The 57,671-nt window shown below is 53.7% G+C and carries 42 protein-coding genes and 1 tRNA gene (2 of these 43 cut by a window edge); 34 read left to right on the top strand and 9 right to left on the bottom strand.

Annotated features, from left to right (window positions below; translation table 11 throughout):
• Positions 1 to 339: the 3' end of a S1 RNA-binding domain-containing protein gene (locus tag QY332_09435; protein WKZ38152.1), read on the top strand. 426 nt of this gene lie to the left of the window's left edge; 339 of the gene's 765 nt are visible here — the last part of the coding sequence; the start codon falls outside the window, past its left edge; its stop codon occupies positions 337 to 339.
• Between the two features lie 88 nt (positions 340 to 427).
• Here QY332_09435 and prfB read toward each other — a convergent pair.
• Together prfB and ftsY are read right to left on the bottom strand one after the other, a co-directional pair.
• Positions 428 to 1,514 (bottom strand): peptide chain release factor 2 gene (prfB, locus tag QY332_09430; GenBank protein ID WKZ38151.1). Its coding sequence is split into 2 segments (ribosomal slippage): positions 428 to 1,447 and positions 1,449 to 1,514, totalling 1,086 coding nucleotides; the frame shifts between segments, so codons are not numbered across the junction.
• Between the two features lie 8 nt (positions 1,515 to 1,522).
• A complete protein-coding gene (gene ftsY / locus QY332_09425) occupies positions 1,523 to 2,434 on the bottom strand; it encodes a signal recognition particle-docking protein FtsY (protein ID WKZ38150.1) in 912 nt (303 codons plus the stop codon).
• 82 nt (positions 2,435 to 2,516) lie between these two features.
• Here ftsY and trxA point away from each other — a divergent pair, with 82 nt between their 5' ends.
• Genes trxA through QY332_09410 form a run of 3 tightly spaced genes read left to right on the top strand, consistent with a single transcriptional unit; the run spans position 2,517 to position 4,207 of the window.
• Complete coding sequence (gene trxA, locus QY332_09420; protein ID WKZ38149.1) at positions 2,517 to 2,861, top strand: thioredoxin; 345 nt, start codon at positions 2,517 to 2,519, stop codon at positions 2,859 to 2,861.
• 24 nt (positions 2,862 to 2,885) lie between these two features.
• Complete coding sequence (locus QY332_09415) at positions 2,886 to 3,572, top strand: hypothetical protein (GenBank protein WKZ38148.1); 687 nt, start codon at positions 2,886 to 2,888, stop codon at positions 3,570 to 3,572.
• Between the two features lie 32 nt (positions 3,573 to 3,604).
• Positions 3,605 to 4,207 (top strand): hypothetical protein, encoded by a 603-nt coding sequence (locus QY332_09410; GenBank protein ID WKZ38147.1) that lies wholly within the window; start codon positions 3,605 to 3,607, stop codon positions 4,205 to 4,207.
• Positions 4,208 to 4,276: 69 nt separating this feature from the next.
• Here the strand turns inward: QY332_09410 and murA are convergent, their stop codons facing one another.
• Positions 4,277 to 5,557, bottom strand: coding sequence for a UDP-N-acetylglucosamine 1-carboxyvinyltransferase (murA, locus tag QY332_09405; protein WKZ38146.1), 1,281 nt, complete (start codon positions 5,555 to 5,557; stop codon positions 4,277 to 4,279).
• 124 nt (positions 5,558 to 5,681) lie between these two features.
• On the opposite strand from murA, the gene QY332_09400 reads away from it, so the two are divergent.
• From QY332_09400 to glmS, 8 genes are all read left to right on the top strand, one after another.
• The gene (locus tag QY332_09400) at positions 5,682 to 6,470 is read left to right on the top strand and encodes an A24 family peptidase (protein ID WKZ38145.1); all 789 of its coding nucleotides are present in this window, start codon (positions 5,682 to 5,684) and stop codon (positions 6,468 to 6,470) included.
• A gap of 24 nt (positions 6,471 to 6,494) precedes the next feature.
• Entirely contained in the window at positions 6,495 to 7,637 is a 1,143-nt protein-coding gene (locus QY332_09395) for a pilus assembly protein (protein ID WKZ38144.1), read from the top strand.
• 1 nt (position 7,638) lies between these two features.
• Positions 7,639 to 8,106 (top strand): pilus assembly protein, encoded by a 468-nt coding sequence (locus QY332_09390; protein WKZ38143.1) that lies wholly within the window; start codon positions 7,639 to 7,641, stop codon positions 8,104 to 8,106.
• On the top strand, positions 8,103 to 9,371 hold the full coding sequence (locus QY332_09385; GenBank protein WKZ38142.1) for a pilus assembly protein TadG-related protein: 1,269 nt from the start codon (positions 8,103 to 8,105) through the stop codon (positions 9,369 to 9,371). The genes QY332_09390 and QY332_09385 overlap by 4 nt, the downstream gene beginning before the upstream one ends.
• A 252-nt stretch (positions 9,372 to 9,623) precedes the next feature.
• Entirely contained in the window at positions 9,624 to 10,271 is a 648-nt protein-coding gene (locus QY332_09380) for a TadE/TadG family type IV pilus assembly protein (protein ID WKZ38141.1), read from the top strand.
• Positions 10,272 to 10,284: 13 nt separating this feature from the next.
• Entirely contained in the window at positions 10,285 to 11,739 is a 1,455-nt protein-coding gene (locus QY332_09375) for a hypothetical protein (protein WKZ38140.1), read from the top strand.
• A 51-nt stretch (positions 11,740 to 11,790) separates the two neighbouring features.
• Positions 11,791 to 13,272, top strand: coding sequence for a TadE/TadG family type IV pilus assembly protein (locus QY332_09370; GenBank protein WKZ38139.1), 1,482 nt, complete (start codon positions 11,791 to 11,793; stop codon positions 13,270 to 13,272).
• Positions 13,273 to 13,788: 516 nt separating this feature from the next.
• The gene (glmS, locus tag QY332_09365; GenBank protein ID WKZ38138.1) at positions 13,789 to 15,630 is read left to right on the top strand and encodes a glutamine--fructose-6-phosphate transaminase (isomerizing); all 1,842 of its coding nucleotides are present in this window, start codon (positions 13,789 to 13,791) and stop codon (positions 15,628 to 15,630) included.
• A gap of 55 nt (positions 15,631 to 15,685) precedes the next feature.
• Here glmS and QY332_09360 read toward each other — a convergent pair whose 3' ends face one another.
• Positions 15,686 to 16,933 carry a 3-oxoacyl-[acyl-carrier-protein] synthase III C-terminal domain-containing protein gene (locus QY332_09360; GenBank protein WKZ38137.1) on the bottom strand — a complete coding sequence of 416 codons (1,248 nt, stop codon included), beginning with the start codon at positions 16,931 to 16,933 and terminating at the stop codon, positions 15,686 to 15,688.
• Positions 16,934 to 17,054: 121 nt separating this feature from the next.
• On the opposite strand from QY332_09360, the gene QY332_09355 reads away from it, so the two are divergent.
• Positions 17,055 to 17,489 carry a cytidine/deoxycytidylate deaminase family protein gene (locus QY332_09355; protein ID WKZ38136.1) on the top strand — a complete coding sequence of 145 codons (435 nt, stop codon included), beginning with the start codon at positions 17,055 to 17,057 and terminating at the stop codon, positions 17,487 to 17,489.
• 35 nt (positions 17,490 to 17,524) lie between these two features.
• Here QY332_09355 and QY332_09350 read toward each other — a convergent pair whose 3' ends face one another.
• The gene (locus QY332_09350) at positions 17,525 to 17,998 is read right to left on the bottom strand and encodes a hypothetical protein (GenBank protein ID WKZ38135.1); all 474 of its coding nucleotides are present in this window, start codon (positions 17,996 to 17,998) and stop codon (positions 17,525 to 17,527) included.
• A gap of 52 nt (positions 17,999 to 18,050) precedes the next feature.
• Between QY332_09350 and QY332_09345 the strand changes: the two genes are divergently transcribed.
• From QY332_09345 to QY332_09245, 21 genes are all read left to right on the top strand, one after another.
• A complete protein-coding gene (locus tag QY332_09345; GenBank protein WKZ38134.1) occupies positions 18,051 to 18,668 on the top strand; it encodes an HAD family phosphatase in 618 nt (205 codons plus the stop codon).
• Between the two features lie 4 nt (positions 18,669 to 18,672).
• Positions 18,673 to 19,713 (top strand): polyprenyl synthetase family protein, encoded by a 1,041-nt coding sequence (locus tag QY332_09340; protein ID WKZ38133.1) that lies wholly within the window; start codon positions 18,673 to 18,675, stop codon positions 19,711 to 19,713.
• A gap of 83 nt (positions 19,714 to 19,796) precedes the next feature.
• Positions 19,797 to 19,868 (top strand) — tRNA-Gly (locus QY332_09335).
• A gap of 118 nt (positions 19,869 to 19,986) precedes the next feature.
• Positions 19,987 to 20,379, top strand: a complete 393-nt coding sequence (locus tag QY332_09330) for a response regulator (GenBank protein ID WKZ38132.1) — start codon at positions 19,987 to 19,989, stop codon at positions 20,377 to 20,379.
• Positions 20,372 to 20,830, top strand: a complete 459-nt coding sequence (locus QY332_09325; protein WKZ38131.1) for a response regulator — start codon at positions 20,372 to 20,374, stop codon at positions 20,828 to 20,830. Before QY332_09330 ends, QY332_09325 begins: the two co-directional genes overlap by 8 nt.
• A gap of 7 nt (positions 20,831 to 20,837) precedes the next feature.
• Positions 20,838 to 23,060, top strand: coding sequence for a GAF domain-containing protein (locus tag QY332_09320; GenBank protein ID WKZ38130.1), 2,223 nt, complete (start codon positions 20,838 to 20,840; stop codon positions 23,058 to 23,060).
• An 8-nt stretch (positions 23,061 to 23,068) separates the two neighbouring features.
• Complete coding sequence (locus tag QY332_09315; GenBank protein WKZ38129.1) at positions 23,069 to 24,652, top strand: GAF domain-containing protein; 1,584 nt, start codon at positions 23,069 to 23,071, stop codon at positions 24,650 to 24,652.
• Positions 24,645 to 26,321 carry a GAF domain-containing protein gene (locus QY332_09310; protein ID WKZ38128.1) on the top strand — a complete coding sequence of 559 codons (1,677 nt, stop codon included), beginning with the start codon at positions 24,645 to 24,647 and terminating at the stop codon, positions 26,319 to 26,321. The genes QY332_09315 and QY332_09310 overlap by 8 nt, the downstream gene beginning before the upstream one ends.
• 7 nt (positions 26,322 to 26,328) lie before the next feature.
• Positions 26,329 to 28,059, top strand: coding sequence for a GAF domain-containing protein (locus QY332_09305; GenBank protein WKZ38127.1), 1,731 nt, complete (start codon positions 26,329 to 26,331; stop codon positions 28,057 to 28,059).
• A 2-nt stretch (positions 28,060 to 28,061) separates the two neighbouring features.
• Positions 28,062 to 29,816 carry a GAF domain-containing protein gene (locus tag QY332_09300; GenBank protein ID WKZ38126.1) on the top strand — a complete coding sequence of 585 codons (1,755 nt, stop codon included), beginning with the start codon at positions 28,062 to 28,064 and terminating at the stop codon, positions 29,814 to 29,816.
• Between the two features lie 20 nt (positions 29,817 to 29,836).
• On the top strand, positions 29,837 to 32,155 hold the full coding sequence (locus QY332_09295; GenBank protein ID WKZ38125.1) for a GAF domain-containing protein: 2,319 nt from the start codon (positions 29,837 to 29,839) through the stop codon (positions 32,153 to 32,155).
• 31 nt (positions 32,156 to 32,186) lie between these two features.
• A complete protein-coding gene (locus tag QY332_09290) occupies positions 32,187 to 33,890 on the top strand; it encodes a GAF domain-containing protein (protein WKZ38124.1) in 1,704 nt (567 codons plus the stop codon).
• A gap of 79 nt (positions 33,891 to 33,969) precedes the next feature.
• On the top strand, positions 33,970 to 35,796 hold the full coding sequence (locus tag QY332_09285) for a GAF domain-containing protein (GenBank protein WKZ38123.1): 1,827 nt from the start codon (positions 33,970 to 33,972) through the stop codon (positions 35,794 to 35,796).
• Between the two features lie 17 nt (positions 35,797 to 35,813).
• The gene (locus tag QY332_09280; protein ID WKZ38122.1) at positions 35,814 to 37,547 is read left to right on the top strand and encodes a GAF domain-containing protein; all 1,734 of its coding nucleotides are present in this window, start codon (positions 35,814 to 35,816) and stop codon (positions 37,545 to 37,547) included.
• A 10-nt stretch (positions 37,548 to 37,557) separates the two neighbouring features.
• Positions 37,558 to 40,437: a GAF domain-containing protein gene (locus QY332_09275; protein ID WKZ38121.1), complete on the top strand. Its 2,880-nt coding sequence runs from the start codon at positions 37,558 to 37,560 to the stop codon at positions 40,435 to 40,437.
• A gap of 12 nt (positions 40,438 to 40,449) precedes the next feature.
• Positions 40,450 to 42,927: a GAF domain-containing protein gene (locus tag QY332_09270; protein WKZ38120.1), complete on the top strand. Its 2,478-nt coding sequence runs from the start codon at positions 40,450 to 40,452 to the stop codon at positions 42,925 to 42,927.
• 106 nt (positions 42,928 to 43,033) lie between these two features.
• The gene (locus QY332_09265) at positions 43,034 to 45,829 is read left to right on the top strand and encodes a GAF domain-containing protein (protein WKZ38119.1); all 2,796 of its coding nucleotides are present in this window, start codon (positions 43,034 to 43,036) and stop codon (positions 45,827 to 45,829) included.
• Positions 45,830 to 45,846: 17 nt separating this feature from the next.
• The gene (locus QY332_09260) at positions 45,847 to 46,635 is read left to right on the top strand and encodes a ParA family protein (protein ID WKZ38118.1); all 789 of its coding nucleotides are present in this window, start codon (positions 45,847 to 45,849) and stop codon (positions 46,633 to 46,635) included.
• Positions 46,601 to 49,750: an ATP-binding protein gene (locus QY332_09255; protein WKZ38117.1), complete on the top strand. Its 3,150-nt coding sequence runs from the start codon at positions 46,601 to 46,603 to the stop codon at positions 49,748 to 49,750. Before QY332_09260 ends, QY332_09255 begins: the two co-directional genes overlap by 35 nt.
• A gap of 18 nt (positions 49,751 to 49,768) precedes the next feature.
• Complete coding sequence (locus QY332_09250; GenBank protein ID WKZ38116.1) at positions 49,769 to 51,421, top strand: pyridoxal-phosphate dependent enzyme; 1,653 nt, start codon at positions 49,769 to 49,771, stop codon at positions 51,419 to 51,421.
• A 36-nt stretch (positions 51,422 to 51,457) separates the two neighbouring features.
• On the top strand, positions 51,458 to 52,405 hold the full coding sequence (locus QY332_09245; protein ID WKZ38115.1) for a DMT family transporter: 948 nt from the start codon (positions 51,458 to 51,460) through the stop codon (positions 52,403 to 52,405).
• Between the two features lie 37 nt (positions 52,406 to 52,442).
• On the opposite strand, the gene QY332_09240 is transcribed toward QY332_09245, so the two are convergent.
• The 4 genes from QY332_09240 to QY332_09225 all read right to left on the bottom strand — a co-directional run.
• Positions 52,443 to 53,174: a response regulator transcription factor gene (locus QY332_09240; protein WKZ38114.1), complete on the bottom strand. Its 732-nt coding sequence runs from the start codon at positions 53,172 to 53,174 to the stop codon at positions 52,443 to 52,445.
• Positions 53,171 to 54,751, bottom strand: a complete 1,581-nt coding sequence (locus QY332_09235) for a response regulator (GenBank protein WKZ38113.1) — start codon at positions 54,749 to 54,751, stop codon at positions 53,171 to 53,173. The genes QY332_09240 and QY332_09235 overlap by 4 nt, the downstream gene beginning before the upstream one ends.
• A gap of 7 nt (positions 54,752 to 54,758) precedes the next feature.
• Positions 54,759 to 57,356: a GAF domain-containing protein gene (locus QY332_09230; GenBank protein ID WKZ38112.1), complete on the bottom strand. Its 2,598-nt coding sequence runs from the start codon at positions 57,354 to 57,356 to the stop codon at positions 54,759 to 54,761.
• Positions 57,357 to 57,481: 125 nt separating this feature from the next.
• Positions 57,482 to 57,671, bottom strand: partial view of a choice-of-anchor Q domain-containing protein gene (locus QY332_09225; protein ID WKZ38111.1) — the end only. Its footprint extends 1,328 nt past the window's final position; only the last 190 of its 1,518 coding nucleotides appear in the window; its start codon lies off the right edge, out of view; the stop codon is at positions 57,482 to 57,484.

The following is a 57,671-nucleotide window of genomic DNA, read 5'->3' as shown; positions in this document are numbered from 1 at the left end:
GAGGAGATCGAAGCAAAAGTCCTGGATGTGGACCGCCGTAAGCGGCAGATCCGCTTGAGCATGAAAGCCCTGCAAGCCGAAGTTGTTGAAGAACCCAGACCCGAACGCGAGGACCGCAAGGGCAAGGGCAAACGCAAGGGCAAAAAAGAGGACGAGTATATTATGGAAACCGAAGTTTCCAACGAACCTCAGTTCACAGCCATGCAGATCGCCTGGCAGCAGGCTCTCGAAAAATCAAAGGGCAAAAAAGTCCGCCGCAAGTCCTATAAGTCTGCTTCAGAGGAACAGGAACAACTCCTCAACAGCACCCTGGAAAAACGTCTCCCCACTGGCGGATAAATCCTGCCAATATGGGAGAGGTACAAAAAGAGCGGGTTGAAACCCGCTCTTTTGATTCTCCGTCTCTTAAACAGCCAGAGGAATCAATCTATCTGGAGCCGCTCTTCAAGTAGGCTTCCATAAAGCCATTAAGGTCGCCGTCCAAAACAGACTGCGCATTACCGGCCTGAAAATCCGTGCGGTGGTCTTTCACCATCTGGTACGGATGCAGCACATAGGAACGGATCTGACTCCCCCACTCTGCCTTGGTGTATTCGCCGCGTAAAACTGCGCGTTCCTCCTCCCGCTCTGCCTGGCGCAGTTCCAACAACCGCGCCCGCAGAATTCGCAGCGCAAATTCGCGGTTCTGCATTTGCGAGCGCTCATTTTGACATACCACCACGATCCCGGTTGGAAGATGGGTCAGGCGCACGGCGGTTGCATTCTTTTGCACGCTCTGCCCGCCCGCGCCGGACGAACGGAAGACATCCAGTTTTATATCACCGGGATTGATCTCAATATCCACCTCATCCATCGAAACCTGCGGCAGGACTTCAACCAGCGCGAACGAAGTATGCCTGCGATGTGCCGCGTCGAACGGGGAAAGCCTCACCAGCCGATGGACACCTTTTTCCGAGCGCAGATACCCAAAGGCATGTTTCCCGCCCACTGCAATGGTCACGCTTTTTATGCCCGCTTCTTCGCCGGGAGTGGTATCCACTATGTCGGCTGTGAACCCCTGGTCTTCCATCCAGCGCAAATACATGCGCTGCAACATCTCGGCCCAATCCTGCGAATCCGTCCCGCCCGCGCCTGCATGGATCGCCAGGATGGCATCGTCATGATCATAGGGACCGGATAACATCGCTGCAAAGGAACGTTTCTCAAGATCGACTTCGAGCCTTTTGATCTCGCCTTCCAAATCTGCGCGCAGGGATTCATCGTCAAGTTTCGCAAGTTCGGTCAGATCATGAACCTGCTGTTGTAAGGAATTCCAGGATCCCACCTCCTCCCGCAAACGGGATACGGTCTTCATCACACGCTGCGCGTTCGTGGAATCGCTCCAGAACTGCAGCCCTTCTATTTCCTTTTCAAGCTGTCCCAGTTGAATTTCTTTGCCCGCCAGGTCAAAGATGCACCATTAATTGTCGAGTCAGGTCATGCGCGGCCTGCAAGCGTTGAAGTAAATCCTGCATATTATCTCCTAGTCATTCGATAGTATTCCATCTACAAAATCGTCCGGGTCAAAGGGTACCAGGTCTTCAGGCTTCTCGCCCAGGCCGGCAAACAGGATGGGCAGGTGTAGTTCCCGTTGAATGGCAAAGGCCATACCGCCGCGTGCAGATGAATCCAGTTTGGATAAAATCACGCCGGTCACATTCACTGCATCTTTAAAGGAACGCGCCTGGTGCAGGGCGTTCTGACCTGTCGTTGCATCCAGTACCAGCCATACCTCATGCGGCGCACCATCGAACGCCTTGCCGACCACACGATTGACCTTCTTCAACTCTTCCATTAAGTTAAACCGTGTGTGCAGCCGGCCGGCCGTGTCGATCATGACGATATCCACCCTGCGGGCGACGCCGGCCTGAACAGCATTGAACGCCACTGCACCGGGATCGCTCTCCGGAGCGCCAACGATCACTTCCACCCCCAGCCTGTCAGCCCAGACCTGGAGCTGATCCATCGCCGCAGCGCGGAAGGTGTCCGCCGCGCCGAGCAAAACCTGTTTCCCTTCACCATGAAATCGCGAGGCGAGTTTCGCAATGGTCGTCGTCTTGCCCGAGCCATTGACGCCCACCACCAGAATGATTGTCGGTTTTTGCGTAAGGTTCAAGTCAGGCGGCGTTTCCAGGCGGGAGCGCAGTTCCCCTTTCAGGGCAGAGGCAAGCTCGTTGGCGCGGGTCAGGCCTTCGGTCCGTGTGAGGCGCTTGAGTGCATCCAGAACGGAGGTGGTGGTCTCGATGCCCAAATCCGCCTGAACGAGCAGCGCTTCAAGATCGTCCCATGTTTCGTTTGTGATCTCGGAAGCGCCAAGGATGGATGCGATCTGCCCAAATGCAGCCTTGCTTGTGCGCGAGAGTCCCTGCTGCCAGCGTGAGAGTAGGTTCGTCATTGAGCGCCGATTATATCAGGGAATTTATGTTATACTCCATCGGCTAAACGAGTAAACTAGGATTGAAAGGAATACATATAAAATGTCAGGAGAACCCATTCATATTACGGATGAATCCTTCGAAAAAGTGGTGATGCAATCCAGCCTGCCCGTGATCGTGGATTTTTGGGCGCCGTGGTGCAACCCATGCAAAATGATCGCGCCCGTGCTGGACAAGCTTGCCAGGGAAGAGGATGGCAAATTGCTCGTGGCGAAGATCAATACGGATGACCATGCGGAATGGATGCAGAAATTCGGTGTTCAGGGAATTCCCACACTGCTGTTCGTTTCCGGCGGCAAGGTGGTGCATCGCCAGGTTGGCGCACTGCCCGAACGCATGCTGAGGGAAGTGGTGGCGCAGTTCATGGAAGTCGTCAACCAAAACTAAAACCTGATCGCAAGGGAGTTGGCTGTGAAAAAAATGCTCATCCCGGTGATTTTGTTTGTACTGGTTCTCAGTTCATGTCTGCCAGCCCCGGCGCAACCTGAGGTGGTATTCCCAACCCCGTTATCCGTGGAAGACCTGCAAGCCACTGCGGAAATAATTTCGCAGCAAACCCTGCAGGCCTTCCCATCCGAGACCCCCCTGCCAAGTGAAACACCCGTCATCGTGACGGCCACAGAAACTCCCGAACTGAACACACCCACGGAAACAGAGAATCCCATATTGCTCACTTTAACGGCAACGTTGGGGACAGGTACACCCGGGCAAACCCTGGATGGACCGGGTGTCACCGGCACATTACCGCTCACAACAACTCCAGGCGCCACATTAATTTCAGTTAATAACCTCACCCCGACGAAAACACCTCATCCATTGTTTTATGGTACACTGCCACCGAAGCTGCCCTCTGGAGCCGTTTCATTGGTCAACAAGGCGAAGGTTGATGTATACATTTCTTTGAGATGTGTAACACCGGAAGGATATGTCACAATCCTTGAATATCCTGTAAAAAAACGTGTTGATGCAAGGGCTCCTTCGGGCACGTATACGTATGTCGCCTGGGTGGGCGGCAGACAGTTCACCGGCGCGTTTTCCCTGGCCAATGATCAGGAACTGCTGATCACCATCCTTAAAGATAAAATTACAATAAAATAGAAGCCCTCGATAAGAAAAGAAATGGAGAACAAATGATAAAAAGAATATTACCTGTCCTCTTGGCTGTTACCGTGCTATTAACAGCCTGTGGACCGCAGGGGACACCCACCATGTCCGCCGCAGAGGTGGAAGGCACCGCTGTTGCCGCCGCATGGACAATGGTTGCAATGACCCAGGAAGCGATTCCTACGAACACGCCCATTCCTCCTACGGAAACACCCAGCCCGACTCCGCTGCCAACATTTACTCCCCTGGCCGAGCCGACCCTGGAACTGATCATACCCACAGCAACCACAGCCTCCAGTTCCGGCGGCAACTGCCTTGGGCCGATCAACATGAGCCAGGCCGGACCCACCTCAAGAGTGAGAATCGAAAATGAGACCGGCGGCACATTCACAATATCCTTGAATTTGGTTGAAAGCGCCTTTGGCCAATGCGGAGCAATGTCCTACAATCTTGCCAAAAACGAGAAGTTGATCGTCAACCTGCCCAGAGGCAGCTGGTTTGCGTATGCTTGGATAACCATCGGCAGCACCAACAGCACTGCGGCGTGCAGTTTTGTGCTGCGCCCCGCGGATACCGATTTGATCAGATTAAAGGTCGAAAAGGGCTCCTGCAGAGACGTTGGAGCATAAGCCGTTTTCCAATCACAATCACCCATAAAGAGAAGCCGCCCCAATTGGGGCGGCTTCTCTTTATGGGAATCACTCCGAAGCGCGGCTTATTTTTGCACCGAGCATCCGCAGCTTCTCGTCCACCCGCTCATAGCCCCTTTCGATCTGAACCACATTCCGAATCATCGACGTACCTTTCGCCGCCAGCGCCGCCAATAACAATGCCATGCCGGCACGGATGTCCGGACTTTCCAGCTTCTCTCCATATAACTGCATGGGGCCCTGAATTAAACAACGATAGGGGTCGCATAAAATAATGCGCGCGCCCATCCCCACCAGCTTGTCCGTAAAATACATTCTTCCCGAAAACATCCAGTCGTGAAAAAGCACGGAGCCCGAGGACTGCGTCGCCACCGTGATCGCAATACTCATCAGGTCGGTTGGGAAGGCCGGCCAGACGTTGGTCTTGATTTCAGGGACGGCTCCGTCAAGGTCGGATATGATCGCAAGGGACTGGTCGGAGGGAACGATCAGATCATTCCCGTCCACCTGCCAGTGGACCCCCAAACGGCGAAATACCTGTCCTATCATTTCAAGGTGCTGAACACCGGCGTTGCGAATGCGAATACTGCCATGCGTTACAACCGCCGCGCCAATATAACTAACCACCTCCAGGAGGTCGGGACCAATTGTAAATTCCCCGCCATGCAAGCCGGACACACCGGTAATATGGAGTGTATTCGAACCGATCCCTTCGATCTGCGCACCCAGCAAATTCAGGAAACGGCATAACTCCTGTACGTGCGGTTCTGACGCCGCATTTCGGATCTTCGTGACGCCCCTGGCAAGCACGGCAGCCATCACGGCATTTTCCGTTGCAGTGACACTGGCTTCATCCAAAAGGATATCTGCGCCGTGGAGTTCAGCCGCCTCAATGTCAAAGATGCGGTCATAATTTACTTTTGCGCCCAATGCATGCAGGGCCAGGATATGTGTATCCAGGCGGCGGCGGCCGATCACATCCCCGCCCGGAGGAGGCAGGCGGATTCCACCCGCTCGCGCAAGGACCGGTCCGGCGATCAGGATCGAGGCGCGGATGCGGCGGCACAGGTCCGGGTCCAGATGGGAGGCGGTCAGTTCAGGTGTGGTAATGCGCCACGCATTCTCATCCAGTTCATCCACCTGGGCGCCCAGGCTTTCGATCAATTTCCGCATGGCAAGCACATCGCGGATCTGCGGAATGTTGCGAAGCACGACCGGCTCATCTGTCAACAAACATGCCGCCAGCAGGGGTAATGCGGCATTTTTATTCCCCGAAGGGGTTATTTCGCCATGCAGGGGAACCCCGCCTTCAATAACAAATTCTTCCATTTCATCTCCTTGAAAACCATCAAGATTGTAAGGCAGTTTTCAAAATTCCGCCAAGACATTGCAGTTGACTTACATCCAATGGCAGCTTTGCGCCGCATCCTAATTGGAATTATAATAATTCCAAATGTCAATCATGCTGTTCATCCCCATTCTCGTTGGATGGCTTGGCGGGATCATCATAAATTATCTTGCCGATGTCCTTCCCGTCACGAGACGTTTAAGCCCGCCCGCCTGTTTGCAATGCAATGAGCCGTTCACATGGAGTCACTATCTTCTTTTTCGACCCTGCCGGAACGGACACGCCCGCAAGGCACGGCCCTGGGTCGTTCAACTCGTGACCCTTGCAATCAGCATCTATATATGGAATCAACCTCCAGTGAAACTGGGATACTGGCTTGGACTCGTCCTGATCCTTTACTTTGCCGTCATCTTCGTGATTGACATGGAGCACCGCCTGATCCTGCACCCGACCAGCATCTTCGGCTCCCTGCTCGGACTGACAGTTGGTCTTGTTTCCCATGGCCTGAAACCAACCCTTTGGGGCGGACTGGGCGGCCTTGTCATCATGCTGGCGTTTTACTATCTCGGCGTACTCTTCTCCCGCGTACGCGCAAAACGCATGCGCGCAATGGGACAGGAAGCGGACGATGAGGAGGCGCTTGGCGCAGGCGACGTGATCCTGGTCACAATTCTTGGCTTGATGCTGGGCTGGCCCCTGATCTGGTTCAGTCTCCTGGTCGGCATCCTGCTCGGAGGTTTTATCAGCTTGATGCTCATCGTCGGGTTGATCGTCACCCGTAAATACGAAAAGAATGCATTAATGGTTTTTATTCCATATGGTCCCTATTTGATCACCAGTGCATTTCTGGTCATTTATTTCCCGGGTTTTATCAAAATGTTTTTACCGCAATAACCCGCCTACTCAATCCCCCATGCCATGAATACTTTTTTCAGCAGACAGCAAAAAAAGACCCGCGCGCAGGCAATGATCGAATTCATGCTCACCCTGCCGGTTTTGATTGTACTCATTTATGGAACGATCGAGGTCGCGCGGCTGATCTTCATTTTCTCTTCTGTAGCCAATGCGTCACGCCAGGCAGCGCGGTACGGAGCCGCCTCCGGTGAAATTGACGACACCCATTATTACCAGGATTGCGAGGGAATTCGCGACGTCGCCAACGAGTCGGCCTTCATCATCACCTTCGATGAGATCAAGATTACATATGACCGCGGCATTGCCCCTGACGGCACCCAGATCCCGATCGGCGATATTGACCCAAGCCCGGATATGGACACATGCCCGGTTGACGAGAATATCATCCGCAACGGTGACCGCATCATTGTTCAGGTCTCCGCAACCTATGAGCCGATCATTCCAATCCTCCCAATTGAGCCGTTGAAGGTCGTATCCGCAAGCGCGCGTACATTTTTGATCTCCGTCCCGATTGTCGGGTCGGCCCTTCCCTTCAGCTTTGCCGCGGAATCTCCCACGCCGTCCAAAATCCCAACCTCATCCTCATCCATTGACACGCCAACAGTTACACCCTTTTTTACATTCACACGAGTGCCTCCTTCCGGCGGAGGTACACCTTTCGGCGGAGTCAATCCAACAAGCACGATACCGCCCACATTGACATTTACGCCATCGAGAACCCCCCCGGCCAGCGTCACCCCGTCCATTACGCCCACGCCGATCAGCTGCACGGGACTCACAGGCGTCTGGCACGGGCCTCTCTTTATTCTGGACAACGTCATGGAAATGGAAATCATCAACGAAACCGGACATGTCCTCTCCGCCGCACAGGTCTACGTGGAGTGGAATCATGATACCGGGCACCAGTCCAGCAATGACCGAACTTTGCATCTCAAACAGGTCGTCCTTGCGTCACAGACGTGGAACGGCGACATCCATTCCCCCTCCGCCTATATTCCCGCCTATTATCCGTTCATCCCGACGGGCGTATCCAAGGTCCAGTTTATTTTCCATCAAAACTATAATTTGACGGACGGAACAGAGAGAATTATCATCACCATTGGCACACCCGGATGTGTAAATTATCCTGTCGACTCAAGAAATTAATATGCCAATTTCAACAAACAGAAACGAACGCGGTCAAAGCCTTGTGGAGCTGGCGGTCAGCCTGCCCGTGATGATTTTGCTTTTGCTTGGAACGATGGAATTCGGCATGGCGATCTTCTCCTATGCAATCATCAGGGATGCCGCGCAGGAAGGGGCTTTGTATGGCTCCTTTAACCCGACCAACAGGGAAGAGATAGAAAATCGCGCCCGCAACATTTCTCCGCGCGGAGAAGATGCGGTATTTTCATCGCCGGTGGAATTAAGGAACACGGACACGGTCAGGGTAAATATAGAAGCGCTCGGCAGGGCCTGCCAGGGAATAACAGGCGGCACGGCGAACAGCCTGCGGGTCAGCGTCTCCTATCAATACCCGATCCTTATGCCGTTCGCCGGAGACATCATAGGCTCAGACACAGTTTCGTTAACCGGCAGTGCCACCAACGTCATCCTTCAACCCCCGTGCCCATGAAAACATCTCCCGTAAAATTGACCAACCGCAAAAAGAGCGAGCAGGGACAGGCGCTGATCCTGATCGTATTCGCGATCATTGGGCTGATCGGCATGTCCGCCGTGGCGATTGACGGCGGAAACGCGTATGTGGACAACCGCAGGGCGGATACCGCCGCATCCGCCGCCGCGCTGACCGCCGCCATGACCCGCATCGACGGCGGAAACTGGCGGGCTGCCGCGCTTGCCACCGCAAAGGCAAATGGATATGACAACAACGGCATAACGAACACGGTGGAATTGAACACGCCTCCGATTGGCGGACCGTTTTCCGGGAATCCTGAATACATCGAGGTGATCATCACTTCACACCTCACGACCTATTTTGGTCCCGTGATCGGGGTTCCTCAGATTACAAATGTCGTCCAGGCGATATCCCAGTCGAAGCCTGCGGTCATTGGTGAAATGTTCGACGGGTACGCACTCGTCAGCCTTGCCCCGCACAGCAGGTGCGATAAACAACTATCGTTCTGGATCCACAGCGAAGCCACGATCAACCTCGAAGGCGGCGGCCTCTTCGTAAATTCCGACAATCCGGATTGCGCCTTTATCTCCTACGGAAGCGGCAGTGTGCGCATACAGGACACAAGCCCGATCACGGTGGTGGGCGGGGCACAGATACAAAAACCAAAACTCATCACCCCCTACCCCATCCAAACCGGCGCGCCGCCCATCCCGTACCCGCCGGCCTTCCAATTACCCAAAGTCGGTTGCGGCACCAAAATGGCGGAAGTGGACGAACTTGGAAAAACCATGTCTTCAGGCAACTGGGACGAGGACATCTTCCCCCCCGAAGGTGTTGTATTTTTGGAAAGCGGGGTCTATTGTATTGGAGGAGATTTCATCCTCGACGGCGCACAGAGCCTGGAAGGCAGTAGTGTGACAATCGTAGTTGACGGGAATATAAAAATTGGCGGGCTGGTCGAAATAAATTTGAACGCCCCCACACATGGTCAGAATCAGGGGTTGTTGCTCTATATGCCGCTTGGAAACAAGGGCATCATGACCCTGAATGGGAATCTCAATTCCAGCTATAGGGGCACGATCCTGGCTCCGTCTGCAGACGTCCGTATTAATGGATTGGATTCAACCAAAGGCGCCGCCTACCACAGCCAGATCATCGGGTACTACATCGAAGTGGATGGGGTCAGCAACATTAAGATCAAGTACAAAGATGAGGAAAATTATGACGCCATCAAGATGCCGGAAGTCACCCTCGTCAAGTAGAGGCGGGCATTCTACAAATGCCTGGCACGCAAAATGCCCGCGGATTCTTACAAATCTGTAAACATTACAGGTTGCCTACACAGCTTCACTCATCCATTTGGAATGGGATATAATTATGCAGGAACCATTCCAGCCTGACGCCCCCGTCACCCGCGTGTCCCCACTCCACCACAACCCATCGATCGGGGCTCACCAAGTACCTATGGCGGATACCTGCGTTTCACGTCTTGGAATAAAAAAGAGGCAGATTGCATGAAACTACTGCAAAAAATGGCATCACTTTTTAATGGAAAAGAACCCGGCCATAATAAAAGGAGGGGGCGCAAACGCAGGGGACAGAGCCTGGTGGAGTTTGCGATCGCGTTCCCCGTCATCATCCTCCTGTTTTCCGGCGTGGTGGAATATGGCTTTATCCTGAATTATTATCTTTCCCTGTTGGATGCCACCCGCGAGTCTGCCCGCTTTTACAGCAATTTAGATCCATTTAATGAGGACGGTACGGATAATATAGATTTTTACAGCGGCGCCGCCGCCATGGTTAGAGCCAGCCTGGATCCCCAGGTCGTAAACCCCTCCTATGTGGGTCGCCGCATCATTCTCGACCCCGCCACGGACGATGTCATCATCACCGTATATGGCGCAACCGCAGGCAGTGTTGTAAACTATCCCGTTGCCGGGCCGTTTCACATGTACAACAACCGGCCCCCGATCTTTACCAACGCAGACATCGAAGGCCGTCTGGTGAGCGGCTCGCCCAATGCAGGCATCCTGCTGGTGGAGGTGCATTACTCGTATGATCAGGTCTTGAAACTCCCCTGGCTGGCTCCTTTTGTGTCAGACCCTTTGATCCTGCGGTCCTATTCCATGATGCCCCTCAGCGCGGCCGAACCTGAAGATTAGAAACGATACGACCATGATGAAAAAACCATTAAGAAAAACCGAACGCGGACAAGCCATCATCCTGATTGCATTTGCAATGATCGGCTTGATCGGCATTGTCGGATTGATGACCGACGGCGGCATCCTGCTGATCGAATATGCGCGCCTCAAACGCGGGATCGACGCCGCCGCCATCGCCTCCGCCCAGCAGTTCCGGCGGGGCTTCGACGCCGCCGACCTGTACAGTGCCGCCGAGGGATTCCTGATCCTTAACCAATCAACTGCGGACAATATCGTTGTCTGGCGATGCAAGCAAAATCCCTCCGCCGTCGACGGGACCGAGCACGATCCGGAACTTTGCACCGTGCCGCTGCGCAAACTGGTGCGCGTGGACGCCGAACGCACAGTGGACTTTGGGTTCATGCGGGTGCTCGGTTTTAACAGCACGGTCATCCACGCCTCGTCGGTCAGCGAAGCGGCCTCATTGGACCTGGTGCTGGTCTTCGATACCTCCTCCTCCATGTCATTCGAGACCAATCCGGCCGGCGATCCGAACAGAGTCGATGCGGACGATGGCACTAATCCCAGCGAAAACCCTGCGGTTTGCAATTATTCCGGCACCGACCCGTGCCAGCCGATGCACGATATCATAGACGTGGCGCTGGCGTTCATTAATGGGACCATCTTCTTCCCCTATGACCGCATCGCGGTGGTTGCCACAACCAGCCAGACGGCGGGCGGAGCGTGGAATCCAATTCCGGTAACGACCCTCCCCTTTTCCGATGATGAGGCAGACGTGGTGGCAGCCATCACCTCGCTGCGGGTGCTTGAACCGCCAGCCTGTAACACAAACCCCGCCTACGGTTCATGCATTAACTATGACGGTGGTGGAAATTTCATTGGCTTCGATGCTCCGCACTTCCGAACCACAGGCGACCCAACCACCTTTCAATCCAGCAATATCGGCGGAGCGCTTTACCAGGCCGGCGTGGAGTTTTCCACCCCGCCCATCCGCGAGGATTCGTTCTGGGTGGTCATCCTGCTGGCGGGCGGACCGGCCAACGCCACGAATCCCGTGGCGGGTTACCCGCTCGGAATTTGCCCGGATTACACATGGCCCATCAATCAGGCCAGCCCCATCACCCATCCCCCGTGCCGCGATGCACTAGCCAGCACCCGGCACACGGATACAAATGTAAATTACGATGCTGACGATTACGCACGCGATGCGGCTGATTTTCTGGCAAACCCTGTCACCGGCATGGGCGTGACGGTATTCACCATCGGTCTGGGTGACCTGGTGGTATCGGCTCCATTGGGTGATGCAGATGCCGGGGAGAAACTTTTCGAATATATAGCAGAAACCGCCGGGGATGAATCCGGCGTCACCGTCAACCACGGCGCCTATTTCTTCGCGCCGGATACAAGCGGACTGGATGAAATTTTCAGCCTGATCGCCGACAATATCTTTACCAGGCTGACCAAATAATTAGGATTGGACACCGCCATATTTACGGCTGGATTTTTAAAGGACATGCGCATGAACATTTTTCACGCCACCCCCACTGGTTCACCGGGCAGGCCAAAAGCACAAGCCATGGTGGAATTTGCGCTCATCATCCCCCTGCTGCTGATGCTGCTGGTCGGGGTGATCGAGTTCTCACGCCTGATGTTCGCCTGGATCATCATCGAAAATTCCACCCGTTTCGGCATCCGGTATGCCACGACCGGCCAGTACAATGTCGATTATTGCATGGCCACGTACGGACGCGATTGCAGCAACGACGCCGAGGTGGACACAGCGCGCATCCCATCCATCGAGGATGAGACCCGCCGCATCATCATCGGTTTCTTCCTCGATGAAAGCGTGACCACTGCGGAGGATTACTACTTCAATGTGACGGTCTGCTCGGCCGAGGACGGGCGTGTGTTCACCCCGCCTTTAATGGCCCGCCCAGTATATGCAAGCTGCGCAGACACGGAACACCCCGGCTCACCCGGCAACCGCGTGGTCGTCGCTGCGGACTACAACTTTACCTTCATGGTCCTGCCGATCTTTGGCATCGAGCCGGCCATGATCCACCTCGCCTCCTACCGCGAAGGCATCGTGGAGCAATTCCGCGCCACACGCGCCATCAATACGCCCCTGCCGCTTAACATCCCCACTGTGGCTACCAACACGCCCATCCCCACCGAAACGCCCATCCCCACCAGCACCGAAACACCGACGCTGACGCCCAGCCCCACGTTGACGCCCAGCCCCACCAATACGCCGGTGCCTTCCTGCAGCAGCATACGAATCAACCGCACCCGCTTCAACGGGTCGAATCTGGAGGCGCGCGTCATTAACAACAACTTCTCGCCGGCCTACCTGATCAGTTCCACGCTCAGCTGGACCCCGTCCCCCTTAACGCCCGCCGGTAAATGGTTCGACTACGCCCAGTTTGGCTCGATCTACTACAACCCGCCCAACACGCCCAATATCGTGGATGCGCCGATCTTGACCTCTTCCACCCCGCCGAACCTGCCGATCAACGGCAGCGGCACCCAAGTCACCTGGCTGGCACGCTTCAACAACAGCACCTGGGAAGGGCTCTTTAACCTGAGCCTGACCTTCGAGTTCCCCGGCTGGGGCACCTGTACCCTGAATACGGCCATCAATAACTACACCCCCACGCCGACCAATACCCCGACCGTGACGCGCACACCGACCATCACGCGCACACCGACCCCCTCGCGCACACCGACCATCACGCGCACCCCCTCGCGCACACCGACCATCACGCGCACCCCGACCGCCTCGCGCACACCGACCGCCTCGCTCACACCGACCATCACACTCACACCGTCACGCACGCCGACGCGCACACCTGTCACACCGACGCTTACCCCGTCCCGCACACCAACGCGCACACCTGCCCCACCGACGAATACACCGTCCCGCACGCCGACAGCGGCACCTACCACGCCGTCCCCGACAAGAACGCCTACGCCGACCCAAACATTGTGCTTCGACTGCTAAAGCGGGTATAAGAAAAAACCCACAATACCGCCAGCCGTGACACGGCTGGCGGTATTTATTTCTACGGTATAATCCCGCCTGTTCACAAGGAGGTGCAGCCAATCATCAACCGGGAAAGACAGCGCATGGACTTTGACGGCCATAGACCGCCAAAGTTGACGAGGATGAGGGTTCTCCATTGCGAAATGGAGTTAACTGCCTTCCCCTCTCCTGCCGGGATAGGGCTGGGGTGAGGCAGGAAAATCGAACGATCAGCGGAAGCCCTCCGGGTCCGCCAGGCCCGTCAATCTTTCCCTCCAAGGATAAGCCTGCCAACAACACCGCACGGGCGACTGCGCGGACAAAAGGCAGGCAATGGCAGACCATCATCATGTCACTCCCCCGCCGGGGACGACGTGCGAGGCGCCGGGTTCGACAAGCGGCGCCCCTTGAACCAGGCTCTCTGCAAAAACAGGAGCGCCTGCAAAAAACGCGCCTTGCAATGACATCAACAAAATCACTGGAGGATCCCCCATTATGTGTGGAATCGTCGGATATGTCGGCGCGCGCGATGCGACGCCGATCATACTCAACGGCTTGAAACGACTTGAATACCGCGGCTACGACTCAGCCGGGGTCGCCGTGGTTAACGGCAGCCAGATCGAGGTCCGCAGGGATGCGGGCAAGCTGTCGCAATTGATCGACCTGGTGGCAAAATCCCCTCTCAAGGGCGCACCGGGCATCGGGCATACACGCTGGGCGACCCACGGCGCACCATCCGCGCGCAATGCCCATCCGCATGTCGGCAATTCGGGAAAGGTCGTTGTGGTTCATAACGGCATCGTGGAAAACTTTCTTGAGCTGAAGGATGAACTGATCAGTGAAGGGGTCACCTTTCAATCGGAAACCGACACCGAAACCATCGTCCACATCGCGGAGCACCACCAGGCATCGGGTATCACGTTTGAAGAAGCTGCGCGGCGCACATTTCAACAGATCGAGGGGGCAAACGTCGTCCTGCTCATGTCGGTGGACGAGCCGGACAAGATCGTGACCGCGCGCATCGGCAACGCCGGCGGCGTCGTCATCGGACTGGGCGAACATGAAAACTTCATCGCCTCCGATATCCCCGCCATTTTGGAGCACACCCGGAAGGTGATCTTTCTGGAATCGCGGCAAATGGCTGTGGTCACCCGCGAGAGTGTGCGCATTGAAACGCTGGACGGGCAGGCAGTGGTCCCTGAGGTCCACACGATCGCCTGGGACGCGGTTGCCGCTGAAAAGGGCGAGTACCGCCACTTCATGCAGAAGGAAATCCACGAACAGGTGCGCGCATTAACCGATACCCTGGCGGGGCGCGTGGACTTTCAGGAGGGGCGCATCCGCCTGCCCGAACTGAACCTGACAGCGGCACTGGCAAAACGCATTCAACGAATCTACATCACTGCCTGCGGGACAGCTGCATATGCCGGCATGGTGGGCAAATATATGATCGAGAAGATCGCGCGCATCCCGGTGGAGGTTGTCATTGGTTCTGAATTCCGTTACAGCGACCCCATCGTGGACGAAAATACGGTTGTGCTTGCCATATCACAGTCCGGCGAAACAGCCGACACGCTCGCCGCAATGGAGGAGGGCCGACGCAAGGGCGGAATTATCTGGAGTATCGTCAACGCCATTGGCTCGCAAGCCATGCGCGTTTCGGACGGCTATATTGCCATGCAAACAGGACCGGAGATCGGAGTGGCATCCACCAAGGCGTTCACGGCACCTCTGGTGGACCAATACATGCTTGCCATCCTGCTGGCAGACCTGCGCGGTACGATCGATGAAAAGACCCGCAGGGAATTGGTCGCCGACCTGCGCCTCGTCCCCGACCTGGCCGGGCGCGTGCTGGATACGGAAGCAGATATAGAAAAAGTTGCCTATGCGCTCAAGGATATTCGCGGCTGTCTCTACCTCGGGCGCGGCATCAACATGCCGATCGCCTATGAAGGCGCGCTGAAACTCAAGGAAATTTCCTATATCCACGCAGAGGGCTATCCCGCCGGCGAGATGAAACATGGTCCCATTGCATTGATCGACGAGGAAATGCCGGTGCTCTGCCTCGCCCCGAAGGATCCCTGGCACGAAAAAATGATCTCGCAGATCCAGCAGGCGAAGGCCCGCGGCGGCATGGTGATTGCTGTGGCGACCGAAGGGGATGAACTGGTCGAAGGAATGGCAGACCATGTGCTTTGGGTCCCGCAGGCACCGTGGATGCTCTCCCCGGTCATTACCGTCCTGCCCCTGCAGTTGCTTGCCTATCATATTGCCGCCATCCGCGGGTTGGATGTCGACCAGCCGCGAAATCTAGCAAAATCCGTGACTGTCGAATAAACAAAAAGGCCAGTTCGAACGAACTGGCCTTTTTGTTTATGGGTGGCCGCGCCTTCTATCCCATTGAAACTGCCATGACGTCATAGTAGGTGCCCGCGCCGAAGCCATCAAAAAGGATGTGATCTCCCGCCTTGATCTCCGGCAACTGACGCAGAAAGGCGATAATATTCGAAGCCGCGCTGACATTCCCAAAATCGCTCAACAACCAGGGCATGGGAAATTCGATCCCCAGCTTCGAAAGGTGTTTTGCCTTTAACGCATTGATCTTATAGTTGGCATGGTGGACGATCCCCATGCTGATGGACCTGCCCGATTGCCCAAGTTTTTCCATGAGAACCTGGTAATCCCTGTACACATCCTCCACCACCTGCACTCCGGTCCGTACGAACAATTTGACCATGCCCATCAAGCCAGCCATTTCAATGGAAGCACCGTCCTTTGGCTCATTCATCAGTCCGGCAATACGGATGTGGGCGGCATCTTCCTGGATCACATCCACAAGCGAACCGTCTGCAACCTGTGAGCGTGAATGGGGATAATACATCCGCACGGCCAGCAAACCTTCATCATCATAATTTTCGTAACTCCTGCCGACCAGGAACTTCATGTTGCCGCCCGGCACCACCCCGATCACCCCCATGCCGTTGCCAAACAACTGCAGGGCATTCTTATCCTTCGCGCCGCAGGTAAAACGGCTCAAACCTTCAATCCCGCCGACCAGCACCTTCTTCCCGCGCAAATGTTCCGCAATATTCAAGCCCCCCGGTTTCGAAAGTTCCGGGTTGAGGGACAAATGCAGGGCGCCCATCGACCCATCGCAGGCCTTGTGCACGCTGACCTTCAGCGTTGTTTCGGGAATGCCTGCCATGCGTGAAATTTCCGCGACATAATCACCGGAAACCGGCCCGCTCATCCCGATCAACACGCCATCCACTTCCGATGCCTCCCACCCGCAAACCCGTAGAGCCTTTCGAAGCAGGTGTGAACCGACCTCCAATTCCAACTCCAGGTGCTGGGCTTCGTCCAGGTCCGGGATGTGCTGCCGGTAATCAAACCCCAACTCAGACAGATTCAAGATATCCTCATCACCCAGGGACCTGCCCAGGCGGTGTTCCACAAAGGAAGGCAATTCGGAATTGCTGAAACTAGTGCCCCAGGAACCATATGCGCCGCCAATGCCAAGTTCATTGCTGAAAACGCTCTCGACCCCAACCGGTATTCCGCCGGCAATCGGGATATTCACTTTTTCGACCCCGTCCCTTTCATAAAAGGACAAAGAAGCGGCTGCTTTCGTGTTTAACATCTTATCTCCTTGAACATTTAAAACCTCAACAACTGTTTAAGGAAGTAACCCTGAAAAGAACGTATGGATACAGGCAAATTCAAGAGTAAAATAGCCGGACATCTTCCAAAGGAGAAACCAAATGCGCCCCGATTGGGACTCGTATTTCATGAAAATCGCCTATGCCGTCTCTGAAAGAAGCACCTGTGACCGCGCTCTTGTCGGCTGTGTGCTCGTACTGGAAAAGCGCATCCTGACCACAGGCTTCAACGGCTCCCCCGCAGGGCAGGAGCATTGTGACGAGATCGGCCACCTCATGGTGGACGGTCACTGCGTGCGGACCATTCATGCCGAAACCAACGCCATCATCCAGGCCGCCTTGCACGGTGTTTCCACCAAGGGCGCAACGTGCTATGTGACGCATTTGCCTTGCATCAACTGCACAAAAGCCCTCATCAATGCGGGCATCGCCCGCATTGTTTACAGCACCGCATATCGGACTGACGAAAACGCAATGAGCTTCATCAAAGCCGCCCACATCGAAGTCATGCAGGGGAGGTTTTCACCCGCCCCGTGACGGCGCTGTAGTACCCTCTGCTCCAACACGGCGCTTTACAACGTCCGATGAAACGCCAGTAAGGTATACGCGCCCGTCCAGGGCTTCCCCAGCCTGTGGTTATCGGAAACGACAATCCTGCCAAACTTCTGTGCGATCTGCGGCATCAGCGCGGCAATGGTCGCCCAGTCGTCTGAAAGCACGGCTTCCTTCATTTTTACGGCAACCTGTCCCGCCCACATCCATTCCATGCGGAATTTATCCGCCTTAACCCAGTAATCGCGTTTTTCCCATGCCGCCACAGAGACATCAATCCCATCCGCAATGGAGTGCAGGGCCAGTGCAATAAAGGCGGCAAGGTCCTTTGCCTCCGGCGTCACGCCGGCCTGCTTCGCCAGCTCGCGGATGCATAACACAATTGATTTTGTCAAACGGGTTCGTTCTTTTCCCACCGAATCGGGGTTGATCACACGGCTCAAGGCGCCTTCTCCAAAGATGGATTGAATTACAGAAGCGCGATTATACGCCACATTGGTGTTCTTCGGAGATTCCCATCTTGGGATAAAATAGAACCACCAGCATATGACCTCCCCGATCACCGCCATCATCTTCGACTTCGGAAATGTCCTTGTCAAATGGGACGTCCACAATCTATATAAACGCTTCTTTCCTGACCTCGAGACTGTTGACTCTTTCCTCGAGGAGATACGCTTTACGGACTGGAATGCCTGCCAGGATGCAGGCCGCCCCTTCGATGAGGGGGTCGCCGAGCTCACGGGGCGATTTCCACAATATACCGAACTCATCCAGGCCTATGACACCTGCTGGGAGGAAAGCATCACCGAAGCCGTTGATGAAACGATCGGGATCGCGCAATCGCTCAAAGATGCGGGATGGAGCCTGTATTTATTAAGTAATTTTTCAGCGGAAAAATTCATCCTTATGAAAGACCGTTACAACTTCCTGGGCATCTTTGACGATTTGATCATTTCCGGTGAGCATAAACTGGTCAAACCGGACCCGGCCATTTATGAACTCACATTAAAACGAATTAACCGTAAGGCACGGGAATGTCTTTTCATTGACGACTCGCTTCCAAACATCAACACCGCACGCAGTCTGGGATTTCATGTCATTCAATACCGATTTCCCGAACAGCTGCGGGCAGACCTCGGGAAATTATCCATACACGGGAAATAGAAGTATGACCTCAACCCTACAACAATCCATGCTTGAAGCCGTTGAAGAAGAATTAAAACGCCAGATCGCAAGGCTCGACCAGCCGCGCACCCAACCCTTCCACGAAATGCTTGCCTACCACATGGGCTGGAGCGGGGACGGCGCGGGTTCGTTTGTAACCGGGAAGCGAATTCGTCCCTTGTTAACGCTGCTAGCAACTGCAGCATCGTTAAGTACACAAGATGGGAAAAAGAAGCACAGCCCAGAATGGCTACACGCAGTAACCGCAGCGGCGGCAATTGAGCTGATCCATAATTTCTCCCTTGTCCATGACGATATTCAAGATAACTCGGAGCTGCGCAGAGGTAGAAAAACGGTCTGGGTGAAATGGGGCGCGCCCATGGCGATTAACGTTGGAGATGGTTTGTTTGTCATTGCCAATCAAGCCATCCTGGATTTGAAACAAAATTATCCTGCTGAAATTGTTGTCAAAGCCGCAGGAATTTTAAATGACAACTGCCTCGAATTGACGCGCGGCCAGTATTTGGATATGTCCTACGAGGAACGCACAGACCTCAATATGGAAGATTATTGGCCCATGATCGGCGGAAAAACCTCTGCCCTGCTTTCCGCTTGCACCCATATTGGTGCCATCCTAGGCTACGCGAATGATGGCAAACAAGACGCCTATCGCCTTTTCGGATATCATCTTGGGCTTGCATTTCAGGTGCAGGATGACATCCTTGGTATTTGGGGCGACGAGGCGGTTACAGGCAAATCCGCCGCAAGCGATCTGGTGGAAGGAAAGAATTCATTGCCGGTGCTTTTCGGGCTTGAGAAAAATGGGGCGTTCGCGGAGCGCTGGAGACAGGGTCCTGTTACGGCGGATGAGGTTGGCAGGGTGTCCGCCATGCTTGAGCAGGAAGGCGGAAGGGAGTTTGCCGAGAAAATATCTGAGGCAGAGACCAAAAAGGCGTTGAGCTATTTGCATCAGGCAGATCCATGCGGCGAGGCGGGCAAGACACTGCTCGAGCTGGCGCATATGCTCCTTCGCCGCAAGCAGTGAGCGGGGCCGGGAAAGAGGCGGTTTTGTTCGCCCGGCTTGACATGCGTTTTCAGCGTAGCGTATAATCACGTCAGGGTTATCACGCGGGTGTAGTTCAGTGGTAGAACGCATGCTTCCCAAGCATGATATCGTGGGTTCGAATCCCATCACCCGCTCACATTGAAAAGTCGAGGTGTCGCCCTCGGCTTTTTGCTTTGTCCGCCATTTGTAAGGTAGCTGTCATGCATGAAAATTTGCCTTACAAGTAAAATTCAGTTCGGAGTTTCGTGCAAAATGATAGATTCTGAAAAAGGAACCGTACTGTATGTGGAGGACAACCCGGATAACAGGAGCCTGATCCGCAGGGTTTTAAATGCGGAAGGGTATTCCGTGATCGAGGCCCCCAACGCAGGACTAGCCATTGAGAGGCTCGAGGAAAGCCGGGTTGACCTGATCCTGATGGACATCAACATGCCGGATATGGACGGCTATACTTTAACCTCCAAAATTAAGGCCGTGCAAAGGTTTTCAAAAATCCCAATTATTGCGGTTACTGCAAATGTAATGCGCGGAGATCGCGAAAAATCGCTGGAAGCTGGCTGTGACGGCTATATCCAAAAGCCGATTGATATCGACACGCTTGCCCAGCAGATCGAGCGATTCATTACAAGGAGTACAGATGACTGACCAAAAGCAAACACCCGCTGTTTCTGACACACAGCCAATTCGAAAAGCGAATATTCCCAAGGATGCGGCTGTTTTGGTGGTTGAAGACAACGTGTCTAATTTTGTGTTGATTGCGCGAATGCTTGGGTATCTGGGTGTGCATTGCGAGTGGAAGACATCCGGATATGAGGTCGTGGAATATGCAGACACCCTGCCGCGCCTTGACCTGATCCTGATGGATATCCGTCTTCCCTACGAGGACGGGTATGGGGCATTAAAAAAAATCCGTGCCTCCGAGAGATTCAAATCCGTGCCGATTATTGCCGTGACTGCGGAAGCCAGCCAGGAACAAATGAAGAAAGCCCAGGAATCCGGCTTTGACGGCTTTTTGGGAAAGCCCCTTGATCCGGATCGTTTCCCGGACCAGATACGCCGCATCTTAAGCGGAGAGCCTGTTTGGGAGTTAAATTAATCCATAGATGGCAACGAATCCGACGACGCCCGTACCTGACACAAATCAAAGGAGTCAGGTTGACATCCAGGAACTTGAGCGCCTCTACCGTTCAGGCCGTCTTATCGCGGAGGCGGATGGCGAGTCTGAAATCCTGCAGGCCGGCGGGCAGATACTCAAAGGTTCGCCGCACCCCATCATCCTGTTCAAGGTCGAAAACAACCTGCTCAGCATCATCTCCCTGTCTGATTCAATGCAGGCCACAACAGTAATTGATGCGGAAAAGCACGCCCAATACAACATGGATGAGGTGGAAAAATATCTTTCATACGAACCGGTCATTGCCACATCAACCAGCAATGAAACACCGAAAGTGCTTCAAGAGATCCTGGGAAGCTGCGGACTTGCCAGCGCAGCAGTCATCCCAATAGGAAGACGAAACGCGCTGAAGGCAATCCTCATGATCGGAGCGAGGCAGAAAAACCTCTCCAGTGATTCGACCCGACTTTACACCGACTTCGCCGGCTTGATCTCAACCGCCCTTGAACGGGCAGACGCCATCCAGCAAATAAAGAACGAACTGCATGAGGCGGAGGCGCTCGTATCCATCAACGAGTTGACGGTCTCGGCAGCGGATATTCAAAGTTTCTTTCACAGCCTGCTCGCAAAGATCCAGCAAATCATCGGCGAGTACAACCTGATCGTTGCGCTGTATGACGAAAAGAGCAATTCGATCAGCGTCCCGTTCAGCTATGAAAACGGACAGATTCAATCCATTGAGTCTTTTCCCCTGGGTGAAGGGCTGACCTCCATCTTGATTCGCACGCGCAAACCATTAATGCTGGTGGAGGATACAGAACGAAGAGCTGCTGAACTCGGTGCAAAAGTGGTGGGCAAGCCCGCCAAATCATGGATGGGCGCCCCCATGCTCGTGCAAAACAACCCGATCGGCGCACTGATCATCCAAGACCTGGAAAACGAGCATACCTTTGACGAAACTGACTTGAAGTTTTTCACCACACTTGCGGGTCAGGTGGCTGGCGTGCTCCATAATGTTCACCTGCTTGACGAGAGCCAGCGCAAGGCAATCCAGCTTGAAACTGCATCAGAAATTGCCCGTGACATCAGCGGCTCCCTCAATCTAGACGAATTACTGGTCAAAGCAGTAAATTTTATCCGTGAGCGCTTCGACTTTTACCACGCTGCCGTGTTCCTGCATGATCTGCCCGGTGAATTTGCTGTAATCCGTGAGGCAACCGGTGATGCGGGCATACAAATGAAAAGGGCGGGACATAAAATCGGTGTGGGCTCAAAGTCAATTGTCGGTTTTGTGAGCGGACGCGGCGAATCGCTTGTCGTCAACGACACGACCAAGGATGCAACCTATTACGCAAATCCGCTTCTGCCAGACACACGGGCGGAGGCCGCCATCCCGTTAAAAGTCGGCGAACGCATCCTTGGGGTATTGGATGTGCAAAGCACGAAACCGTTTGCATTTTTTGAAGACAACCTGCGAAGTCTGCAAATTTTGGCGGACCAGCTGGCTGTCGCGGTTGTTAACACCGAACTGTTTGCCGAGACCCAAGAACATCTATCCCAGCACCGTCTTCTACACCATATCACCACAACCGCCGCATCCGGCTCTACGCTTGAAGAAGCATTGGAAAGCGCGGTTAATGGTTTACAGGTAACGCTCGGCGGGGACCGTGTTACGATCCTCATGGCAAACCGTGACAAAAAGGTGCTCGAGGTCAAGGCATCGATGGGGTATGCAGAAGACATTACAAAAATGCAGGTCGAATTCGGAAGCGGCATTACCGGCTGGGTCGCGGCACACAGACAACCGCTGCGGGTGAGGGACGTGAGCAAAGATTCCCGCTATATCCAGATCAGCTCAAATACGCGTTCCGAATTGGCAGTCCCGCTTGTTTTTCGCAACGAGCTGCTTGGAGTACTTAACGTCGAAAGCGAGCAGGTGGATGCGTACACAGAAAATGACGAGGAAATGCTCGGCACGCTCGGCGGAAGCCTTGCCGCCATTATTGCAAACGCGCGCCTCCTGGAGCAAATCCGTATACAGGCGGAACGGGAAAGACTGGTGTACGAAGTGACCAGCAAAATCCGCAGGTCAACCGATATACAATCCATTTTGATGACCACGGCAAGCGAGATAACCAGGCTGACCGGCGCCCGCTACACAAAGATACAGGTCAAACCTGCAAAAAACCCTGAAGAGAAAGATGCGCCCTAATGGAACGTATGTCTTCCAATAACCAGAGGATAAACCCGGAAGAGGCCACCCGCCGATTGTATAAAAACTGGCGGGAAGGGTTTGCCGTCCCGCTGCTGATCGGCGTGCTGATTTTTGGCGCCGCCGCGTTAATCCCTGCAGTCAGCGCATCCGGAAGCGCGGTGATCAACACGGTGTTCATCGCCACCTATGTGTTGACAGGGCTTGTTACCATTGTGCGCTTCGCGTACATCGTACGCATGAGCGTTTTTCTCACCAGCGTATATGTGATCGGTTTAAGCGAGTTGATCACACATGGGATCTTGGGCGACAGCCTGTTCTTCTTTTTAGCCCTGATTATATTTTCAACAATCCTGTTCTCGCCGCGCGCCGGTATCCTGATGATCGCGGCCAACATTCTCACATTTATTTTATTTGGCTGGCTGATATTGGGCGGGCAGGTCATGCCACTCAATCCAAACGCGCCGCCCGCCAGGGTCGAAGACTGGCTTAGCGCGAGCGCCGCAATCATCATGTTTGGGGCGGTGATCATCCTTGGCTTTCAACGCCTCGAAAAGGAATTCCTGGAAGCTCAAACACAAATTGATACAACTTTGAATACGCTGACGGAGGAACGCAATAACCTTGAAACCAAGGTGCTTGAACGCACGGACCAGCTTCGCAAGGTCAATGAGGTTGGGCGGGCTCTTGCCGCCATCCTCGACCCGAATGAATTGCTGCCGCGCGCCGCACGTCTGATCGAATCTGAGTTCGAGTGCTATTACACGGCATTCTTTTTTCTCGATGGTACGGGTCAATGGGCCGAACTCAAGGAAGCCAGCGGGGAAGCCGGCAAGGTATTGCGTGAAAATAAACACCACCTGGATGTAAATGGGAAAAGCATGGTTGCAAAAGCGATTCGCACAAAAAGGGGCCAGATTGCCCTCGAGAGCGACACCGAGCAGATGCGGCTCGACAACCCGCTACTGCCATATACCCGATCCCAAATTGCGCTTCCCCTGGTCCTGGGCGACAAAGTACGGGGTGTGCTGGAAATGCACTCAACGCGCGAGAACGCATTTGCGCCGCAGGATGTGGATGCATATCAAAACCTTGCAAATGAAATAGCCATTGCGCTGGAAAATTCACGTCTTTTCCAGGAAGCCCAGCAAAGCCTCCTCGAAATGCGCGCAACGCAACGACAATATCTACAAAGTGCATGGCAGTCGCTTTCATCAGAAAACCCCAATATGGAATATGCGCTCGGGGATCTGGATCCCATTAATGACCAGGAAATCGAATTTCCGCTTTCCTTGAGGGACCAGATTATTGGGCAGATCCACCTGGCGAATACGTCCGAGTGGACGGCTGAACAGAAAAACCTGATCGAAACCATTGCGACGCAAGCCACACTGGCGCTGGAAAACGCACGCCTAGTGGAGGAAAGTCAATTTGTTGCTGCGCGGGAAAGAATAGCCAACGAGATCATCGCGAAGATCTGGTCTTCCACCAGCACGGACAACATCCTCCAAACCGCAGTACGTGAACTGGGACGCACGCTCGAAGCCGCGGAAGTGGAAATTGAAGTTTCCATGGGTGATGAAAATGAATAATAACATTTCATCCGAACGATCAACTGCATCGGGCATTCCCCAGCCAACCGCCTTCAATTACACAGAGTGGCGCGAGCGATTTATCCTGACAACCCTGCGCATTGCGTGTGTGCTGGGTGTTGCTCTTATTGCAGTTTCCTTTTCCACATTGACGTTCGGGGAACTCATCCTCTTCGGCGTCTTGTATCTTGTTCTCTTGCTGGTCACGATCTTGCCGGTCCGTTATACGATTCGCGCCATTACACTTTTGTTCATAACCTTTGCAGTCGGTATTGATGGGATCCTCCTTTGGGGACCCTGGCAGGATGGGAACATCTTTCTGCTCACAGGCATCATCCTCTCCTCCCTGCTGTTTGACCGCCGCGTGGATTTCCTTGCATGGGGAACCGGTGTACTCGCCGCCACTACAATCGCAGTCCTGGAACAAACAGGTGCGTATCGACTCGCTGGCGCAAATGTACCCATCACCGCCCCCGATGATTGGACGGGCTATGTTGGTAATTTTGCCATACTAGGCGCACTTGCACTTGCCGCAATTGGACAGTTTAAGAACGTTTTAATCCAGACAACCATCCGTCTGGAAGAAACGAACAACATGCTATCGACAGAAAAGACGGACCTGCAACAAATAGTCCGCCAGCGAACAGACGAACTGGAAATGCGCACCACGCAACTCCGCACATCCAGCAATATCGCCAGAACCATTTCGGACATCCAGGCCATCACCGAATTATTGGATACCGCGACTCAACTCGTGTCAGAAAAGTTTGGGTATTATCATGTGGGGTTGTTCATCCTGGATGAGCAGGGGAAAACCGCCTTTCTCCAGGCTGCATCCTCTGGTACAGGCAAACAACTGATCCAACAGGGGTTCCGCGTGGAATCAGATAAAAAAAGCCCGCTCACGCATGTCGTCACCAATAACCAGCCAGTGATCGCATCAGACATTGATAATATGGATTTTGTTCGCGACATAAACTTTCCCATCACCCGCTCACGCATGATCCTGCCTCTCGCGGTTCGCGGCAGGGTGCTTGGGTTGCTGGATATGCACTCGGACCAAACCCGGGCATTCGATACACGGGATGCAGAAATACTGCAAACACTTGCCGACCTGGTGGCAATCTCCTTTGACAACGTCCGTCTGAGCAATGAGACCAAAAGCCTGTTGAATCAACTGGAAATCAGTACATCCATCCAAACACAGCGGACATGGTCAAAGCTCGCCGCTCGTCAAAAACCCGCCTACCAATATACGCCCGCGGGTGTGCGGCCCATCTTTTCCATCGATAAAAAAGAGGTCGGGTACGATGGGTTGCGCGTACCACTTGTCCTTCACGGACAGAATATCGGCACACTAAAGTTAAAGAGACAGGGTGGCGCAAGGGAATGGTCTGAGCGCGAACGCGTGCTCGTGGAAAAGATCGCCGACCAGGTTGCGCTTGCTCTTGAAAATAGCCGTCTTGTGGATGAGGCACAAAAAAGCGCCCTGAGGGACCAAATGATTGCAAACGTTTCAGCCCGAGTCCGCGAAACGCTGGACATCGAGTCGGTTATACGAACAGCCGCAACCGAATTACGAAGAGTGTTTGACCTAAAGGAGGCGGAGATCACCGTTGGCTCCCCACTTGCCCAAGCACCTTCTCCCAAAGGACAATCAGGCACTTGAGTCAAATATGATGAACCAACGATCAGAAAACATGGAACCCGAATACACAAAATGGCGCGCGGGGTTTATCCGCGGGACGCTGATCAGCGCATGCGTCTTCGGCCTGATTGCGGTGATTTTGGCGATTGTATCGAGCCCCATTCTCTTTGCGGCACTCTACCTGCTCGCCTATATCACCGTTGTGCTTATAACCCTGTTGCCGGCCTCCAACAACATGAAAGCAGGCACGCTTGTTTTCCTGTTGTACGGTCTGGCTGTGATCGGCTTTTTGGAAACGGGGATTTACGGAGACGCCCGCTCCTTCATGCTCGCAGCCATCACCATGGCATCCCTCCTATTCTCCTGGCGGATTGGATGGGTAATGACTGCGCTTGCCGCAATATCCTACCTGATTTTCGGCTGGGTAATCTTAAACGGACAGCTCCAGATCACAAGTCCGAATGTTACGGCCGGCACCTTGGAGTCTTGGTTGTCATCATCCGCCGGTGTTTTGCTCGCCGCTGTTCTCATCGTAACCGGCATCCGCCTCATGGAATCGCAATTCGAAAAATCTGAAAAAATATCGCAATCCCTGTTTGCCGAGCTGCGCGAAGAACAGGCAAACCTGGAAGAGCGTGTACGGGACCGCACCCGCTCACTCGACAAACGCACAGCCCAGCTAAGGGCTGTTGCCGATGTGGGCAAATCCATCACCTCCTTTAGAAATCTGGCGGAACTTTTACAGCAAACCACCACCCTGATCCACGAAAACTTTGGTTTTTACCACGTGGGCATCTTCCTGCTGGATGACCACAAGGAATATGCCGTACTCACCGCCGCCAACAGCGAAGGCGGACTGCGAATGCTCGAAATGAAACACAAGCTTAAAGTGGAGGAAACCAGCATCGTGGGATATGTCACGGCAAATGTACAGGCGCGCATCGCGCTGGACGTTGGAGCGGATGCTGTTTTCTTTGACAACCCCGACCTGCCCAACACGCGTTCTGAAATGGCGCTCCCGCTTGTCGCAACGGGTCAGGTGCTTGGGGCACTGGACGTGCAAAGTACTGAACCCCAGGCATTCAGCGAGGAAGACATAGCCACCCTGCAAATACTTGCAGAACAGATAGCAGTTGCAATCCAAAACGCAAACCTTTTTAGCGAAACGGAAAGAGCACTGGAAACGGCACGCACCCTTTCCGGCGAGGTAAGCCGCACTGCATGGAGCAAGATCCTGCGTCATCAACCACGCATTGGGTACATTGCCACGCCGCCGGCAACCGTACAGACATACGCTGAAACGCTCGAACCAACCATTGCCAGGGCATTTGAAACAGGTGACCTGATTCTTGGCAGTGACGGCTTGACGATCAGCATACCCATCAAAGTGCGCGGACAATCCATCGGAGCAATCCGCCTGAAAAAATCCGAAATCTCCGAAGGATGGACTCAGGAGGAAATCAACCTCACAATTGCATTATCAGACCAGTTGAGCGGCGCGCTGGAAAGCGCCCGCCTCTACCGGGAATCCCAGCAGCGTGCGGCGCGCGAGGCACTGGTATCGGATATTTCGACCCGCATCAGCGCCGTTTCTCATACGGACGCCATCCTGCGCGAAACGGTGCATGAACTTGGTCAGGCAATTGGAAATGCCTCGGTCACCTTCCAGCTGCTGGATCAACTTGATGGGCAGAATCAGGCGGAAGGTCCGCATAATGGAAGCGGAAATTCCAATCCCACACGGAAGGCGGTCGAATAAACATGTCGGCATCTCAAATTCCTTCCAAGAACCAGGGACTCTCCTTCATAAGCCGCGCAAGCCGGACATGGCGCAGATTTACCACGCCGCATCCATCTGTAAAAGCGATCGGCGATCGGCGCCGCGCCCAACTGCTTTCGATCCTCACATTAATCCTAAGCTTCCTTTTTGTAGGCGCCGTTATCTATGGACCAAGGAGCTACGGCGTTTTCCTGGCATTGAGCGGCATTACTTTAACTTCGTACGCTCTCAGCAGGACGGAATACTTCCGCATTGGAACGTATTTATTCACGTATGTATTCACGGCAATCGGATACTTAAGGATCTATCAGGGCGCGGCCGATTCCATGGAGGCGGCTGTAGTATCCACCGTGCATGTTTCACTTGTGCTTTCCAGCGTTTTACTCTCGCAAAGAGGGTTTCTGGCGCTTGTCGTTCTTTCAACCGCGGCTACTTTTGCAGCCCCATTTTATTCGAATGTGCCCGTTTCAGAGATGGATAATGTTGGGCGCGCCGGCGGGATCGTGCTTGTCATCGGCGCCATCCTTTACGGCATCAATATTTTCCGCACAAATCTGGACAAGGAACAACTTGAAGCGTTGGGCAATACAAACACCGAACTGGAAGATATAAAGGAAAGCCTTGAAAAACGCATTGCTGCGCGCACACTTGAATTGCAGGCAGCCAATCAGCAGACCCAGGACCGGGTCGCGCGGTTACAGATCGTCTCTGAATTGTCGCAGGAGATCTCCGCCAGTGTTGGGCTACGATCCAAAGAAATGCTCACGACCGTCACAAAAGCCATCAGTGAAAAACTCGGCTATTATCATGTAGGTATTTTCCTGCTGGATGAGAACCGCGAATACGCAATATTACGAGCCGCAAACAGCGAGGGCGGCCAACAAATGCTTTCGCGCACACATCAATTAAGGGTTGGCGGTACAGGCATTGTGGGATATGTCGCACAAAGCGGATACCCGCGCATCGCTCTGGACACCGGCACTGATGCGGTCTTTTTCAACAATCCCGACCTCCCTGAAACCCGTTCCGAAATGGCGCTGCCATTAAAGCACGGCGCATCCGTCATGGGTGTGTTGGACGTACAAAGTACCCTGCCATCCGCGTTCAACGACGAAGATGCCGGCACCTTGAGCACACTTGCAAACCAGCTCGCAATCGTGATCACGAACCTGCAAACACGCGACGAGGCAGATGTTGGTCCAACATCTGGAAGGATGAGGAGCCGTGGCAGGCAATTAAGTCGCGAGGAAAAATCCAGCGGATATTCCATTAACCCGGACGGGACGATTTCCAGTGTGCCGCCTAAAAATATTCCGTCACTTGACAAAGCGATCACCTCCGGGGAGACCGTGATACTGGCTCAACCGCCGACTGGTAGCTTCCCAAGCCTGGCGGTGCCCGTCAAATTTCGAGACCGGGTGGTCGGCATTATCCATGTCGAAGCGGCTGAACCAAACAGAAGGTGGAGTGACGACGAAGTGGCCATGGTGCAGGCCATATCCGACCGGGCTGCGTTCGCATTGGAAAATGCCCGCCTGTTTGAAGGCGCCACCCGTCGCGCAGACCAGGAAGAGACCATTGCCCGCGTTACAACACAGATCGGGTCATCCACAGACTTCACCCGCATCCTGCAAACCACCATCCAGGAGCTTGGTCAGGCGCTGGGCGCATCCCGCTCGTTCATTCAGATTGGGGCCCCATCCGAAAATGAGCGAAGCACAGATCCTGAACAATAACAGAAACTGAAAAGGTTGATATGAGTCAGAGTATTCAGGAAAAGCCGCAATATACCCAAGCCAATCGCACATCGATCCAAACGCGCCTGGTCCTGTTTGTGCTGTTCATATCCCTGGCCCCTCTAATCGCCATTTCGATTCGTGATATTCAACAAACCCAGCAGGCGCTCTTAAATGGAGCGGAGATTTCCCTGCGGTCAAGCGCGGAACAAACGGCAAATGGCCTGGATGCCTTTATCGAGGCGACAAAAAATTCGGTCCGCACAGAAGCGCAGCTTCCGGATTTCTCTGCCTACCTCCTGCTGTCTCCATCCGTGCGACGTGGAAGTACGGAGGAAATGCGCGCAATTGTTCTTCTGGAAAAACTGCGCGGCAAGGACATTGACAATATCATTTCCTACTCGCTTGTGGACATTAATGGAAATGTGGTCCTGGACACTGTGCGTGGAAATATTGGCAAAAACGAGGCAACCGAGGAGTATTTCACAAGAACCATCTTTTCAAGGCGTCCCGGTGTGACATCCGTCACTTATGCAGATAAATCAACAACCATCATGAGTTTCGCTGGCGTCGTTCCCAATACTTCCGGTGAGACACTCGGCGTTTTGCGCGTCACATACCATTCGGACATTCTTCAACAGGTCATCATAGAAAGTGTGGGCTCTTCCACTGAAAGTTCTGTGATTCTTCTGGATCAGTTCAATATTCGCATGGCGGACAGCCAGAACCCAGACCTTATCCTGAAATCCATCACCCCGCTTGGATTTGTGGATTACCTTCAGGCTGTGGACTCAAAACGCTTTCTTGATCTTCCGCGTGAAGAACAAGCCACCAATCTTGAGGAATTTGAAGCCGGGCTGAAAACTGCCAGAGAACAGCCTTTCTTCCGCGCAGATATCACGCCGAACAAGCCAGGAGACGATACGATTGCGGTGGCATTCCTAAAATCCCAACCCTGGGTTGTTGCCTACAGCCGCCCATCGTCCATTTTCCTTGCAGATGTGCAACGTCAAACGCAAACAAACGCCATACTCGTGACCAGCGCTTCCATTATTGTGGCGATCATCGCCACCTTTGCAGCGCGGGCATTGACGAACCCGATCATTGCGCTTACGAATGTGGCAAACTCGATCTCACAGGGTGATTTTAACGCACGCGCCAGAGTCGATTCACCAGATGAAATCGGATCACTGGCATCGGCTTTTAATTCCATGACGGATCAACTCCAGTCCACACTCGCCGGACTGGAACAACGCATCCAGGAACGGACAGCTGATCTGCAAAAAAATACGCTGGAATTGGAGACAATAGCAGATGTTGCCCGTGAAATTGCCATCATCCGCGACATGGATACCCTTCTTAATGTATCGGCAAACCTTATTCGCGAAAGATTACGATACTACCATGTTGGGATTTTTATTGTGGATGAACTTGGTGAGTATGCAGTTCTGCGCGCCGCAAGCAGCATCGCGGCGGAGCAATTGCTTGAAAAAAATTACAAATTAAGAGTGGGTCAGTCGGGGCTGATTGGAAGCGTAACAAGCACAGGACAGGCATATATTGCCCGTGATATTGACACGGACACCCTTCATCTTGATAACCCGTACCTGCCGGATACCGAATCTGAGATCACACTCCCCTTGCGAAGCCGCAGCCTCACGATTGGCGCGTTGGACATTCAGGCAAATACACCAAATGCGTTTGATGAGCGTGACGTCCAAACCCTGCAAATCCTGGCGGACCAACTCTCGGCCGCCTTTGAAAATGCCAAGCTTGTGCAAAGAGTGGAGGCGACACTTTCAGAACTTACCAGGGCCAACCGCGCGCAAACACAACAGACCTGGCAGTCTGCCATCAGCGAGAAGGGTCTCTCCGCTTATGAATACGATGGAATACAGGTAAGGGCTGTTCCGCAGAGCCTTTCACCTGATCTATTAAAACAAGTCGAAAGTGGACAGCCCGTCGTCGTAAAACAGCCCGGCAATCCTGAAGAAAATACCAGAACCAAAAACATTCTCATGCTTCCCCTGATGGTTCTAAATCAGGCCATCGGCGTGATCGGGTTGGAACAGGAAGATCCAACCCGTACGTGGACGGAGGATGAAATCAAAGTCGCCCAAGCGGCCGCAAACCGCGCAGCACTCACACTGGAAAATGCTAGGCTGCTTGATGAAAGTCAGCGGCTTGCCGCAAAAGAGCGCACCATCTCTGAATCAACCGCACGCATTGGCTCTGCCTTGAACATTGAAAATATTCTCCAGACAACTGCCGAGGAGATCGAACGGGTTTTGAGCGGTTCGGAAATCGTGATTCAATTCATGGATAACGAAAAGTCATGAGCACCATGGTTTATTCTATTCGAGGCAATTCATGTTAAGAAAATTCCTTGCGCCGCCTGTGTTCGCAGATAGCGAAAAAACCCGTGTTGCCGCACTGTTAAACAGCATCCTTTGGGCTGTCATCGCCATAGGCACCTTATATACACTGATGGCACCTTTTCTGCTTCAGCAATATACGTCAGCTGTCCTGACCGCCTCCATTGTTATCGTCGCCCTGCTCTCCCGGCAATTGATGATTAGGGGGCATATCCGCGCGGCGAACATAACCATTTTGATTGTTTTCCATATTGTATTGACCATATCCATTGTGGTCTCGGACGGAACCTTTGGCGCAAGCTACTTTAGCCTGGTCATGACAACCGTCATCGCAGGCATCCTGATCGGCGGGCGCGGCGCGTATGTCATGGCGGTGATCAACGCACTGACAGCATTGGGGATCACACTCGTGCAGGAGGCACTTCCTGCTCCGCTGATACCCCAGAACCCGATAACTTTCTGGTCGTCGCTGGTTGTTTACTTGTTCTTCATCGCTGCACTGCAGCAGGCATCCACAAACGGGTTCGACAAACTTCTTGAAAGTTTGCGGAAAACCCAAAACGAATTAATTCAAAAGAACCGTGAACTGCAGGAAAGCAGTGTCAATCTTGAGACCCGCGTTGCCGCGCGCACTGCCGAATTGGATGCTGCGAACCAGCGCAATGAACGTCGTGCAAGACAATTTGAGGCTATCTCGCAAGTCTCGCACGTGATCAACCAAACTCAAAATTTGGAAAACCTCCTGCCTCAAATTGCACAGGTAATCAGCCAGCAATTCGGGTTCTATCATGTAGGCATCTTTTTGATGGATGACAAAAATGAATATGCAATTCTTGCAGCCGCCAACAGCGAGGGCGGGCAAAGGATGCTAGCCAGGGACCACAAATTGAAGACCGCTGTCGGCATCGTTGGAAATGTGGCTGGAAGCGGGACACCCCGCATCGCGCTGAACACCGGGGTGGACGCGATTTACTTCGACAATCCCGATCTCCCGGAGACCTGCTCCGAAATGGCTCTTCCCCTCCTGCGTACCGGCCGCCAGATCATGGGTGTCCTCGACATACAAAGCAGGGAGCCGAATGCGTTCGGCCAGGAGGATATTCGGGTGCTCACCACTTTATCCGATCAGGTCACCATCGCAATTGACAATGCGCGCCTTTTTGAAGAAACAAGGAAATCCCTTCTGGAGGCTGATGCAGTGTACCGCCGTGATATCCAGGCGGGATGGACGCGATACACCCGCGCACAAAAACTTGCCGGCATCCGCAGATGGAGCATGAAATCCAGTTTCCTTGCGGATCCTCTGGACGTGCCGGGTGCGCAGGAGGCGATCCGCTCGGGAACTCTCTATAAAAAGAGGGCGGAAATCGACGATGGCACCACGCAATTCACCATGCCCATGAAATTACGCGGAGAAGTGGTGGGTGTGCTGAACGTGAAAGCGGATTCCAACCGCGAGTGGAGCACGGACGAAATGGACATCATCAGTGCCATCGTGGAACGTGCAGTGCTTGCCATTGAAAATGCGCGCCTGCTGGAAGAAAGCCGTAAGATCGCGGAAAAGGAACACGCCATCGGTGAGATTTCCGCAAAGATAGGCGCGGGAACGGAATTGGAGACGATCTTAAAAACCGCCGTCCGCGAGTTGGGTGCTCAAATCAGCGGCGCCCAGATTACGGTCGAGATCGGAGGCGCGTGAAATGACAAGAGCAGCTACGCAACAAACGTCATCACAACGCAGAGTCAGCTTCACATCGCTTTTCCAGAGACGCCTGTCTTTGCGCGCAAAATTTATTATTGCTTTTTCCGCGATCGCGGCTGTTGCATCCCTGACCACGGCGCTAGCTTTTTACACCACCTCACAGCGCCAGTTAATCGATGGCTTCCGCCGCCGCGTGCTTACCGCCGCGGCAATTAGCGGGCTGCAGCAGAATGGGGATGAATTCGAAACCATCGCTTCAGTAAACGACCCGCTTTATGAAAAGTTCCGGTTACAGAATCTTGAAATTCTAAAATCCGATCCAGATTTCGTTTTTGTTTACACCATGAGAATGGATTCTGATGGTATTTATTTCGTTGTGGACGGGAACGAGCTCGATGCTGACGGTTTTTCAGCCTATGGGGACAGGTATTTTGAACCATCCCCGTTGCTCTTGGAGAATTTCACATCAATGACCAGCCCCATTGTGGAGGCGGAAGTCTACACCGATGAATTCGGGTCATTCCTAAGCGCCTACGCCCCAATCGTATCTTCTGACGGACGGCAGGTGGGCGTTGTTGGTGTTGATATTACTGCAGATGCCATCATTCGAGAGCAACGGGAAAATGTCACCCAGTCCAGTGCGATCTTCTTCGCCATGCTGGTGCTTGGCATATTTCTCGGAAACCTTGCGGGTGGCACATTATCCAGGCCTTTATCAAGGCTGGCGCAGGGGGCCCGAGCCTTCGCCTCTGGGAAATTCGACCAACGAATCGAGATAGATAGCCAGGATGAAATCGGCGATCTGGTAATCACATTCAACAGCATGTCCGATGAGATCCAAAACCTTATCGGCTCCCTCGAGGGCCGGGTTGCAGAACGAACCGCCGACCTTGAGCATTCTCGGCAGCAAAGCGAAAGGCGCGCCAGAGAACTCCTTTCGATCGGCGAAATTTCAAAACTCATTGCCAGCGAACCAAAAATGGAAAACCTACTCACGTTGATCACACGCCTTGTGAGCGAGCGCTTCGATTTTTATCACGTCGGCATTTTCCTTTTGGATACACGCCGCGAATACGCCGTGCTCGTCGCTGCAAACAGCGAAGGCGGAAAAAGGATGCTTGAAAGGAATCACCGCCTGCGGGTTGGCGAGACAGGCATCGTGGGATTTGTGACCCAGGCCGGAAGCCCGCGCGTTGCGCTCGATGTTGGGCTGGATGCGGTTTTCTTCAACAATCCCGACCTCCCGGACACACACTCCGAAATCGCCCTGCCCCTGCGCATGGGCCCCGATGTCTTCGGCGCGCTGGACGTACAAAGCACGGAAACGAATGCCTTTGGGGAAGAGGATGTGAACATACTTTCCACACTGGCAGATCAGGTCAGCATTGCCATTCAAAACGCGCGCTCCTATCAGCAAAGCCGTGAAGCGCTGTCACAGGCGGAGGCCATTGCCGCGCAAATGGGCGAACAGCAGTGGAATCAATTCATCGCCCGCAAACCCGTCGAGGGATACTATTTCGACGGCGTGGACGTAAAACTGATAGAACCATCGAACAAAAAACGGCGGCACAGCCTCGCCATTCCGTTGACCTTGCGCGGTATGCGCATCGGGACGCTCAAACTCAGCACATCAGAATCAGGACGAACCTGGACGGAGGATGAAATTGCAATGGCGCAGGCCACTGCAGAACGCACTGCGCTCGCAATTGAAAATGCGCGCCTGCTGCAGGATGCGCAAAAAAGGGCTGCAAAGGAGCGCACCATCGGTCAGATCTCGGCAAGGATCGGCAGTCTGGTGAGCCTGGAGAACATACTTCAAACCACCATTCAGGAACTGGGCAACACCCTGCCGGACACGGATGTTGCCATTCAATTCACATCAGGCAGCCCCGAAAAAAAGTAGGCGTTCAGGAGAACGATATGATAGCAAGGATATTCGATTATTTTAGTGCCGAAGAAGATCAAGACCCGTCATTCATCCGATTGACGCGGAATATAGTCATCTTTGTTATCGCATCCAACATTGCCCTTTTGCCGCTGGTAACAGGCGCCATCGGGGAAGGCTCCCGCAACCCGGTTGCGTTTGTAACACTTTGCATCGCAATCATCCTTGAAGGCATCTCCCTGTATTATGTGCTTCAGGGAAGAATACACATGGCGAAAGTGGTTGTGCCGTTTGCGCTGATCGCTGCAGTTGTGATCGTTTCCCTTAACACGAACGGCCTTAAGAACACCTCCCTCGTCGGCCTGCCCATCATATTGGTCATCTCCGCCATCCTGCTTGGAAGACGTTCGCTCTTTTTGGCGGCTCCGCTTGCCGTCCTTGGCGTCATCGTCATTGCGGTGATGGACTTAAGCGGCAGAATTGAATTCGTACCCGCAGGACTGGATGACGCATTTATCATAGCCATCCTGCTGATTGTCTGCGCCGGCATCATCCAACTGTTGATCGGACGTTTGAATGAAAGCATACAGAGGACACGCCGCAGCGAAAAGATTCAGAAGGAAGAAAACCTGGAACTCAACGAACTGCGCACTACACTGGAGGAACGTGTAAATCAACGCACCGCTGAGTTGGAGACGGCAAACCGCTCCATCCTGCGGCGCGCCCGCCAGTTCGAAGCCGTCACACAGGTATTGCAGGCCGTCTCATCCATTCAAGACCTGGAAGCCCTCCTGCCGCGCATCACACAGGTTATCAGCGACCAGTTTCGCATTTACCACACCGGGGTATTCCTGCTCGACAGGGACCGCGAGTTCGCAGTCCTGCGCGCTGCAAACAGCGAGGGCGGTCAAAAAATGCTGATGCGCGGACATAAATTACAGGTCGGGCAGACCGGCATTGTCGGCTTTGTCACCGCCACGGGACAACCCCGCATCGCCCTGGACGTTGGCGCTGATGCTGTTTTCTTCGACAATCCAAACCTCCCAAACACCCGTTCCGAAATTGCCCTGCCGCTTCGTTACGCCGGGCAGATTATCGGCGCGCTGGATGTACAAAGCACCGAAGCCAACGCTTTTGTGCAGGACGACATAGAGGTTCTGATCGCCCTTGCCGACCAGGTGTCCATTGCCATCAACAATACGCTCGCGATTGAAGAAGCCCGCAAGTCCCTGACGGAAGCACAAAGCGCAATCGGAGAATCCACACGCGAATCATGGAAAGTCATGCGTCCAAAATCACTGGGGCTGGGAATTCAGTTAATAGATACAAACATTGCGCCCCTTCAAAAACCCCTTGAGGGCGACTACATCCGGGAGGCGGTTGAGAAAGGCGAGACAGTTCTATCGAACAAACCAAATGAGCCGTCGAAACTTGCAATCCCGATTCGTCTGCGCGGACAGGTCGTAGGCGTGATGAATCTGCGCGGGCGTGACAACCACACATTGACCGAAGATGCTGCCGATATTGCCGAAGCCGTCGCAGAGCGCCTTTCACTTGCCATTGAAACCGCAACCCTGCTTCAAGCAACGCAGCACCGCGCAGATATTGAGCGTGTCACCACGGAAATTACCAGCCGCATAAGTTCATCCACGCGCTTCGAAACCATTTTGCAAACCGCCGCCCAGGAATTAAGCCGCGCGCTGGGGGGTTCGGATGTTCTTGTTCAAATCGAACCCGTCGCCCTTGAATTAAATACCGGCGCAAAATAAAGAGACCCATATGACGAACGAGTTGCACCAAAAGCTGAACACCGTCACCCCGCATCCAGAGGATGCCCGCCAAAGAGCCAATGCTCTTCGGATATCCCTCGTAATGGCGGTTGTCCTGGCTCCGATCAACGTTTTGTATATATACCTGCTGGCACAAACCCAAAACTGGCAGATTTACACAATTGCAGGCATAACTCTTGCCTTGACGATTATCGCCGCCAATGCAAACCGCCTCAGCCGCCGTGGGCGTGTTGCTTCTGGAATGATCCAGTTAATAGTCGCAATTGCGACCATCGTCCCTGTTTCATCCGCAGTGCTAAAAGACCTCGGATTGGTTGTTGGAATGAGCGGGTTGGCAGCCATTACCCTGATCACGGGGTTGACACTGAAACCGCGATATGTAAGCTGGGCAATTGCACTTGGAGCTGTATCAGCTGTCACCGCAATCCTGATCGATTCCTACGCCCGGTATGAGCGTTTGGAATTGGCCCTCATACAAACTGTTGTACCCGCCGTCATTACAATCATACTGCTTGCCTACACCATCTTCATCCTGCAGGAATTTGCCAACTACCCACTGCGCACCAAACTCGTCCTGGGATTTGTTCTAACAGCGATTATCTCGCTAGGCACGCTCGCGATCATTGTCAATCGCACAAACAACCAGCAATTGATTCAAAACTTTGGCGAAAGCATGACAGCTGAAACGGAGGCCCGCGCGCTGATCGTGGGGGAGACGCTGGCGAAACAGTTACAGGGCTTGCAGGCGCTAAGTTTGAACAAGGCTTTACAGGATTACGTTGAACTTGCAAATTTTTCACCCTACGCTGGAAAATCATCCACAACCATACAGGCTGAAATTCAGGCGCTGGACGAACAATGGCAGGCGGCTGACGCGGAAAATAATGACAACCTGCCGATCATCGACGGCGTGATCAATGACCCAACCGCTGTGGAGTTACGCAAATATCGAAATGCCTACCCTGAAAATGTGGAGATATTTGTGACAGACAGTTACGGCGCAAACATCAGTGCCACCAACCGAACATCGGACTACTATCAGGCCGACGAGCGCTGGTGGCAGGCGGCATTTAATGACGGGCGGGGGGCCGTCTTCATTGGCGAGCCGACATTCGACACAAGCAGCAATACCTACGCAATCATCATTGCCGTGCCGATCTATGCCCACGAATCAACAAAGATTGTCGGCATCCTTCGCACCACGATGGACGTGGAAATCGTCCTGAAAGTATTGGACGATGCAAAATTGCGCGGCACCGCGCAGATCAAACTCTATCTCGCAGACGGGAGAAGGGTGCCTGTTGGAGAGGGCGAAACCACCTTCGGCGACCTGAATGCCCTCCGCCTTCCGTTCAACGCCTCAAGTTACACAGACAACACATACGACAACGTTCCAAGCCTGATCAGCCGCGCCCCGGTAACCAGCACCGATGCAAGAACAGCGCCGATCATTAATCAACTCAGATGGAGCCTGGTATCCAACCAGGATCGCAGTGAAATTCTTCTGCAGGCAAGGGAGCAAACCAGAACGATCACCCTGATATCCTTGATCTTGCTTGGGCTTGTGGCTTTATCCGCCTTTTTAGCCTCGCAGGTCATTGCAAGACCGCTTCAGTCCCTTACTGCGGTTGCGGAACAGATCACGGCGGGCGATCTCAATGTGCGCGCTTCAGTTACCACACAGGACGAGATCGGTACGCTGGCAAATTCCTTCAACCGAATGACAGACAACTTGAGACAAAACCTGGTCGACCTCGAACAGCGCGTTGCAGAGCGAACTGCCGACCTCGAAATTGCCCGTCACCAAAGTGAAACGCGCGCCAGCGAGCTCCTGTCCATCGGTGAAATTTCAAAACTTATTACCAGCGAACAAAAACTGGACAACCTGCTTGCATTGATCACAAGTCTGGTGAGCGAGCGCTTCGGTTTCTATCATACAGGTATTTTCCTGCTGGATGAAACGAAGCAATACGCCGTCCTGCAAGCCTCAAACAGCGAAGGTGGAAGAAAAATGCTGGACCGGGCTCACAAGCTCGAGGTCGGCGGAAGCGGAATCGTGGGATATGTCGCCAAATTCGGAGTACCTCGCATCGCGCTTGATGTCGGGCTGGATGCAGTATTCTTCAACAATCCCGACCTCCCGAACACCCGCTCTGAAATGGCAATCCCCCTAAAGGTGCGCGAAGTGACCGTTGGTGCGTTGGACGTGCAAAGTGAAAAACCCGGCGCGTTCACCGAAGATGATGCATTTACGCTGAGCATTCTGGCGGACCAGATCGCCATCGCCATCGAAAACGCAAGGTTGTTCACACAGACCCGCCAATCTCTTAATGAATTACAAGTGCTTTATGGCCAAAACATCCAGGCGGGCTGGGCGGCTTTCAGCCGCGAAGAGGCGATGATTGGTTATCAGCAAAGCCTGACAGGCGGGCAGAAATTAACCCGGCCCGTCAGTACGGACGAAATTCAACAAGCGGTCAACCGCGGTGAATCGCTGGTCTTCCATGCGGATGGAATCGCAAAGGAACCCATCATTGTCGTGCCGATAAAACTGCGCGGACAAATCATCGGCTCCATGAATATTACAGCCCCCTCCAGGGAGCGCCAGTGGACCGCCAACGAAATCGGACTTGCCGAGGCCATCTCCGAGCGCCTTTCCCTTGCTCTTGAAAATGCGCGCCTGATCCAGGAATCCCAGCGCCAGGTAATCAAGGAGCAGACGATCAGTGAAGTGACCGGCAAGATCAGCGCGTCCATCAACCTTAAGAACGTTTTGCAAACTGCAGTGGAGGAACTGGGCCGTTCCATGCCGGGTTCCGAGGTCATCATCCAATTCCGAGACGAAGATATGGATAAAGACAGTGAATAAGGGAACGCGCCGATGATCAAGACTCTCCTTTCCATATTTGACATTCTGGAAAAAACACCTCTGGGTCGTTTGAACCTGCGAACAAAACTGACCCTGGGTAACATGGCCATTATATTTATTGCCATCTTCGGGATGGGATATTATGTGTATTTCCGCATTCAGGAATCGAACGCCACCCTGACTTCGCAGCTGGAGACAAATGTCCGCAGCAAGGCTGAAGACAGTTTGCTCACCACCAGCAAGGAACAAGCGGCTTTACTGAATAGTTTCTTCGCTTCCATGAGCAAGGATACCGCAACGCTCGGTTCGATACAGGAGGATATGTTTTCCAGGGAGACGCTCCTGAACAATGGCATGTACTGGGACGCAAGTACATCCCTCTTCCGCCTGTCGTCCGGGAACTGGGACAATGCCAACTCAGAGGTCGCGTCCATTTTCATGCCGGCCGACGTCCAGCTTACGGATGAACTTATATCAAAATTAAACGTGGTGAAACAAATCGAACTCATGCTTCCCTCGATCCTTGCCGGTAATCCCGATATCGTTGCGATTTATTTTGGAGGGGTATCGCGTGAGACCATCTATTATCCAAACATAGATCTGGCCGCCATCGTTCCTCCAGACTTTGATGTAACCGGACGCCCCTGGTTCGTTGATGCAGCTCCTGCACAGAATCCTGACCGGAATGTTGTCTGGTCAACGCCCTATCAGGACGCAGCGTTGAACGGGCTTGTCATCACAACCAGTGTGCCGGTTTTCGACTCAAGGGATGAACTGCAGGGTGTTGCCGCGATGGACATCCAGCTTATTCAAATCACAAACCTGGTTTCAAACATTCGTGTTGGTGAAAGCGGCTACGCGCTCCTCGTGGATGAAGAAAAACGTTTGATCGCATTGCCCGAATCCGCATATGGTGATTTTGGCGTAACTGCAGAGAACGTCCCGCTCGGCGAAATATTGAACCCGGAAAAACTTCCAAACGCGCCTGCCGATTTTTTTGACATCCTGAACAGGGTAACCGCCGGTGATGGAGACGTGTCCATCGCAACCCTGGGAGGCAGCGAACATTATATTGTCTACCAGAAAATACCCGAAGTGCAATACAGCCTTGCCATCATCGTTCCCTCGCAGGAACTGTTGAGGGAAGCCGCCATCGTGAGCAGTCAAATTGCCGAGGAGACGAGCAACACGATCAGGATAAGCATCCTGCTGGTCATCCTGGTATTTGCCGCAGCGTCCTTTGCCTCACTTGGAATCGGAACAAGGCTGACTGCTCCACTGAAATCCCTCACGCGTGTCGCAAACGAGATCATTGCCGGAAATTTTGACGCAAAAGCGGATTTTCAATCCCGCGATGAAATCGGCACGTTGTCTGAAACGCTGAATTTGATGACGTCTAATTTAAGGGATCTGATTCAATCCCTCGAAAAACGCGTGGCGGAACGCACATCGGAACTTGAAATGGAATTAAAAAAGGAAGAACGCCGGGAAAAACAATACCAAGCAATCGCAAAAGTGGCGCAGGCGATCAATACCACACAGAATTTGCAGGAACTACTCCCGCAAATTGCAGACGTGGTCAGCCGCCAATTCGGGTTTTATCATGTCGGTATTTTCCTGAACGATGCGAGCAATCACTACGCAGTGCTCGGCGCGGCGAACAGTGAAGGCGGCAAGCGAATGTTGAACCGCGGTCACCAGTTGAGGATCGGCGAACAAGGCATTGTCGGCTTCGTGACAGGCTCGGGCAATCCGCGCATCGCGCGTGATGTCGGGGAAGACGTCGTCTTCTTCAATAACCCGGATCTGCCCGATACTCATTCCGAAATGGCGCTGCCCTTGACAGTGTCCGGCAAAATCATTGGCGCGCTGGATGTTCAAAGCACTGAGGTTAATGCCTTTACATCCGACGATATCGAGGTGCTGTCCACACTTGCGGATCAGGTTGGCATTGCGATTCAAAACGCCCGTTTATATGACCAGACACAAAAATCCCTGGCCGAAGCGGAAGCGATCTACCGCAATTACTCCCGTGAAAGCTGGAGGCAATTGCCACAGGCTCGAAAAATAACCGGCTTTCGCTACACCGTCAGCGGCGCAACCCCCCTCGAAGAAAAAAACCTGCCAAACCAGGAAACAACCGAGGAACGACAGGTGATATCTACTCCGATCATTCTGCGCGGCGAGACCGTCGGCACATTATCTGTCATGGTCCCAAAACAGGAACCGATAAAAGCCGATCAAATGGACCTGATCAAGGCAGTTGCCGAACGCGTGGCGCTTTCCGCTGAAAACGCCCGTCTCTTCGAAGAAACAACCCGCCGTGCCGAGCAGGAACGCGTCATCTCGGATATCGCGGCAAAGATTGGAACATCCGTCCGCACAGAGAGCATTCTGAAAACAACCGCCCTGGAATTAAGCAGGTTCCTGGACGGCGCAGATATTCTGATCGAATTAAAGGCAAATAATGAAACAAAAGAAGGTCTTTAAACACAATATCCGAAGTTACGAATGCATAATTAATTGCAGATCGCGAAAAAGGTCGAGTAAGATATTTGAGTACTTTATAGGAAAGTAAAATTCAGGAAAAAACAAGATGGCAGAGTCTTCCGCATTCCAGGCCAATATCGCCAGTACCCTCAGCGAAGAACAAAGGGTCAAAAACGCCTTTAATATCAGCACTGTCACGGCAATGCTGCTTGGCGCGCTATTTATATTGACGGTCATCGCAAACAGGTCGTTCACAGCGGATCCGTCATCTCTTATCCCCCTGGGCGCGGGTGCTGTCGCATTCGGTTTGAGTGCGCGCCTAAGCCGCCTTGGAAAAAGCGATGTCGGCGTCATCCTTAGTAGCATTCTATTGACAATCATTGTTATTACCCGTGTATTCATACAACAAGGTCTTGCGCTTCAAATTGGGGTCGTCTATTTTATTCTGACTTCCACCATGGCGATCTATACACTTTCCTCAAAGTGGGTGGGGCGGGTTGTACTCATTGCATTCAGCGTGGCTGTCCTAACGATCATCATGGACCAGAACACCAGAGGAATTCCTCCTGCGGCTTCTCCCCAATATGTGACGTGGGCCGCTGCCCTGGTCAGCGTTGTATATGTATTTATCCTGGCAACACAGTTTCAAAGCCTTCCGCTTCGCGCCAAACTGATCATTGGTTTCCTCTTCCTGGCAATCACGCCGCTGCTCGTTTTAGGCTACCTTACCTACACAACCTCACAGACGATCTTGCAGGATCAGGTCAAAGCCAGCCTGCTCGAAAGCTCCGTCTCTGCCAGCGCAAACCTGAACGACTTTATTGAAAGCCAGCTCAACATCATCAGCACCGAGGCCCGCCTTTCAGACTTCGTAAATTATCTGATGCTTTCCCAGACCCTGCGGGGTAATTCAAGCGCTGAAAGACAAGCTCTTGAGACCCTGCAAACTCTCAGTGAAAAAAACTTCGTGGTATCCTATGCGCTCTTAACCAACCTCGGAGTCAATGTACTGGATACCGATCCATCCTATATTGGAACCAGCTATAATGAACAGGATTTCTTTAGGGCGGTCATTTCAGAACAGAGGCCATTCCTCTCGAGCAGCATCAGGTTCCAGCCAGATGAAGAAGCGGTCATCTACCTTGCAGCGCCGATCCTGTCAAGAGCCGGCGATACCATTGGAATTCTGCTTGTAAAATACAATGCAGACGTCCTGCAATCCATCATCCTGAATATTGCTGAGGGGCGGTCCACCGCATCGGAATATACCTACCTGCTGGATGAAAAATATTTCGTCCTGCTCGGACATTCATCCCGCCCGGATTACCTTTATAAAAGCCTGCTCGCCTTGAATGAGAGACAGCTCACAGATCTGCAACAATCCGAGGCACTGCGGTCGGGCGATGCCAATTCCCTGCTCCTGCCGCAACCTGAGGTAACAGGCGCTCTGCAAGGCATGAGAGGGCTTGTCACGTTTCAGTCGCCGTCCATGGAAAATGAAGGCAAACAAGCTGAAGTAACGGCAGTGCGTGTACCGAACACAGACTGGATTGTCGTATCTGCACAGCCGGTAGATGCCATTTCCACACTTACCCAGTCACAAACACGTGCAACCATACTTTCGAGCATTACCATTACCATCTTCGCCGCACTGATTGCTCTGATTGCATCCAACTTCTTCACGAACCCGATCATCCAATTAACGCGTGTGGCTGAAAGTATTTCATCAGGCGATTTTACAAAAAAGGCAAGCGTTCGCCAACAGGATGAGATTGGCACGCTGGCGCGGACATTCAACAAGATGACAGATCAGATCCAGGAGTTGGTCGGCACCCTGGAGCGGCGCGTGGAACAGCGAACTGCTGCCCTGGAGCAGGCAACCCACCAAAGTGAAAAACGTGCACGGGACCTTGAGACGATCACAGAAGTTTCACACACCGTTGCCACAGAAAAAGACCTCGAAAACCTATTGCCCTTCATCACGCGTGTCGTCAGTGAGCGTTTTGGCTTCTATCACGTTGGCATCTTCCTGCTGGACGAGAATCGAAAATACGCCGTGCTACGCGCCGCCAACAGTCCCGGCGGACAGGTCATGCTCGACAGGCAGCACAAACTTGAAGTCGGTCAGACGGGCATAGTCGGCGCGGTGACAGCCAGCGGCATACCCCGTGTTGCGCTTGATACAGGCACAGATGCGGTATATTTCAACAACCCGGATCTTCCCGAAACACGCTCGGAAATGGCACTTCCATTGATTGCCCGCGGAACGATTATTGGCGCATTGGATGTGCAAAGCACGTTTCCAAATGCCTTTACGGACGCGGATGTGTCCATTATCGGTTTGCTTACCGACCAAATCGCCATTGCCATTGACAATGCCCGCCTGCTCGAGGAAACCAAAACCCTGCTGGTTGAATCACAGGCTGTTTTCCGTGAATATCTTGCGGAGGCCTGGCAAAAGAGGTCAACCTCCTCGATCCAGGGGTATTATCAAACCCTTACCGGCGGAAAGGTTATTACTGCACAAGCAGACGATGAAATCGAGCCACACCAGGATGATAAAAACTCCACGTTATCCATTCCGATTTATGTCCGCGACCAAGTGATTGGCGCGTTGAATATCCGCCCGAATAGTGAAGAAAAAAAATGGGGCAATGACGAGATCAATGTTGTCAAGGCGGTTGCGGAACGTTTGGGGCTGGCCCTGGACAATGCCCGCCTCTTTGAAGAAACCTACACACGCGCGAAACGCGAGCGGCTCGTTACTGAGATTACAACGAAAATTCGTGCAACGAACGATCCCCAGAAAATGATCCAGCAGGCGGTTGAAGAATTGAAACGCGCGCTGGGTGTTACCCGGGTTGAGATTGTACCGCAAAAATTTTCACCTCCGGATAATTAAACTGGAACGAGGCAACCATGCTTAAGACGATAGCCATATCAAACGAAAAAGGCGGTGTGGCAAAAACCACAACCACACTCTCCCTGGGTGCCGCCCTTGCGGAGCTAGGCGATCGTGTTCTGCTGATCGATCTGGACGCACAAGCCAACCTGACACTCTCCCTCGGTCTCGAGCCGGGCGAGGCGGAGCATACCTCCAGCAATGTCATGCTGGATAATGCGCCTTTAATGAGCGCATCCCGAAAAACGGACGTCGAAAACCTCGACCTGATCCCCTCCAGTTCGCGCATCGAAACATCCGAGCAATTCCTGCCGGTCCGCACAAACTACACCACCATATTACAACGTGCCATCCGGACCATACCCAACCTGCCCTATGACTACATTATTCTTGACTGCCCCCCCGCACTCGGCGCAATTACCCAAAACGCGCTCGCCGCGTCAGATCTCCTGGTAATTCCAACCCAGGCGGAATATTTCTCAACCTACGCACTGCGCAACATGATGAGCCTCATCCGCCGCATCCGCGAAGAGGACAATCCCAGCCTTGCCTACCGCATCCTCGTCACCATGCTGGACAGGAGAAACCGCACACACCGCAACATTCACGAACAATTGCGCGCCACATTCGGGGACGGCGTGTTCGATACCGTCATTGAGATTGATACAAAATTACGTGAAAGCCCAATCGCAGGTTTACCGATCACACAATACAAGTCCGGTGCGCGCAGCTCGACGCAATACCGCGTCCTTGCCCAGGAGTTAATGGAATATGCCAAAGAAACCGAAGATAGACAAGCGACTTGACAAGCTCTTCCAGGACATTAAACCTGAGGAGAATGTCTCGAAGCCGAAACGCAAGCCGAAAGTCCAGGAGGAAGCGCCGCCTCCTTCTCTGGACCTGAAGCCTGTTGCACAAAATCCCGAGGCAAATATCTCCGCAAAAAGGGTGAAGCGTCACACTGCCACCCTGTTTCCACCGGATGCGATCGCGCCCACTCAACCATCATCGTCCTATTCCATAAACATCCAAACCGGAGACCAGGACTGGGCCACTTTGCGTTTGCTGGACGAAACACAACAGCGCCGGTGGACCGACGATGAGCAACTGCTGATCAAACAGGTCACGGATCAATTATCACTGGCGCTTGAAAATGCGCGCTTGTTTCAGGAAGCGCAAAAATTCAAGCTTGGGATCGATAGAACGGACAACGCGGTATTTATCACGGATCCAAACGGCATCATTCAATATGTTAATCCCGGTTTCGAAAAGGTGTATGGCTTCAAGGCGGAGGAGGCGCTGGGAAACACCCCGCGGATCTTGAAATCAGGCGTTATTCCGGATGAGCAATACAAACAATTTTGGGTCACCTTGTTAGGTGGCGGGACGATATCCGGTGAAATCGTCAATAAGGCTAAAGACGGCCGCCTCATTCCAATATCAGGGACAAACAGCCCTATTCTTGACGAAAACGGAAAGATCCTTGGTTTCCTTTCAGTACACCAGGATATCAGTGAACGTAAAAAATCAGAAGAAGCCCTGGAAAAATCAGAATCCGATTTGCGCGCGCTGTTCGCCGCGATGGAAGATGTGGTGCTGGTAATGGATAAAAACGGACGATACGACCGTATTGCACCGACCAATCCATCCCGTCTTGTCCGTCCGCCGGAGGAACTGCTCGGGAAACTCATGCACGAGGTTCTGCCGAAGGAGACCGCTGACCGTTTTGTTTCAGCCATTCAACAAACAATTAACACCTCCGAAAAAGTTCAACTGGAATACGAACTTCCTGTTGGTGATGAAACGTACTGGTTCCTCGCCAACCTCACAAAGCTTGATGAAGACCATGCCTTCTGGGTGGCCCGCGATATTACCGAGCGCAAGAAGGCGGAGGAAGCCATCCGCCGCAGGAATGAATACCTGGCGGTATCCGCCGAGATCGGAAAACTGGTCACATCCACCCTGGATTTGAACGCGATCTTTGCGAGAACAGTCAACTTGATCAACGAAAGGTTTAATTTCTATCACGCCGCGATTTACATTGTGGAGGAGACCGGTTTCAACGCAAATTTGCGCGAAGCAACAGGCGATGCCGGCGCCGAGATGAAAAAGCAGAAACACACCTATCGTGTAGATTCAAAGTCGACCGTCGGCAGGGTGGCATCGGACGGGGAGGCAGTGGTCGTTAATGACGTAAAAACCAATCCACTGCATGTGGGCAACCTCCTCTTGCCGAACACAAAAGCGGAGGCTGCAATTCCACTCCGCATTGGAAACCGCATCATTGGCGTGATTGACATTCAGGCGGATGAGGAAAATGCATTCACAGGGGATGAGATCGCGGTTCTGCAAACGCTTGCAGACCAGGTGGCTGTCGCAATCGACAATGCGCGTTCCTTCGAACTCTCCCAGCAAGCCGTCATGGAAATGCGCGAGATAGACCGCCTGAAAAGCCAGTTCCTCGCGAATATGAGCCACGAGTTACGCACACCGCTCAATTCGATCATCGGGTTTTCGCGCGTGATCCTAAAGGGCATCGATGGTCCGGTCACTGAATTACAACAACAAGACCTGACCGCCATCTATAACTCCGGTCAGCACCTGCTGGGGCTGATCAATGACATCCTCGACCTCGCCAAAATCGAAGCCGGCAAGATGGAACTGGCATTCGACGAAGTAAATATCGCAGATATTGCCAGCAGTGTACTTTCCACCATGAGCGGTTTGATCAAGGACAAACCGATCCAAATGAAGCGCATCATCGAGCCGGATCTGCCAACGGTCCGGGCAGATGCGATCCGCGTCCGCCAGGTGATGATCAACCTGCTCGCGAACGCTGCAAAATTCACAGACGAAGGCGATATCACTGTGGAGGTCGGGATCAAGCCCGGCCCAACGGGACGCAATGAAATTAGAGTAAGCGTGACAGATACAGGCCCGGGCATTTCGGAAGAGGATCAGGAAAAACTCTTCCAGGCCTTCTCGCAGGTGGACGATTCTCCCACCCGCAAGACGGGCGGCACGGGGCTTGGCTTATCCATTTCCCAGCAGCTTATCAACATGCATGGAGGAAAAATCTGGGTGGAAAGCGAAGTTGGCAAGGGAAGCACATTCCATTTCACCCTGCCACTTTTCCGCAAGGAAAGGGAGGGCGAAGGCGCTGCACGAGTCGACAACATCATCCTTGCCATTGATGACGATCTCCAGGTGATCGGGCTGTATGACCGCTATCTACAGCCACAAGGCTACCAGGTCATCCCATTGACCGATCCCTCGCGCGCGCTTGACCGCGTAAAACAATTGAAGCCCTTTGCCGTGACCCTGGATATTATGATGCCCGGCATTGACGGCTGGAAGGTTCTTGAGACCTTAAAAAGCGATCCCGGGACACGCAATGTTCCGGTCATCATATGCAGCATCGTTGAAGACCTTGAAAAAGGCTTCAACCTCGGCGCATCAGATTATCTGGTAAAGCCGATACTGGGGGAGGACCTGGCCAATGCGCTCGACCGCCTGAATACAGATGGTTCGATCCGGGAAGTGCTTGTCATTGACGACAACCGTGATGACCTGAGATTGATCGGGAAAATCCTGAATACCAACGGAAGATATAAAGCCATCCTCGCCGAAGGCGGACAAAGCGGCTGGAACATCATTTCATCCGGGAATCCGCCTCATGCAATCATCCTTGACCTGTTCATGCCCGACCTGGACGGCTTCAAGATCCTGGAGAACCTGCAGGCTGACAAAAAACTGCGGGACATTCCCACAATTGTCATCAGCGGCATGGATGTTTCGGATGAACAGAAAAAACAACTCAAGGAGTTCGGACGACGTCTTTTAACAAAAGGCTCCTTTAGTGAGAAGGAACTGCTTGCTTCCCTGCAAAGTGCATTGGAACGGATTCAGGTAAACAAATAACAGGAGTTCTCATTCAACGTGACTTTCATCATTAAATGCCTGGATTGCGGTCATCATGCCCCGTACTACCCCACCTCCACCACTTGCCCAAAGTGCAACAGCCAATGGCGGGAGGCGGAATATGACTACGAACTTGTCGGAAAATCACTGCCAGCCAAACTGCCGGCAAGGGCTTCCGACCTGTGGCGCTACCGCGAGTTGCTGCCGGTGCGGAATCCAAACATCAGCCTGTCGCTTGGGGAAGGCGGCACTCCGCTTATCCGTGCCGTGAATTTGGGCATGATGTTGGGATGCCCAAACATCTTCATAAAGGATGAGCGCCAGGGTCCGACCTCCTCATTCAAGGACAGGCAGGCCGCAGTTACGATCGCGGCGTTGAAGGAGGCGGGCATTACGGAAATGGTGGCGGCCTCCACCGGGAACGTTGCAATTTCCTATTCCGCCTACGCATCGCGCGCAGGGGTGAAACTATGGGCATTTGTCACCAGCCTTGTGCCCGCCGTCAAGATGCGGGAAATCGCGTTATATGGAAGTCAGGTCATCAAGATCACCGGCTCATACGACCAGTGCAAGCAGGTCGCATCCGAGTTTGCCCGCCAGCGACGTTTGTATCAAGACATGGGCGCGCGTACCATCACATCCGTTGAAGCGATGAAGACCATCGCCTTCGAGATCTCGGAACAATTGACCGCCATTCAAGGACCCGGCACAGATACTCCCTGGCGCACACCGGACTGGTACGTGCAGGCGATCAGCGGCGGCATGGGTCCGCTTGGTGTTTACAAGGGATTTCGGGAAATGAAACAAATGGGTTGGGTGGACAGTATCCCTGCCTTTGCCCCCATTCAAGCGGAAGGCTGTGCGCCCATGGTGGATGCCTGGAAAAGAGGCCTCCAAAAGGCGGAACCTGTCACCTCGCCCAAGACGCGCATTGAAACCCTGGCCACCGGCGACCCGGGACGTGCCTATGAATTCCTGCGTGAATATGTGAACTTGACCAATGGTGCGTTCGAAAGTGTCAGTGATGAGGACGCCTTCCGCGCCATGCATGTGCTCGCAAAAATGGAGGGGATTTCCGCGGAGCCCGCCGCGGCAGTTGCATTTGCCGGCCTATTCAAACTGGTCCGTGCAGGGATTATTAAACACAGTGAAACGGTTGTCGTTAATTGCACAGGCCATACCATGCCGGCCGAACCGAGTATTTTGGGCGATAACTGGTCACGTGACGTAAAATTCCCGACCCTTGAAGAGACACCACAGGAAGGTTTGCTTTCCGCGCTAACGCAGGTCGCGCCCGAACGCTTCCCGAAAATTGTCATCGTGGAAGATACCGCTGAAGCGCGCCGTCTCATCCGTCGAATTTTACAGTCACAGGGAAATTTCACCATACTGGAGGCCGTCAACGGGCGCGAAGGACTTGACCTGATCCAGCGCGAACTGCCTGATCTCATCATCCTCGACCTGATGATGCCGGAAATGGACGGTTTTGGGGTCATCGAAGCGCTGCGCGCCAAACCGGAAACCGCGACGATCCCGGTCATCGTTGCCACGGCAAAAGAACTTACCCCGGACGAAAAAAGCAGGCTGGGCGGACAGATCCAATCGCTCATGCAAAAGGGCGATTTCCTCAATGACGAGTTCCTTGAAGAAGTGAAGTCTTTAATAAAATAACATCCACTTTATCAGCAGTCACAAAGGCTGGCACCCTTGCCTAAAAAACAAACCATTGGGATTTTAGCGGCTTTCAGTTCGGCAGTATTTCTCGGTCTGGCGCCCGTATTTGGAAAACTTGCCATTACCCTGGGTTTCACGCCCTTTGCTGTCGTGGCATTGCGCACCGGTTTTGCGGCCGGCATTCTCCTGATGGCCATCTCGCTATTCTATCGCCAGTATCTTTACATCTTCCCCATCGGACTGGTCGGCTGTATCCTCGCCGGCACCATCAACGGATTCGGCTCCCTGCTGTATTACCTTGCCCTGCAAAGGCTTGACGCAAGCCTGGGGCAGCTCCTGTATTCGCTCTACCCATTCTTTGTGGCACTTTGGCTCATCCTTGACCATCAACCCCCAAGTCCACTCACATTCTTTCGCATCGCGCTTGCCACGATCGCAGTCCTGTTGCTCACCAGTGTTCCCGGCCGCTCCGTGGACAGGATCGGTGTGATGCTCATGATCGGCGCGGCAATTCTATATGCCATGCACCTGCCCATCAACCAACGCGTACTTTATGAAGTCCCAGCACCAACAGTCGCGCTCTACACGCTGTTATCCATGAGCGCCGTGGTAATTCCCGCTTATTTATTATTTGACCGCGCCTGGCCCGCGGCAAACATTCCCTGGCTGCCTGTTTTCGGCCTCACCTTTGTAACGGTCTTTTCGCGCATTGCGCTTTTTCTCGGCGTAAAAAAGATAGGGGGGATGCAGACGGCCTTATTGGGACTCGCCGAACTTTTAATCACGATCCTCTTCAGCAGTGTTTTACTGGGCGAGAGTCTCACCGCCCTGCAATGGCTGGGGGCGGTCGGACTCAGCGTCAGCCTGATCCTGGTCATGTACGAGCATCCGGCTCCCCCGATTCATAGCGGCAAAACCGGCTGGCTCTCATGGATCCGCGCGCCGGCTTTGCCCAAGGATATCTTTGGACCGTATGAATAAAAAAAGTACGGCTAAGATGCCGTACTTTTTTTATTCATTACTTATTCGCTTCGTACAAATAACCGGTCCCGCGAACGCTCACGACACGCTCACATAAGGAGGGGAACTGCTCCAGCTTATGCCGCAGACGGCTGACCAACGGACGTAATATCTCCGGCGCCTCTCGTTGGGAGGTATCATATCCCTGCACGAGCAGGACCAATTCGCGGTGAGAGAAGACCTTCCCTTCATTTTGGATCAATATACGCAGCAACCGCCCCTCTGCCGGGGTCAGGTGTTCCGTTTTATTCTTATACTTTACCTGGCGGCGGGAGAGGTCAACCGACGTACCGTCCTTCAGGGTATATACTTCCTGCCCGTCTTCCGTATCTGCGGAGACAATGGTATTCACGCGTGACCGCGCAGAATGGCGCGAGAGTCCCTTCTTGACGCTGGCAAGGATCTGGGTGGGTGAAGCGGGCTTTAATAGATAATCATGGATCCGCAGCCGCAGCGCCTGGATGGCAGTCTCTGTGGAGCCATGGGCAGTCAGTAGGATCACCTCGGTTTCCGGAGAGATCTGGTTAACCACCTGCACCACTTCCAGCCCATCCATGCCGGGCATTTTGAGATCCACAATCATCAGGTCCACGGTATGGGTACGGACATGTTCCACAGCCGCCTGCCCGTTGGGCGCAACGGCGACGCCATATCCCTCCAGTTTCAGGATATCGGAAAGGGATTGGCGTGCAACAGGCTCGTCATCTACAACAAGGATGTTTGATATCATGGCTTTCCTCCTGCAGGTAGGAATATACGGAAACAAGCACCGGGGCTCCGTTCAGGAAGCAGTTCCAGCACACCGCCGTGTGCGGTAATGATATTGTAACTTACGGTAAGTCCCAAACCCGTGCCTCCATCTTTTGTGCTGAAAAACGGCTCGAACATATTGGCTTGTTTTTCCTTTGACACGCCCTTGCCGCCATCCTGGAAAAGCAGTTCGACGCCATCCATAAAGGAACGAATGCTGATCTTCAGATCGCCGCCATGCGGCATTGCATCAGCGGCATTCAGGATCAGGTTGATGAATACCTGCTGGATCTGATTCCCCATCACATGAATGTGCGGGATATCCCCGGAGAAATCCACTGAAACATTGATCCTAGCCTCGTCAAGTTGTTTTGCCATTAACGTCAGGCTGTATTGCAGCATCTCGCCCAGGTCCACTTCCTCAAGGGAGGTCGTGCCGGGACGGTAGAAATCCAGCATGCGGCGGACGGTAAGCATTAACCGCTCCAGCTCGGTGCGGGCCAGGTCAAAATATTCCCTGCGTTTTTCCGCAGGCAGGTCTTCGCGCCCGGCAAGGTGCAGACAATTCTGCACAGCCTGCAACGGATTGTTGACCTCATGCGCGATGGACGCGCTTAAACGTCCTGCTGCCGCCATCTTCTCCGCCTGGATCAACGCCTTCTGGGACTCCTCCACCTGACGGACATAGTCCAACTGTTCGGCATATAAACGCGCGTTCTCCAATGCGGTGATCGCCTGACGCGCAAGGATCTGGAACATCTCAAGGTCTGATTCGCTGAAGGGAGGCTCGTTTACGGCACGGGCAGCGTATAACACCATGTGCAGGTTCTGGCGCGAGATTGGTGTCAGGATTACCGCACCAAGCTGCAGGTCGGAAAGAAGCGCCTTCAGGGAGGCATCCCCCGGCCCGCTCGCATTAATCACCATCGGATGTGCGGCGGCGTCCACGCTGGAGATCAAGGCAGAAAGATCACGGGATGGGGCAATACCGCGCGATGCCATGAGAGAAAAATCCTTCGACCCGGCATCCTGCTGATAACAGGCAGCCTGCGAGCATTGCATATGCCCGCAAATGGCATGGACGATCAGGTCGAGCAGGGGCTCGCGGCGGGTTTCAGAAAGCAGGGCTTCGGTAACAGAGAATAGCGGGCGAAGCGCCTGCGTGCGTGCCGCGTCCCGTTTTTTCTGGCTGTCGGCAAGGGCAAGTTTGACCGCTTCCACAAGCTCTCCACCTATGCCAAATGGCTTGAGCAAGAGCCCATCCACGCCCTGTCGCAGCGCGCGGATGGCGGTTTCAACTGTGCCGTGTCCGGTCATGATCAGAACGGCGGCATCGGGCTGTAACCGCTGGGCATGTTGAATAACCTCAAAGCCGTCCACTTCAGGCATGCGAATATCCACCAGCAAAATATTTATTATATTATCGTGGAGATATTCAATTGCTTTGCGTGGATTGGTTTCGGTGGCCACCATATACCCCGCGCGGGAGAGCAGGCGGTTGCACAGCATCGCAATGCCGGGTTCGTCGTCGACGATGAATACAAAGGGGGTATCCATGATGATATTAAACCGGCAGCCAGACCACAAACGTGGATCCGCTGCCCGCCTCGCTTGTGAGTTCTATGGTACCGCCGTGATCGGTGATAATGCCGTATGTAACGGACAACCCCAGCCCTGTACCGCCGCTGTCGCCCTTGGTGGTAAAAAAGGGCTGAAAGATGCGGGCCTGGTCTTCGGGGGGAATGCCAACACCGGTATCTTTTATGGACATGATAACCCATTTCCTTTCCTCGCGTTTTGCCCGGCAGGTTGCCACACGCAATTCCCCGCCGTTCTTCATGGCCTGCAGGGCATTATGGATCAGGTTCAAAAGCACCTGCTTCATCTGGTTCGTGTCAATCAAGATCCAGGGCAGGGTCTCATCGAGTTCAAGAGTCAGGGCAACGTTGTTGGAATGGATCAGATGCCGCGTTAACGCAATGACATCGCTGACCACTTCGTTCAAGTCTGCACTGGCGCGGAGCCGCTCGCCCTGGCGCGAAAAATCCAGCAGCCGGCGGACAACGTCACTGGCGCGGCGCGCCTCGTGCAAGACCATCTCCAGTTCGCTGCGATGCGGTGAATCCAGGGGCAGTTCATCCAACATCAGTTCGGAAAAACCCGTCACCGTTGTAAGCGGATTGTTCAACTCGTGTGCGATGCCCGCCGCCATCTCACCGACCGCGGCAAGTTTTGCGGCTTGTAGAAGCCTGTTTTCCGCGGAGCGCTGGGCTTCCATGCGCGCGTTCAATTCCACCTCGGTCAGTCGTAATTGACGGACGATTTCCTGCAAGGTTTGATACTGGTTCGCACTCGAGACAACAGCCGCAAGAATACCCGCCAACGATTCCATGGCGATCAGGTCGTTATGCAAGAAGGCGTTTTGCACACTGCTCTCCACATCGATGATGCCAAGGATCGCATCGCCGTCCTTCAACGCAACGCAGATCTCCGAGCGCGCCTCCCAACCCTCGATCGGCTTGTAGAGTTTATCCTGCACGGTGTCGTTGATCAGGATGCTCTCCCCCGTGCGGGAGACGTGACCGGTGACGCCATCCGGTTTGATGAATTCCTCGCGGGCAAGCGCCTCCCTCACGGACTCTGCGTGGGAACCACCAACGCCCTGAATGCTGAATTTTCCCTTCTTATCCACCAACAGGATGGTGGCAAGTTCATAACGGAAATATTGCGCCACAAGCTCCGCCGTAATGGATGCAACGGCCTTTTTATCGTTCAACCCGATCACCTGTTCCACCACCTCGTGGATCAATCCCAGACTGCGCGCCCGACCTTCCGCCTCCTCGCGCAGGCGGGTGTACTCGATCAAACCCGCCAGGTGACTGGTGATGACCACCATCAGATGCTCATCATATTGACTGAACGCCTCCGCGCGCGGGCTTTCAACGATCAACACACCAATACCCTGTCCACGGTATTTCAGCGGAACAATCAAGGTCGAGCGCGCACCGGGATGCACAGACTCAAACTCCTCGTTGACCGTATCCACAATTCGGCGCACGCGCCCCTCCTTGAGGATGGACTGGATTGGATGACCGGCCAGCGAAAGGCTGATCACGTTCAGTTTTCCCTCGAACATGCGATAGTCCCGCACGACACGCCCGTCACTGGAACGCAGGAAGAGCGCGATAAACTCAGTGCTGAAAGCGCGCGCAAGCAGGCCGAACATGCGCCGTGCGATCTGGTCCAGGTTTTGGGCGGAGGAGACTGTCAACACGAAGTCATTAAGCAAACCCAGCCTGCGCAGGTGGGCCGCCATTTCGGAAAACGTGATTACCACTTCCACAGACGGCGCCACGCGCGCAGCCAGCTCGCGCAACTGTCGCCACTCGGTTTGGGAAAATTCCTTCTGACGCCAAAGCGCTACCACCCCGATCAAACGCTGACCGATGACCAGCGGCAGACACACCCAAACGCTAGTGCCGGATTTCAGGGAGCCAAGGGGCAGGTTCTCCCAATTTGGCTGTCCGCGGGTGATGAGCACATCGGATAGGGAGCGATTCACACGGCGGAGCATAGGATTCTCGTCGATCAGCAGGGACACCCCCTTGGCCTTGGGCGCATTCCACTCCGCCTGAATATCAAGTGACTCCCCGCGTCGGATCGCCAGCCATGCACCTTGACAGGGAATCGCCTGCACGAACGCGCCCAACACCTTCTCGAGCGCAATGGGTAGTTCGAAAGCCAGACCAGATTGCAGGTCCGGCAGGAACGGCTGGCTGGGGGGGACGCCGCGTCCTGATAACAGCGAAGCGACCATTTTCCAGATGCGCTGGGCATTCGCGGACTGTTCATCTGCGCCTGTCAAAATTACTTGTGCCGTGCCGTTGATTGGAAATGCATAAAAGCGCCGCGCATTCAATTTACTTCCCTGCGGGATCGAAGCAGATCGTGCATAGCCCCCACTCAATGCGCCGCATAACCAGGCATCGATGGAGGGCATCGCCATCACGCCGGCCAGCTCATTTTGTGTGGATTTGTTCAGCCGATAGACCGAACGCAGCAACCACTCGCCGCCCACGCGCTCCGCAAGGACGGCCCATGCCGCCTCGGAGAGCTGCGCCGCATCCTTGAGTTGGGTTTCAATGCCGGTTTCGTTTTGCATGCTTTGTTAACAGGAATTATAACCCGATGCCCCCACCCTCCCACCCTAAAAACAGGGTTTTTTTACATCAATATTTTATGTTGGCAAAAAACTGCCCTGAGACTCCCGTCTGCATCGGGAGCGTCTTATGGAGGGCACGGGTCACCCGGAACGGCGCCCGGCGGACAAGGCGCTTCACACGTCAGCGCCCCTGTGGGATGGAGGACAGTGCAACCGGTTTTGGACGAAGGGGTCGGCGGGTCGTCCTCTTTTTCAGGTTTGATGGGCTGTGGCAGAGCCGGTGGAGTGAAGACCGGCAATTTTTCACAATCTCCA

It is taken from the genome of Anaerolineales bacterium, assembly GCA_030583885.1.
Lineage (GTDB): Bacteria > Chloroflexota > Anaerolineae > Anaerolineales > Villigracilaceae > Villigracilis.
This window is presented reverse-complemented; position numbering and strand designations above follow the sequence as displayed.

Coding starts and splice junctions, on each gene's coding strand:
- ftsY (WKZ38150.1), bottom strand. CDS start 2,434: ATGACGAACCTACTCTCACGCTGGCAGCAGGGACTCTCGCGCACAAGC.
- trxA (WKZ38149.1), top strand. CDS start 2,517: ATGTCAGGAGAACCCATTCATATTACGGATGAATCCTTCGAAAAAGTG.
- QY332_09410 (WKZ38147.1), top strand. CDS start 3,605: ATGATAAAAAGAATATTACCTGTCCTCTTGGCTGTTACCGTGCTATTA.
- murA (WKZ38146.1), bottom strand. CDS start 5,557: ATGGAAGAATTTGTTATTGAAGGCGGGGTTCCCCTGCATGGCGAAATA.
- QY332_09400 (WKZ38145.1), top strand. CDS start 5,682: ATGTCAATCATGCTGTTCATCCCCATTCTCGTTGGATGGCTTGGCGGG.
- QY332_09395 (WKZ38144.1), top strand. CDS start 6,495: ATGAATACTTTTTTCAGCAGACAGCAAAAAAAGACCCGCGCGCAGGCA.
- QY332_09390 (WKZ38143.1), top strand. CDS start 7,639: ATGCCAATTTCAACAAACAGAAACGAACGCGGTCAAAGCCTTGTGGAG.
- QY332_09385 (WKZ38142.1), top strand. CDS start 8,103: ATGAAAACATCTCCCGTAAAATTGACCAACCGCAAAAAGAGCGAGCAG.
- QY332_09380 (WKZ38141.1), top strand. CDS start 9,624: ATGAAACTACTGCAAAAAATGGCATCACTTTTTAATGGAAAAGAACCC.
- QY332_09375 (WKZ38140.1), top strand. CDS start 10,285: ATGATGAAAAAACCATTAAGAAAAACCGAACGCGGACAAGCCATCATC.
- QY332_09370 (WKZ38139.1), top strand. CDS start 11,791: ATGAACATTTTTCACGCCACCCCCACTGGTTCACCGGGCAGGCCAAAA.
- glmS (WKZ38138.1), top strand. CDS start 13,789: ATGTGTGGAATCGTCGGATATGTCGGCGCGCGCGATGCGACGCCGATC.
- QY332_09360 (WKZ38137.1), bottom strand. CDS start 16,933: ATGTTAAACACGAAAGCAGCCGCTTCTTTGTCCTTTTATGAAAGGGAC.
- QY332_09355 (WKZ38136.1), top strand. CDS start 17,055: ATGCGCCCCGATTGGGACTCGTATTTCATGAAAATCGCCTATGCCGTC.
- QY332_09345 (WKZ38134.1), top strand. CDS start 18,051: ATGACCTCCCCGATCACCGCCATCATCTTCGACTTCGGAAATGTCCTT.
- QY332_09340 (WKZ38133.1), top strand. CDS start 18,673: ATGACCTCAACCCTACAACAATCCATGCTTGAAGCCGTTGAAGAAGAA.
- QY332_09330 (WKZ38132.1), top strand. CDS start 19,987: ATGATAGATTCTGAAAAAGGAACCGTACTGTATGTGGAGGACAACCCG.
- QY332_09325 (WKZ38131.1), top strand. CDS start 20,372: ATGACTGACCAAAAGCAAACACCCGCTGTTTCTGACACACAGCCAATT.
- QY332_09320 (WKZ38130.1), top strand. CDS start 20,838: ATGGCAACGAATCCGACGACGCCCGTACCTGACACAAATCAAAGGAGT.
- QY332_09315 (WKZ38129.1), top strand. CDS start 23,069: ATGTCTTCCAATAACCAGAGGATAAACCCGGAAGAGGCCACCCGCCGA.
- QY332_09310 (WKZ38128.1), top strand. CDS start 24,645: ATGAATAATAACATTTCATCCGAACGATCAACTGCATCGGGCATTCCC.
- QY332_09305 (WKZ38127.1), top strand. CDS start 26,329: ATGATGAACCAACGATCAGAAAACATGGAACCCGAATACACAAAATGG.
- QY332_09300 (WKZ38126.1), top strand. CDS start 28,062: ATGTCGGCATCTCAAATTCCTTCCAAGAACCAGGGACTCTCCTTCATA.
- QY332_09295 (WKZ38125.1), top strand. CDS start 29,837: ATGAGTCAGAGTATTCAGGAAAAGCCGCAATATACCCAAGCCAATCGC.
- QY332_09290 (WKZ38124.1), top strand. CDS start 32,187: ATGTTAAGAAAATTCCTTGCGCCGCCTGTGTTCGCAGATAGCGAAAAA.
- QY332_09280 (WKZ38122.1), top strand. CDS start 35,814: ATGATAGCAAGGATATTCGATTATTTTAGTGCCGAAGAAGATCAAGAC.
- QY332_09275 (WKZ38121.1), top strand. CDS start 37,558: ATGACGAACGAGTTGCACCAAAAGCTGAACACCGTCACCCCGCATCCA.
- QY332_09270 (WKZ38120.1), top strand. CDS start 40,450: ATGATCAAGACTCTCCTTTCCATATTTGACATTCTGGAAAAAACACCT.
- QY332_09265 (WKZ38119.1), top strand. CDS start 43,034: ATGGCAGAGTCTTCCGCATTCCAGGCCAATATCGCCAGTACCCTCAGC.
- QY332_09260 (WKZ38118.1), top strand. CDS start 45,847: ATGCTTAAGACGATAGCCATATCAAACGAAAAAGGCGGTGTGGCAAAA.
- QY332_09255 (WKZ38117.1), top strand. CDS start 46,601: ATGCCAAAGAAACCGAAGATAGACAAGCGACTTGACAAGCTCTTCCAG.
- QY332_09240 (WKZ38114.1), bottom strand. CDS start 53,174: ATGATATCAAACATCCTTGTTGTAGATGACGAGCCTGTTGCACGCCAA.
- QY332_09235 (WKZ38113.1), bottom strand. CDS start 54,751: ATGGATACCCCCTTTGTATTCATCGTCGACGACGAACCCGGCATTGCG.
- QY332_09230 (WKZ38112.1), bottom strand. CDS start 57,356: ATGCAAAACGAAACCGGCATTGAAACCCAACTCAAGGATGCGGCGCAG.